At 64.9% G+C, this 57,671-nt stretch carries 48 protein-coding genes (1 of these 48 running past the window's edge); 37 read left to right on the top strand and 11 right to left on the bottom strand.

The genetic code is table 11. The annotated features are described in order from the left end of the window. Positions 1–955, bottom strand: partial view of an aminoglycoside phosphotransferase family protein gene (locus H1B27_RS31315; RefSeq protein ID WP_246515836.1) — the 5' portion only. Its footprint begins 98 nt before the window's first position; 955 of the gene's 1,053 nt are visible here — the first part of the coding sequence; its start codon is at positions 953–955; the stop codon falls past the left edge of the window. A 53-nt stretch (positions 956–1,008) separates the two neighbouring features. Further along, positions 1,009–2,331: a sn-glycerol-3-phosphate ABC transporter substrate-binding protein UgpB gene (gene ugpB / locus H1B27_RS31310; protein WP_197968695.1), complete on the bottom strand. Its 1,323-nt coding sequence runs from the start codon at positions 2,329–2,331 to the stop codon at positions 1,009–1,011. 204 nt (positions 2,332–2,535) lie between these two features. Between ugpB and H1B27_RS31305 the strand changes: the two genes are divergently transcribed. From H1B27_RS31305 to H1B27_RS31260, 10 genes are all read left to right on the top strand, one after another. Beyond that, the gene (locus tag H1B27_RS31305) at positions 2,536–3,531 is read left to right on the top strand and encodes a TRAP transporter substrate-binding protein (protein WP_197968694.1); all 996 of its coding nucleotides are present in this window, start codon (positions 2,536–2,538) and stop codon (positions 3,529–3,531) included. A gap of 6 nt (positions 3,532–3,537) precedes the next feature. Beyond that, positions 3,538–5,616, top strand: coding sequence for a sensor histidine kinase (locus H1B27_RS31300; RefSeq protein WP_210343556.1), 2,079 nt, complete (start codon positions 3,538–3,540; stop codon positions 5,614–5,616). After that, entirely contained in the window at positions 5,586–7,331 is a 1,746-nt protein-coding gene (locus H1B27_RS31295; RefSeq protein ID WP_197968693.1) for an ATP-binding response regulator, read from the top strand. Before H1B27_RS31300 ends, H1B27_RS31295 begins: the two co-directional genes overlap by 31 nt. Positions 7,332–7,341: 10 nt before the next feature. Further along, on the top strand, positions 7,342–8,076 hold the full coding sequence (locus H1B27_RS31290; RefSeq protein ID WP_061879740.1) for a response regulator: 735 nt from the start codon (positions 7,342–7,344) through the stop codon (positions 8,074–8,076). Positions 8,077–8,387: 311 nt separating this feature from the next. Further along, positions 8,388–8,999: a sigma-70 family RNA polymerase sigma factor gene (locus tag H1B27_RS31285; protein ID WP_197968692.1), complete on the top strand. Its 612-nt coding sequence runs from the start codon at positions 8,388–8,390 to the stop codon at positions 8,997–8,999. 332 nt (positions 9,000–9,331) lie between these two features. Continuing rightward, on the top strand, positions 9,332–10,030 hold the full coding sequence (locus H1B27_RS31280) for a cytochrome c biogenesis CcdA family protein (protein WP_197968691.1): 699 nt from the start codon (positions 9,332–9,334) through the stop codon (positions 10,028–10,030). 31 nt (positions 10,031–10,061) lie between these two features. Continuing rightward, entirely contained in the window at positions 10,062–10,625 is a 564-nt protein-coding gene (locus H1B27_RS31275) for a thioredoxin family protein (RefSeq protein WP_061879742.1), read from the top strand. A gap of 102 nt (positions 10,626–10,727) precedes the next feature. Further along, positions 10,728–11,702, top strand: coding sequence for a hypothetical protein (locus H1B27_RS31270; RefSeq protein ID WP_197968698.1), 975 nt, complete (start codon positions 10,728–10,730; stop codon positions 11,700–11,702). A 365-nt stretch (positions 11,703–12,067) separates the two neighbouring features. Continuing rightward, positions 12,068–12,661, top strand: a complete 594-nt coding sequence (locus H1B27_RS31265; protein WP_131874707.1) for a L,D-transpeptidase — start codon at positions 12,068–12,070, stop codon at positions 12,659–12,661. A 130-nt stretch (positions 12,662–12,791) separates the two neighbouring features. Then, on the top strand, positions 12,792–13,829 hold the full coding sequence (locus tag H1B27_RS31260) for an amino acid ABC transporter substrate-binding protein (RefSeq protein WP_061880242.1): 1,038 nt from the start codon (positions 12,792–12,794) through the stop codon (positions 13,827–13,829). 237 nt (positions 13,830–14,066) lie between these two features. Here the strand turns inward: H1B27_RS31260 and H1B27_RS31255 are convergent, their stop codons facing one another. Together H1B27_RS31255 and H1B27_RS31250 are read right to left on the bottom strand one after the other, a co-directional pair. After that, complete coding sequence (locus H1B27_RS31255; protein ID WP_197968690.1) at positions 14,067–15,206, bottom strand: acyl-CoA dehydrogenase family protein; 1,140 nt, start codon at positions 15,204–15,206, stop codon at positions 14,067–14,069. 231 nt (positions 15,207–15,437) lie between these two features. Continuing rightward, entirely contained in the window at positions 15,438–16,637 is a 1,200-nt protein-coding gene (locus H1B27_RS31250) for an acyl-CoA dehydrogenase family protein (protein WP_197968689.1), read from the bottom strand. A 135-nt stretch (positions 16,638–16,772) separates the two neighbouring features. Here H1B27_RS31250 and H1B27_RS31245 point away from each other — a divergent pair, with 135 nt between their 5' ends. Together H1B27_RS31245 and H1B27_RS31240 are read left to right on the top strand one after the other, a co-directional pair. Beyond that, positions 16,773–17,318 carry a carboxymuconolactone decarboxylase family protein gene (locus H1B27_RS31245; protein ID WP_061879747.1) on the top strand — a complete coding sequence of 182 codons (546 nt, stop codon included), beginning with the start codon at positions 16,773–16,775 and terminating at the stop codon, positions 17,316–17,318. Positions 17,319–17,642: 324 nt separating this feature from the next. Further along, positions 17,643–18,137 carry a VOC family protein gene (locus H1B27_RS31240; RefSeq protein WP_197968688.1) on the top strand — a complete coding sequence of 165 codons (495 nt, stop codon included), beginning with the start codon at positions 17,643–17,645 and terminating at the stop codon, positions 18,135–18,137. Between the two features lie 123 nt (positions 18,138–18,260). On the opposite strand, the gene H1B27_RS31235 is transcribed toward H1B27_RS31240, so the two are convergent. Beyond that, positions 18,261–19,493, bottom strand: a complete 1,233-nt coding sequence (locus tag H1B27_RS31235) for an MFS transporter (RefSeq protein WP_197968687.1) — start codon at positions 19,491–19,493, stop codon at positions 18,261–18,263. Positions 19,494–19,720: 227 nt separating this feature from the next. After that, a complete protein-coding gene (locus tag H1B27_RS31230) occupies positions 19,721–20,968 on the bottom strand; it encodes an MFS transporter (protein WP_197968686.1) in 1,248 nt (415 codons plus the stop codon). A 207-nt stretch (positions 20,969–21,175) separates the two neighbouring features. On the opposite strand from H1B27_RS31230, the gene H1B27_RS31225 reads away from it, so the two are divergent. Next, positions 21,176–23,242, top strand: a complete 2,067-nt coding sequence (locus H1B27_RS31225; RefSeq protein WP_197968685.1) for a prolyl oligopeptidase family serine peptidase — start codon at positions 21,176–21,178, stop codon at positions 23,240–23,242. Positions 23,243–23,358: 116 nt separating this feature from the next. Here H1B27_RS31225 and H1B27_RS31220 read toward each other — a convergent pair whose 3' ends face one another. Then, on the bottom strand, positions 23,359–24,033 hold the full coding sequence (locus H1B27_RS31220; RefSeq protein WP_197968684.1) for a DUF938 domain-containing protein: 675 nt from the start codon (positions 24,031–24,033) through the stop codon (positions 23,359–23,361). Positions 24,034–24,264: 231 nt separating this feature from the next. Here H1B27_RS31220 and soxX point away from each other — a divergent pair, with 231 nt between their 5' ends. The 11 genes from soxX to H1B27_RS31165 all read left to right on the top strand — a co-directional run bounded on the left by soxX (position 24,265) and on the right by H1B27_RS31165 (position 33,755). After that, positions 24,265–24,615: a sulfur oxidation c-type cytochrome SoxX gene (soxX, locus tag H1B27_RS31215; protein ID WP_197968683.1), complete on the top strand. Its 351-nt coding sequence runs from the start codon at positions 24,265–24,267 to the stop codon at positions 24,613–24,615. Between the two features lie 25 nt (positions 24,616–24,640). Further along, positions 24,641–25,132 (top strand): thiosulfate oxidation carrier protein SoxY, encoded by a 492-nt coding sequence (gene soxY / locus H1B27_RS31210; protein ID WP_061879754.1) that lies wholly within the window; start codon positions 24,641–24,643, stop codon positions 25,130–25,132. A gap of 15 nt (positions 25,133–25,147) precedes the next feature. Continuing rightward, positions 25,148–25,459, top strand: a complete 312-nt coding sequence (gene soxZ / locus H1B27_RS31205) for a thiosulfate oxidation carrier complex protein SoxZ (protein WP_061879755.1) — start codon at positions 25,148–25,150, stop codon at positions 25,457–25,459. Beyond that, positions 25,459–26,322, top strand: a complete 864-nt coding sequence (gene soxA / locus H1B27_RS31200; RefSeq protein ID WP_197968682.1) for a sulfur oxidation c-type cytochrome SoxA — start codon at positions 25,459–25,461, stop codon at positions 26,320–26,322. The genes soxZ and soxA overlap by 1 nt, the downstream gene beginning before the upstream one ends. Continuing rightward, positions 26,319–26,624 (top strand): hypothetical protein, encoded by a 306-nt coding sequence (locus H1B27_RS31195; RefSeq protein ID WP_197968681.1) that lies wholly within the window; start codon positions 26,319–26,321, stop codon positions 26,622–26,624. The genes soxA and H1B27_RS31195 overlap by 4 nt, the downstream gene beginning before the upstream one ends. Positions 26,625–26,678: 54 nt before the next feature. Beyond that, on the top strand, positions 26,679–28,430 hold the full coding sequence (gene soxB / locus H1B27_RS31190; RefSeq protein ID WP_197968680.1) for a thiosulfohydrolase SoxB: 1,752 nt from the start codon (positions 26,679–26,681) through the stop codon (positions 28,428–28,430). Further along, a complete protein-coding gene (locus H1B27_RS31185) occupies positions 28,427–28,885 on the top strand; it encodes a DsrE family protein (RefSeq protein WP_197968679.1) in 459 nt (152 codons plus the stop codon). Before soxB ends, H1B27_RS31185 begins: the two co-directional genes overlap by 4 nt. Positions 28,886–29,176: 291 nt before the next feature. Beyond that, on the top strand, positions 29,177–30,214 hold the full coding sequence (locus H1B27_RS31180) for an MBL fold metallo-hydrolase (protein WP_061879758.1): 1,038 nt from the start codon (positions 29,177–29,179) through the stop codon (positions 30,212–30,214). A gap of 93 nt (positions 30,215–30,307) precedes the next feature. After that, positions 30,308–30,466 (top strand): hypothetical protein, encoded by a 159-nt coding sequence (locus tag H1B27_RS31175; protein WP_061879759.1) that lies wholly within the window; start codon positions 30,308–30,310, stop codon positions 30,464–30,466. A 170-nt stretch (positions 30,467–30,636) separates the two neighbouring features. Continuing rightward, the gene (locus H1B27_RS31170; protein ID WP_197968678.1) at positions 30,637–31,842 is read left to right on the top strand and encodes an MFS transporter; all 1,206 of its coding nucleotides are present in this window, start codon (positions 30,637–30,639) and stop codon (positions 31,840–31,842) included. A gap of 197 nt (positions 31,843–32,039) precedes the next feature. Further along, the gene (locus tag H1B27_RS31165; protein ID WP_197968677.1) at positions 32,040–33,755 is read left to right on the top strand and encodes an N-acyl-D-amino-acid deacylase family protein; all 1,716 of its coding nucleotides are present in this window, start codon (positions 32,040–32,042) and stop codon (positions 33,753–33,755) included. A gap of 234 nt (positions 33,756–33,989) precedes the next feature. Here H1B27_RS31165 and H1B27_RS31160 read toward each other — a convergent pair whose 3' ends face one another. Beyond that, positions 33,990–35,327, bottom strand: coding sequence for an MFS transporter (locus H1B27_RS31160; protein ID WP_197968676.1), 1,338 nt, complete (start codon positions 35,325–35,327; stop codon positions 33,990–33,992). 143 nt (positions 35,328–35,470) lie between these two features. Here H1B27_RS31160 and H1B27_RS31155 point away from each other — a divergent pair, with 143 nt between their 5' ends. From H1B27_RS31155 to H1B27_RS31140, 4 genes are read left to right on the top strand one after another with little or no spacing between them, the layout of a single operon-like run. Continuing rightward, positions 35,471–36,124 (top strand): ABC transporter ATP-binding protein, encoded by a 654-nt coding sequence (locus tag H1B27_RS31155; protein WP_197968675.1) that lies wholly within the window; start codon positions 35,471–35,473, stop codon positions 36,122–36,124. After that, positions 36,121–38,583, top strand: coding sequence for an FtsX-like permease family protein (locus H1B27_RS31150; RefSeq protein ID WP_197968674.1), 2,463 nt, complete (start codon positions 36,121–36,123; stop codon positions 38,581–38,583). Before H1B27_RS31155 ends, H1B27_RS31150 begins: the two co-directional genes overlap by 4 nt. Continuing rightward, complete coding sequence (locus H1B27_RS31145) at positions 38,573–39,655, top strand: lipocalin-like domain-containing protein (RefSeq protein ID WP_197968673.1); 1,083 nt, start codon at positions 38,573–38,575, stop codon at positions 39,653–39,655. The genes H1B27_RS31150 and H1B27_RS31145 overlap by 11 nt, the downstream gene beginning before the upstream one ends. Before the next feature lie 27 nt (positions 39,656–39,682). After that, the gene (locus tag H1B27_RS31140) at positions 39,683–40,069 is read left to right on the top strand and encodes an MAPEG family protein (protein WP_197968672.1); all 387 of its coding nucleotides are present in this window, start codon (positions 39,683–39,685) and stop codon (positions 40,067–40,069) included. A gap of 214 nt (positions 40,070–40,283) precedes the next feature. Here the strand turns inward: H1B27_RS31140 and H1B27_RS31135 are convergent, their stop codons facing one another. From H1B27_RS31135 to H1B27_RS31125, 3 genes are all read right to left on the bottom strand, one after another. Further along, on the bottom strand, positions 40,284–41,474 hold the full coding sequence (locus H1B27_RS31135; protein ID WP_197968671.1) for an ABC transporter substrate-binding protein: 1,191 nt from the start codon (positions 41,472–41,474) through the stop codon (positions 40,284–40,286). 303 nt (positions 41,475–41,777) lie between these two features. Continuing rightward, positions 41,778–44,942, bottom strand: a complete 3,165-nt coding sequence (locus tag H1B27_RS31130; RefSeq protein WP_197968670.1) for an efflux RND transporter permease subunit — start codon at positions 44,940–44,942, stop codon at positions 41,778–41,780. After that, the gene (locus H1B27_RS31125; protein WP_061879767.1) at positions 44,939–46,144 is read right to left on the bottom strand and encodes an efflux RND transporter periplasmic adaptor subunit; all 1,206 of its coding nucleotides are present in this window, start codon (positions 46,142–46,144) and stop codon (positions 44,939–44,941) included. The genes H1B27_RS31130 and H1B27_RS31125 overlap by 4 nt, the downstream gene beginning before the upstream one ends. Before the next feature lie 309 nt (positions 46,145–46,453). Here H1B27_RS31125 and H1B27_RS31120 point away from each other — a divergent pair, with 309 nt between their 5' ends. The 9 genes from H1B27_RS31120 to H1B27_RS31080 all read left to right on the top strand — a co-directional run. Continuing rightward, positions 46,454–47,608, top strand: a complete 1,155-nt coding sequence (locus H1B27_RS31120) for an iron-containing alcohol dehydrogenase (RefSeq protein WP_197968669.1) — start codon at positions 46,454–46,456, stop codon at positions 47,606–47,608. An 18-nt stretch (positions 47,609–47,626) separates the two neighbouring features. Next, positions 47,627–49,177, top strand: a complete 1,551-nt coding sequence (locus H1B27_RS31115) for an AMP-binding protein (RefSeq protein ID WP_197968668.1) — start codon at positions 47,627–47,629, stop codon at positions 49,175–49,177. A gap of 392 nt (positions 49,178–49,569) precedes the next feature. After that, on the top strand, positions 49,570–51,168 hold the full coding sequence (locus tag H1B27_RS31110) for an ABC transporter substrate-binding protein (protein ID WP_197968667.1): 1,599 nt from the start codon (positions 49,570–49,572) through the stop codon (positions 51,166–51,168). A gap of 42 nt (positions 51,169–51,210) precedes the next feature. Beyond that, positions 51,211–52,158, top strand: a complete 948-nt coding sequence (locus tag H1B27_RS31105) for an ABC transporter permease (protein WP_061879770.1) — start codon at positions 51,211–51,213, stop codon at positions 52,156–52,158. 197 nt (positions 52,159–52,355) lie between these two features. Then, complete coding sequence (locus H1B27_RS31100) at positions 52,356–53,249, top strand: ABC transporter permease (RefSeq protein ID WP_035673039.1); 894 nt, start codon at positions 52,356–52,358, stop codon at positions 53,247–53,249. Next, positions 53,249–54,256, top strand: a complete 1,008-nt coding sequence (locus H1B27_RS31095; protein WP_197968666.1) for an ABC transporter ATP-binding protein — start codon at positions 53,249–53,251, stop codon at positions 54,254–54,256. The genes H1B27_RS31100 and H1B27_RS31095 overlap by 1 nt, the downstream gene beginning before the upstream one ends. Further along, positions 54,253–55,239, top strand: coding sequence for an ABC transporter ATP-binding protein (locus H1B27_RS31090; RefSeq protein ID WP_197968665.1), 987 nt, complete (start codon positions 54,253–54,255; stop codon positions 55,237–55,239). Before H1B27_RS31095 ends, H1B27_RS31090 begins: the two co-directional genes overlap by 4 nt. A 285-nt stretch (positions 55,240–55,524) precedes the next feature. After that, the gene (locus H1B27_RS31085) at positions 55,525–57,366 is read left to right on the top strand and encodes a tetratricopeptide repeat-containing glycosyltransferase family protein (RefSeq protein WP_246515832.1); all 1,842 of its coding nucleotides are present in this window, start codon (positions 55,525–55,527) and stop codon (positions 57,364–57,366) included. 70 nt (positions 57,367–57,436) lie between these two features. Next, positions 57,437–57,671, top strand: a 235-nt coding sequence (locus H1B27_RS31080; RefSeq protein ID WP_197964937.1) for a transposase, incomplete at its 3' end; no start/stop codon positions are given.

Below are 57,671 nucleotides of genomic sequence, written 5' to 3'. Positions count from 1 at the left end.
GCAGCAGCATCAAGGCCATCAAGCGGCGCTTGAGCGCGAAATCGAGCTTCGTATAGCCAAAGCCTTCGAGCAGGCTCTTCACCCGGCTCGGCCGTCCCGCCGCCATGAAGGCGGCGGGACCGAGCAGGTCGTAGTCGCGCCATCCCGCGAGCACGTCGCCGAAGTCGAACAGGCCCTTGAGCGACCATTGGCCGTCATCGCAGGCGAGCAGTAAATTCTCGGGGATGTATTCGCCGACCAGGATCACCGGCGGCGCATCCATCGGAATCAGCTGAGCTGCATCGTGGAGGAGATCGTCGAGACCGGCGAGGAATTTCGGCGCAAGGCCGAGACGTGTGTGCCTGGCGCGGCAACCCTGCATCTGCCGGCGCATGACGTCGTCCCAGCGCGGCTCGATCTGCGCGAGCTCTCCAAGAGGGACGCGCTGCACGGAAGCGATGGTCTCGCCGATCTGGCGCAGCACGCGCTCCTTCTGGTCTTCCGGCAGGGACGGCCAGACCTCCGAGCCGAGCGTGCCGGCAAGGCGCGTGATGACGAGATAGGGCCAGCCATCGCGCTCACCTTCGGCGACGATCTCGGGAATCGGCAGATCGAGATGGCCAGCGAGCTGCGTCAGCGAACCGCGCTCGGAGATAAACTGCGCGCGCAAGAGCGGCGGGAAGATTTTCAGGATCAGCGTTTCACCCAGGCCGACCACGAGATTGGTGCCAGTCGCAAACACATGCGGGGCGCTGACATCGAGACCGTGTCCGCGCGCGATGTCGAGCGCGATGGGGAGCCATTGTGAGGGAGCTGAGCGAAAGGCGCGGAGGCTTGCGGCGTCGGTGAGGTGAGGAAGCGTCATCGACATCGCGCGCACAGTAGGTTTGCGCTCGTCATGCCCGGGCTTGGCCCGGGCATCCACGTTCTTCGTGCTGCGTGGCAAGTCGTGGATGGCCGGGACAAGCCCGGCCATGACGCTGTGGAAAGGTCTCGCGCGCCGGTCAACGCCAAGCTTCTATCCTGCTTCTACCTGTCCGGACTGGCGCGTTCGAACTGGCGCAGCAGCTTGTTGCCGCGCTCGACGGCGGAATCCAGTGCGGCTTGCGCGCTCTTCTGGCCGGCAAAGGCCTGCTCCAGCTCGTCCTCGATGGCGCCGCGGATCAGGATGAAGGAGCCGAGCCGGATGCCCTTGGAGCTCTCTGTGGGCGGATGCAGCGTGATCTGCTCGAACGAGATCGCCGAGCCCGGATTGCGCTCGTAGAACCCCTGCGACCGCGTCAGCTCGAAGGCGGCGCGGGTCACAGGCAGATAGCCGGTGTTCTGGTGCCAGGCGGCCTGCACGGCGGGTTGCGACAGATAGGCAAAGAACCGCGCCACGCCCTTGTATTCCTGGCGGGGACGGTCGCGCAGCACCCAAAGCGTGGCGCCGCCGATGATCGAGTTCTGCGGCGCGTCCTTCACGTCGGGCCAGTACGGCATCATACCGTAGCCGATCTCGAATTTCGAATTCGCCTTGATGTCGGCCCGCGTCGCCGAGGAGCCAATGAAGATGCCGCATTCGCCTTTCTGGAAGCGCGGCTCGGCTGATTGACCGCGGCCGCTGTAGTCGAACAGCCCGGTCTTCTGCCACTCCGCGAGCTGGGCAATGTGCTTGACGAGAAGCGGATTGTTGATGGTCAATTCGGCATCAAGCCCGGCAAAGCCGTTCGCCCGCGTCGCCAGGGCCAAATTGTGGAAGGCGGAGAAATTCTCGACATGGATCCAGGACGGCCAGGACGTGGTGAAGCCGCAAGGAGCACCACGGTCGCGCAGGCGCTTCGCGGCCGCCCCCAATTCCGGCCAGGTCTTCGGCGCCGCCTCCGGATCGAGGCCCGCCTCGCGGAACATGGTCTTGTTGTAATAGAGGATCGGGGTCGAGGAATTGAACGGGAAGGACAGCAGATTGCCGGCCGCATCGGTGTAGTAGCCGGAGACCGCGGGCAGGTAGTCGTCCAGCGAGAACGGCTCGCCCTGGTCCCGCATCAGGCTGAACACCGGATAGATCGCGCCCTTGGCCGCAGTCATGGTGGCGGTGGCGACTTCGTTGACCTGGACGATCGCCGGCTGGCTGCGCGAGCGGAAGGCGAAGATCGCGGCCGTCACCGTCTCGGTGTAATTTCCCTTGTAAGCGGGCACGATCCGGTAGTCGGACTGCGAGGCGTTGAAGTCGGAGGCGAGCTTCTCGAGCTGCCGGCCGAGCTCGCCGGACATGGCGTGCCACAGCGCGATGTCCGTGGCGGCACGCGCAGGCGCGGCCAATGAGAGAGCCGCAAGGGCGGCGACGAGCTGCAAAAGGCGCAGTGCTGACATCACGGTGGCTCTTCCCTTGCCGCACGCCGGAAGACGGCTGCCTTGCTTAAGGCGCGGCATTGGCGGTTTCAACCGGGAATGAGCGCCGGCCGCGCCGCACAATTCTGCCCTGCGGAACCGGCGGGATGGCCTTCCCATGACCATCTGTTAGATTGCATTGAACCTTTTCCTTCTACCATAGACTCCACCACTGAGGGGTCGAGTGTGCCAGTGCTGAACCGTGCCGAATCTTCGCGGACCGGGGTGATCTTCGTCGCGCTTCTGCTTACCGTCTGGACGACGGGCGCCGTTGCGCGCGAATTTCGCGCCGCCGACACCCAGGCCGAGAACTACCCGACCGTCCAGGCGCTGCGCTACATGGGCGCCTTGATCGCCGAGCGCAGCGGCGGCCGGCACGAGATCAAGGTGTTCCACTCCCGTCAGCTCGGCGAGGAAAAGGAGACCATCGAGCAAACCCGGGCCGGCGCGATCGACCTCAACCGGACCAACGTGGCGCTGATCGGCAATTTCGTCCCGGCGATGAACGTGCTCGCGATGCCGTTCCTGTTCCGGTCCATCGAGCACATGCAGAACGTGCTGGACGGGCCGATCGGCAGCGAGATCTTGAACAGTTTCGAGCCCTACGGATTCGTGGGACTCTGCTTCTACGATTCGGGCGCGCGGTCGATCTACAATGGCGTCCGCCCGGTCCGAAGCGTCGCAGATCTCCGGGGATTGCGGATCCGGGTGCAGCAGTCGGAGTTGATGAGCCAGATGATGCGCGCGCTCGGCGCCGAACCGGTCGAGCTGCCCTACGGGCAGGTGCTCACCGGGCTTGCCAACCACCTGATCGACGGCGCCGAGAACAACTGGCCATCCTTCGTGACGACGGACCATTACAAGCATGCCGGCCACTACACGCTCACCGAGCACACGATGAGCCCGGAGGTGCTGGTGATCTCGCTGAAGGCCTGGCAGAGCCTGTCGCCGGACGACCGGATCATCTTCAGGGAGGCCGCGCAGCGCTCGAGCCGCTTCATGCGCGAGAAGTGGCGCGACCTCGAGGAGCAGTCGCAGCGCAAGGCGCAGGACGCGGGCGTGACCATCGTCAAGGACATCGACCGCAAGCCGTTCGAGGAGGCGATGGCCGCAATCTACGCCAAGGCCGGACGCGATCCTGCGGCGGCCGCGCTGATCGAACGCATTCGCAAGGTGGAGTGAGGCCTTTTGGCTGCACTTGGACATCACGAACACGCGGACAGGCCGCCCGGCCCGATCGGGCAGCTGCGCGCGCGGCTCGTCGGCGTGCTGCGGGCGGTGCCGATCCGCTGGCGCATCCTGTCGATCGCCGCGCTGAACTCCGCCGTGGTCGTGGTGCTGGTGGCGATGATCTGGAACGGCGCGCAGGTGCTGGGCTCGGCCTGGCACGACGTGCGCCAGGTGCGCGAGTCCGACCGGATCCTGGCGCTGCTCGAAAGCGAGACCGGACGCCTCCAGAACCTGATCCACCGCTACATCAACCAGCCGAGCCCGGACCTGTTCGCCGAGATCCTCCTGCTGCGCGAGGCGGTGCTGGGCACGCTGACCAACCGCGCCGCCAAGGACCCGATGCTGTCGGGCTCGGTCGAGGAGCTGGAGCGCACCACCGATCGCTTCCTCAACGGCTTCGGCGAGCTGCGCAGCGTGCAGGCGACGATCGCCAAGACCTATGAGGAGCAGGTGCAGGGCCCGGCCAGGGACATGGCCGGCCTCTATTCCATCATCGAGGGCGCCACCGGCCATCGCGACGCGCTGATCTGGCCCTCGCTCGGCAAGTCCCGCGAGGCCTTCACCGCGATGCTGGTGGCGGCCAATTCCTACTACCTGTCGCAGTCATCGGGCGCCGCCGACGATGCCCGCCGCAATACCGAGACGATCGAGAAGACCATCCCGGTCATGATCGATCTCGCCGACAACGACCTCCAGAAGATGGCCCTGCGGCGGCTTGCGGCCCGCACCATGGCGCTGCGGGAGGGCTTTGCCAAGCTCTCCGAGCAGCTTGCGAGCCGCACCGAGCTGCTCCGCAACACCATCGACGCCAGCCAGGCCGAGGCGATCGGCGCCATCGACGACCTCTCGAGCAAGATGCGCCAACGCGAGCAGAAGGCGCAGGAGACCTTCGACCGCACGCTGGGAGATATTTCCCGGCGGGTGCTGTCGATCGCGGTCATCTTCCTCGGCATCATCCTCACCGCCGGCGTCTTGATCGCACTGTCGATCCGCCTGCCGCTGCAACAGATCATGACCGCGATGCGTGCGATCACGCTCGGCGACCTCGATCGCGAGGTGCAGGGCACCAAGGCGCGCGACGAGGTCGGCGCCATGGCGCGCGCGGTGGAGGTGTTCCGCGAGAACGCGATCGCCAAGCGCGAGACCGAGGACGAGCTGCGCGCGTCCAAGGAGAAAGCCGAGAGCGCGCTGCTCGAGCTCAATGCCGCGCAGCAGAATTTGATCGATGCCGAACGGCTGGCGGCGCTCGGCGGCCTGGTTGCCGGCGTCGCGCACGAGGTCAACAATCCGATCGGCATCAGCCTCACGGTGGCCTCCAGCCTGGCCCGGCGCACCGAGATCTTCGAGGCCCAGCTCAGGGGCGAGGGCGGCCTGCGCCGGTCGCAGCTGGAGGAATTCGTGCAGTCCTCACGCGACGCCTCGCAGCAGCTGGTCGCCAACCTCCAGCGCGCCGGCGAGCTGATCCAGTCTTTCAAGCAGGTTGCGGTGGATCGCTCGCATATCGAGCGGCGGCAATTCTCGCTCAGCGAAGCCACCGAGCAGATCATCGCCAGCCTGCGCCCGGTGCTGAAGCGGTCGCCGATCACGCTTCAGGTCGACGTGCCCGAAGGGCTGCTGCTCGACGGCTATCCCGGCTCCTACGGCCAGATCCTGACCAACCTGTTCCTCAACGCCGCCAACCACGCCTTCGCCGACGGGCGCGCCGGCACGATCGCGATCTCGGCGCGGCCGCGCGGGACCGACGACATCGAGATCAGCTTCGCCGACGACGGGGCTGGCATGACCCCCGACGTGCAGCGCCAAGCCTTTGACCCTTTCTTTACCACCCGGCGCAATGAAGGCGGCACGGGACTTGGCCTCCATATCGTCTATAACCTCGTCACCCAGCAGCTCGGCGGCCGCATGGTGCTGGAATCCAAGCTGGGACAAGGCACTACTTTTCGCATTATCATGCCCCGGGTCGCCAAGGGCGGCACGCAAAGCACAGAAAGTGACGGATCTTCGCAATGGCCGAACAGGACGATGTCCTCCACCTGATCGACGATACCGGTACCGCGTCGGAGGATAGTAACGCCCGGAAGTGGAAGATCGCCGTCATCGACGACGATCCGGCCGTGCATGACGGCACCCGTTTCGCGCTGTCGGACTACAGCCTCAACGGCCAGAGCCTGGAGATCCTCTCGGCCCATTCCGCAGCGGAAGGCCGCAAGCTGATGGCCGAGCACGGCGACATCGCCGCCGTGCTGCTCGACGTCATCATGGAGACCGACGTCGCCGGCCTCGAACTGGTCGAGTTCATCCGCAACGAGATCAGGAACGAGACCGTGCGCATCATCCTGCGCACCGGCCAGCCCGGCCAGGCGCCGGAGCGGCGCGTGATCGTGCAGTACGACATCAACGACTACAAGGCCAAGACCGAGCTCACCGCCGACAAGCTGTTCACCTCCCTGACCGCGGCGCTGCGCTCCTATCAGCAGCTCGAGCGCATGGTGCAGACGCGGCGCGGGCTGGAGATCATCATCGATGCCGCCTCGACGCTGTACGACTTCAAGTCGATGCAGCGGCTCGCCGAGGGCGTGCTGACCCAGCTCGCCTCGCTGCTCAACGTCGATTGCGCCGGCATCCTGGTCCTGCGCGACAATGGCGGCGTCGACCCCGAGCTCTCGGTGCTCGCCGGCAGCGGCTGCTACAGCCGCTTCATCGGCACCACCACGTCGAAGGCACTCGATCCCGACCTGCGCGAGATGGTCGAGGCCGCGTTCCAGCGCCGCAAGAACGAATTCGCCGACCACCGCAGCGTGATCTATCTGCGCACCGGAAGCGGCCGCGAGGTCGTGGTGCTGCTCCAGGCCGAGCGCGAGCTGTCGGAGACCGACCGGTCGCTGGTCGAGATCTTCTCCAGCCGGCTCTCGATCGCCTTCGACAACGTGATCCTCTACCAGCAGCTGCAGGACGCCAACACCCAGCTCGAGGACCGCGTCGCCCAGCGCACCCGCGCGCTGATGCAGGCCAACCGCCGGCTCTCGGCGCAATGGCTGCGGCTGCAGCGCGCCAACGGCTTCAAGAACGAGATTCTGGGCACCGTCGCGCACGACCTGAAGAATCCGCTCGGGGTCATTCTCGGCCGCACCGAGATGCTGAAGGAGCTGATCTCGACCGGCGCCTCGGAAAGCGGCGTGGCCGCCCAGGTCGACCACATTCGCGACGCCACCAAGCGCCTGACCACGATGGTCGACCATCTGATCTCGGATGCGATGGCCGATGCCTTCGACATCACCATCCGCCGCGAGCCGGTCGACGTCGCCGCGCTGGCCAAGGAGGTTGCCGACGCCAACCAGCCGCTCGCGGTCAACAAGCAGCAGGCGATCAGCGTCACCGCGCCCCCCAACATCGTCACCATGTGCGACACCGACCGCATCCGCGAGGCGATCGACAATCTCATCAGCAACGCAATCAAATACTCTCCGATCGGCGGCAAGATCGACGTGGCCGTCAGCCATGAGGGCAGCGACACCATCGTCCGCGTCAGCGACGAGGGCGCCGGCCTGTCGCCGGAGGATCTCGGCCGCCTGTTCGGCCGGTTCCAGCGGCTGTCGGCAAAGCCGACTGCCGGCGAGAGCTCGACGGGGCTTGGGCTCTCCATCGTCAAGCGTATCATCGACATGCATGGCGGCGAGGTAACCGCCGACAGCGAGGGCCCCGGCAAGGGATCGACCTTCACCATCACCCTCCCCGCGACTGAAACGCCGTGATGGAGAGCCCATGACCCAAAGCCAGCACATCATGATCGTCGACGACGAGGCCCCGGCCCGGGAGATGGTCGGCGATTACCTCAAGATGCACGGCTTCACCGTGACGCTGTGCGACGGCGGCAAGAGCCTGCGCGCCGCGATCCAGGGCAGCATGCCCGACCTCGTCGTGCTCGATCTCAACATGCCCGAGGAAGACGGGCTCTCGATCATTCGCGACCTCAAGAGCCGCATCAACGTGCCGGTGATCATGCTCACGGCGACCGCGAGCCCGATCGATCGCGTCGTCGGACTCGAGCTCGGCGCCGACGATTACGTGGCCAAGCCCTGCGAGCTGCGCGAGCTGATGGCGCGCATCCGCTCGGTGCTGCGGCGGAGCGTGCCGGCCAGGGCAGCAGTGCCCGAGGCGGCGGCGAAATCGGACAAGGAGCAGCTGGTGCGCTTCGGCACCAAATGGCTCGATCTCGAGGCGCAGGCGTTGCGCGACGACGAGGGCAACGAGCATCCGCTGACGGCCTCCGAGTTCGGGCTCCTCAAGGTGTTCGCGGCCAATCCGAAACGCGTGCTGTCGCGCGAGCGCCTGCTGGAATTGGCCAATGCGCGCGACGCCGAGGCCTTCGACCGCGCGGTCGATCTCCGCATCATGCGCATCCGCCGCAAGATCGAGCCCGACCCGGCCAAGCCCGCCGTGATTCGCACCATTCGCGGCGGCGGCTATCTGTTTTCGCCGGCCGGCGAGAAGGCGTAGGGACGTCATTCCGGGGCACCCGCAGGGCGACCCCGGAATCACGGCGCGGGCGGACGACACCGAACGCAACAGCCAGAAATACGTTCCCGGCGCCTCCGCTCAGCCCCAAATCCCCGCCCCCGTATTTTCCGTACATTGAAATTCCACGCCTTTTTGCCCCGAATGTTTCGTCGCGGCCACTGCGACGAAACAATTTGGCGGCGCACGAAACCATTTTCGCCTTTTCGTGCAGACATCCCGAAACGTTGGCTCATTAACACTTCGGCCTAAGGAAACGCCGCTCGGTCGCGGCGCTACGGGGAGCCAAGTCAATGCCGAACGTCATCGCCATCAACGCCCAAGCCAGCCAGAGCATCATCGCCGCTCAGGCGACCTCGGACGACATGCTCCTCGAGAGCATTGCCGACGGCAACCGGACGGCCATGCATATTCTCTATTGCCGACACAATGTGCGGGTGTACCGCTTCATCCTGCGCATCGTGCGCGATGCCACCACGGCGGAAGACCTGGTCAGCCAGGTGTTCCTGGATGTGTGGCGGACCGCCGGCCAATTCCAGGGCCGCTCGCAGGTTTCGACCTGGCTGCTCTCGATCGCCCGCTTCAAGGCGCTGACCGCGATGCGCCAGCGCCGCTTCGAGGACATCGACCAGGAAGATGTGCGCCAGATTGCCGATGGTGCCGACACGCCGGAGACTTCGCTCGACCGCAGCGACACCAGCGCCATCCTGCGCGCCTGCGTGCAGAAGCTGTCGCCTGCGCATCGGGAGATCATCAACCTCGTCTACTATCACGAGAAATCGGTGGAGGAGGTCGGGCAGATCATCGGCATCCCCCAGAGCACGGTGAAGACGCGGATGTTCTATGCCCGCAAGCAACTGGCCGATTTGCTTAAATGTGCCGGCGTCGATCGTTTCGCCGCCTAACTCCAATCAATTCAACGGGGTAGGACCGCATCGCAGGCCCCGCCCCCGGACACGGAAGTGTTACCGCCGACGAAACAATTGAAACAAAGCGCAACATCAGGCGGAAAAACTTCACTCCTATAAAGTCCCCATACGGTTTTCGTTAAACCTCCCAAGGACCTCCAGCGACCCGGACGATGCCCCCGTCCGGGTCGTTTTGTATTTGGGGTGAAGCGGCCTTGTGAGGGCCATGACGACCTCCCCACCGACCGCGCCGTCACGACCGCGTGACGTCGCGTAACGTGCGACGCTCCGGACGCGAACTGCCCTCGTGACCCCATCCACGAGGGCCAATGCTCGACCTCCTCTTCGCCGTCCTTGCCGGCCTCCTTACCGTTGCCGCGCCATGCACGCTGCCGATGCTGCCGATCCTGCTCGGCGCCTCGATCGGGCGCGTCGGGCATCTGCGGCCGGCGATGATCGCGCTTGGCTTCGTCATCTCGTTCTCCGCAGTCGCGCTGCTGCTCGGTGCGATCACGCAGCTGTTCGATTTCGACCCGAACGTGCTGCGCGAAGCCGCATCGATCCTGCTGCTCGGATTCGGCCTGCTGATGCTGTGGCCGGCGCCGTTCGAGTGGCTGTCGGCACGGCTCAATGGCTGGCTCGATCTCGGCAGTTCGAACGGCGCGCAGCGCGAGGGCGCGCTCGGTGGCCTCGTGCTCGGCACCACGCTGGGCCTGGTCTGGACGCCCTGCGCCGGCCCGGTGCTCGGCTCGATCCTGACGCTGGTCGCGACCTCGAAGGATGTTGCCTGGGCCGGCACGCTGCTGGTCGCCTACGCCATCGGCGCGGCGATCCCGATGCTGGCGATCGCCTATGGCGGACAGGCCGCGACCACGCGCGTGCGCAGCCTCGCGCGCATCTCGCCGCGGCTGCAACAGAGCTTTGGCGTCGTCGTGATCGGCTTCGCGGTCGCGGCTTATTTCCAGTACGACACGCTGATCGTGGCGTGGCTCACCCGCTTCTATCCCACCGGCCAGATCGGCCTCTGACCGTCGAAGATTTCACCCGGAGGACGCTTCCATGACTCTCAAACTGCTCGCTGTTTCCGCCGCACTGATCGCCTTCACCGTCACCGGCGCCGTCATCCCCGGCGTCTGCGACGAGGTTTCCCGCGCAAGCCCCGTCCGCGTCGCCGCCGCAAGCCAACAGACTGCGCCCGACTTCACCGGCATCAACAACTGGTTCAACTCGAAACCGCTCAGCATCGCCGACCTCCGCGGCAAGGTCGTGCTGGTCGACTTCTGGACCTATGGCTGCGTCAACTGCGTCAACACGCTGCCGCATGTCACCGGCCTCTATGCCAAGTACAAGGACAAGGGCCTCGTCGTGGTCGGCGTACACACGCCGGAATTCCCGTTCGAGCGGTCGGCCGCGAACGTGCAGGCCGCGCTGAAACGCCACGGCATCACCTATCCGGTGGCGCAGGACAATGATTCCAAGACCTGGAACGCCTATCGCAACCAATATTGGCCGGCGCAGTACATCATCGACCGGAGCGGCAAGATCGTGTTCCAGCACGCCGGCGAAGGCAGCTATGACCAGATCGAGCGCACGGTGGCGAGGCTGCTGAACGTCGACAGCTGACGCCGCGCGGCCGTCGCGGGGCGGGTTTCAGTTGTCGCCCTTGTTGCTTGACTCCACGGACCCGTGCGTGGAGTTTCGCGAGCGATGCAATCAGCCGCCGCAATGGACGACACGACCAGCCATAGCGACATTCGCCTTCGTGAAGGCGCCTCGATCGCGCAGCGGCTGGTGATGTCCGGCTTTGCGGCCGCGGTTGCGCTGTGCTTCACGCCGGGCCTGTTCACGCGCGACATCCTGGAAATCGTGATCTCTGTGGTCGCGCTGCTCGTGGGGGCGGGCTTCGTCGTCGGCATCATGATCGCGCCGGCGGTGGTGTGGATCATCACACCGAGCGAGATTCTGATCGGGCAGCAGCGTCCGTTCGGAAAGCTCCGCACGCGGGTCGTGCCCAAGGACGACATCAGGGAATTGCAGGTTCCCGGCAGCAAGAGGGTGAAAGCGCGTTTCCAGCTGGCCTTCACGCTGGCCTCGGGGGAACGCCTGACGTCCCCGCCGATCTCGGACGTCACGCATGTGCATGACACCGTGACCCGGATCGCCACGCAATTCGGCGTTCCCAATGTCGAGGCACCTCGCAATCCGCTCGATGCCAGCAATCGCGAGATGCATCTCGGCGAACCGATCGAGCCGTTTCCGGCGCGGGACATCTACATCGTGGCACTGATCGCGGTCGTTGTGAGCGCCGTTCCCTATGCCTACAAGCTCTGGCGCGGCCTGCCGCCGGGCCCGATCGACATCGCGCTGTTGCCCGTCGGCGCGATCGCGGCGTTCGTCGTCTACAGATACGCCAACCTGGTCACCGGTGCCTTCTGGATCATCCGGCCGGCCGACATTCGCATCGAGCGCCTATGGGGCGATGGCAGCCTGCGCGCCGACCATATCGAGGGACGCGACGTGAAGACGATCTCCGTCGAGCGCCGCGGCCGGTCCGAGGACGAGCACTGCATCGTCGTGATCCGGTTGCACTCGAGGCGGCGATTTCGCAGCCCCCGCATCGGGTCGCGTGCCGAGGCGCGCGCCGTGGCGGTCGAGATCGTTCGGCGCCTCGGAATTGCGGCGGAGAGCAACAAGATTTAGCTGGCATTCAGTGCCACTTGTCGAAGCTTGACGTTTCGGCGAACTCGGTCTGAGCCTCTCCCGCTTGCGGGAGAGGTCGCGCCGAAGGCGCGGGTGAGGGTTCTATCCTCTGGGGGAGCGTCCCGTTGTTGAGAAACCCTCTCCCCAACCCTCCCCCGCAAGCGGGGGAGGGAGCCGACTACCACCGCCGCGACAATCACTGCTTTTCGCGCCATCCCCTGTTCGTGGCATTGCTCCGGCCCGTCAAAAAGCCAAAGTATTCTCGTGACATACCAGGGCGGCGCGCCATCAACTTGCCATGAACTTGCCCCTCAGGTTTGATGGTTCATGATTGATTTGCGCTGTGGCAGCGGGGAGAGCTTTACATGACGGATTTTCGTCGCCTGACCGGGATGTTTGTGGCTGCGATGGGACTGATCCTGTCCGCGCCGCAGGCCTTCGCCCAGCAGCCGGACCGCGGGGACGAGCCGGGCCTGATCGCCGATGACGGCTACCAGCTCGATCCGGAATGGCAGAAGCAGGTGGTCTACTTCCGCACCACCGAGCCGCCCGGAACGATCATCGTCTCGACTGCAGAACGGCACCTCTATCTGGTGCAGCCTGGCGGGCGCGCGATCCGCTATGGCATCGGCGTCGGCCGCGACGGTTTCCAGTGGCAGGGGCTGGTGACCATCACCAACAAGAAGGAATGGCCGGACTGGACGCCGCCGCCGGAGATGATCCAGCGCCAGCCCTATCTGCCGCGCTTCATGGCCGGCGGCCCCGGCAATCCGTTGGGGGCCCGTGCCATGTATCTCGGCACCACCGTCTACCGCATCCACGGCACCAACCGCCCCGACACGATCGGCACCAAGGTGTCTTCCGGCTGCTTCCGCCTCGTCAACAATGACGTTGCCGATCTCTATGATCGCGTTCCTGTTGGCACCAAGGTGGTCATCCGGCAGAAGCCCGAGCTTTAGAGCTTATGGTTCGAGCATGATCTTTTCGGACGGCCGCTTCGCGCTTCGCGCTCACGCGGCCCTCCGGATCTGGATCATGCTCTCCGTCCTCGCCTGATTCCTTTTCCCGGTTTTTCGAGAGAACAACATGATGCGCACTTTTCGTGGCGGCCTGCTGATCGGGCTTGCCGTCGCCGTGCTGGTCGCCGTCCTGGCCATCATCTATGAATTCTACGACACCCGCACCTTGAAGCGCACCGTTCGCCGGGGCGAAGTGCTGTGCGGCGTCAACAAGGGCCTGCCGGGCTTCTCGATCCCCGACGACAAGGGCAACTGGACCGGCTTCGACGTCGATTTCTGTCGCGCGGTCGCCGCCGCGATCTTCGACGATCCGGGCAAGGCGAAATTCGTTCCGCTCGACGCCAATGAGCGTTTCAAGGAGCTGCAGAGCCGCAAGGTGGACATCCTCTCGCGCAACACGACCTGGAGCATGGCGCGCGAGCTCGACTACGACCTGTATTTTCCGGCGGTGGCCTATTACGACGGCGTCGGCTTCATGGTGCCGCGCACGCGCAACAAGGAGACTTCGTTGGACCTGACCGGCAGCAAGGTCTGCGTGCAGAGCGGAACCACGACGACACTCAACGTCGCCGATTACTTCCGCATCAACAACATGAAGTATGAAGAGGTGAAGTTCGATAACCTCAACGATGTCGTGAAAGCCTACGACACCGGCAGGTGCGACACGCTCTCGGCTGACGTCTCCCAGCTCTATGCGCTGCGGCTGAACCTCACGAAACCCGGCGACCACATGATCCTGCCGGACATGATCTCCAAGGAGCCGCTCGCCCCCGTCGTGCGTCAGCGCGACGACGACTGGATGATGATCGTGAAGTGGACGCTGTACGCCATGATCAACGCCGAGGAGCTCGGCGTCACCTCGGAGAACATCGACGAGGCCCTGAAGTCGAAGAAGCCGGAAGTGATGCGCCTCGTCGGCACCGAAGGCCGTTACGGCGAGCAGCTCGGCCTCACCAAGGACTGGGCGGCGCGCATCATCCGCCACGTCGGCAATTACGGCGAGATGTATGACCGAAACATCGGCGAGAAGTCCAAGCTGAAGATCCCCCGCGGCATGAACCAGCTGTGGAACGCGGGCGGCGTGCAGTACGCACCGCCGATGCGGTAGGGCGGTCTAACGTCCGTCATTGCGAGCTTGAGCCAAGGCTCACGCTTCGCTCTCAATCGTCATGTCCGGGCTCGTCCCGGGCATCCACGTTTTTGGGCACCGCAAGACCGTGGATGGCCGGGACAAGCCCGGCCATGACGGCTTGCATTACTGCCGTAGCCCGCATGAGCGAAGCGATATGCGGGGCCGGTGCCCGCGACATTCCCGGATGTCGCTACGCTCATCCGGGCTACGGGATCAATACCCCCGCGCCCTCGCCAGCTGCTCGGTGTGGTAGTTCGCATCGCCGAACAATTCCTCGCACACCCGCGCGCGCTTCATGAAGAAGCCGATGTCGAACTGGTCGGTCATGCCCATGCCGCCATGCATCTGCACGCCTTCCTGCACCGCGCGCGTGGCGGTGGTACCGGCCCGTGCCTTGGCCACGGCGACGGCGGGTGCGGCCGTGGCGACGTCGGCATCCAGGGCCTGCAGCGCCTTCATCACTGCGGCGCGGGTGATCTCGATGTCGACATAGAGCTCGGCGGCGCGGTGCTGGAGGGCCTGGAATTCGCCGATCAGCTTGCCGAACTGCTTGCGGCTCTTGAGGTACTCGACGGTGCGGCCAAACACCTCCTCGCTGAGGCCGACCATTTCGGCGGCGACCGCCCCGCGGCCGATATCGAGCACGCCATCGAGCAGGCCGGCCGCCTGATCGACCTCGCCGAGCACGCTATCGGCATTGACCTCGACATTGGCGAATTCGATCCGCGCTGCATTGTGCGCATCGACCATGATGGTGCGCTCGATCGCGACGCCCTTCGCCGCAGGGTTCACCAGGAACAGCGTCAACCCCTCACGCTCGCCGGCGGCGCCCGTCGTGCGCGCGGCGACGATCAGGAGATCGGCGACGTGACCGTCGACCACCAGCGCCTTGGCACCGCTGAGCTTGAACCCGTTGCCGGCGCGCACGGCCTGCAAGCCGGTGTGGAGCGGACGGTGCTTGGCGCCCTCGTCGATTGCGAGCGTTGCGAGCAGCGACCCGCTTGCGATCTTCGGCAGATATTCCGATCTCTGCGCGGAATTGCCGCCGCGGTTCAGCGCCGAGGCCGCGACCACGCTGGTGGCGAGGAAGGGCGATGGCATCAGGGTGCGGCCGATCTCCTCCATGACGACGCCAGCTTCGACATGGCCGAGGCCACTGCCGCCGAACTCTTCCGGCACGAGTAGACCGGCAAAACCCATCTCGGCAAAGGAATGCCAGAGCTCCTTGGAGAAGCCGGTGCGATCATTGCTGTCGCGCAAGTGACGCAGGTGCGACACCGGCGCCTTGTCGCTGATCAGCCCGCGCGCGCTGTCGCGGAGCATCGATTGTTCTTCGGTGAGGACGAGGGCCATGTGTGTGTTTCCGATTCGAAAATCTATCTGTGTCGTCATTCCGGGATGGCCCACTAAACTCGGGTTTACCCGAGTTTGGCTTCCCTTATTGCCCAAGTCGGCAACAGCCGACTTGGGTGGGCCAGGCCCGGAATCCATAACCACGATCGGGAGTATGGATTCTCAGATGCGCAATTGCGCATCTTAGCTCGCGCTACGCGCGCCCCGGAATGACGGGTGGTGAGAGCGTGTTCACGCCCCCGGCAAATCCAGGATGCGCTTGGCGACGATGCCGAGCATGACCTCGGACGTGCCGCCCTCGATCGAGTTGGCCTTGGTGCGCAGCCAGGCGCGAGGGCGCGCGCCCTGCCTGGAGCGCTCGCTCTCCCATTCCAGCGCATCGACGCCGCCGGCCGACATCAGGATCTCGTGGCGGCGCTTGTTGAGCTCGGTGCCGTAGTACTTCATCGCCGACGAGAACGCCGGATGCGCCTGCCCGGCCTTGGCGAGATCGACCGCGCGTTCGGCGCAGGCAGCCAGCGCTGCTTCATCGACGTCGAAGCGCGCGATCTGGCCGCGCAGCATGGCATCGTCGAGCCGCCCCAGCGCATCGGTGCCGACCGAGTCCGCCGCGATCTGGCCGAGCGGCCGGCCGACGCCGCGCTCGCCCATCCCTGAGATCATCGCGCGCTCGTGCTGGAGCAGATATTTCGCGACGTCCCAGCCGCGGTTGACGGTGCCGACCACATGCGACCTCGGCACGCGGACATTGTCGAAGAAGGTCTCGCAGAACGGCGAATAACCGGAGATCAAAAGGATCGGCTTGGTCGAGACGCCCTTCGAGGTCATGTCGAACAGGATGAAGCTGATGCCATCATGCTTCTTCGCAGCGGGATCGGTGCGCACCAGGCAGAAGATCCAGTCGGCATAGTTGGCGTAGGAGGTCCAGATCTTCTGGCCGTTGATGATGAAGTCGTCGCCGTCGCTCTCGGCGCGGGTCTGGAGCGAAGCGAGATCGGAGCCGGCGTTCGGCTCGGAATAGCCCTGGCACCAGCGGATCTCGCCCGCCGCGATCTTCGGCAGGTGCTCCTTCTTCTGGGCGTCGTTGCCGTACTTCAAGAGCGCCGGCCCGAGCATCCAGATGCCGAAGCTCGACAGCGGCGGGCGCGCGCCGATCCGCGCCATCTCGGCGCGCAGCACCTTGTGCTCGGCCGCGCTCAGGCCGCCGCCGCCATATTCCTTCGGCCAATCAGGGACGGTCCAGCCCTTGTCGCGCATCCGCTCGAACCAGATGCGCTGCGGCTCGGACGAGAATTTTGCGTTGCGTCCGCCCCAGAACACGTCGGCATCCGACGTCGCGGGCTTGCGCATCTCCGGCGGGCAATTGGCTTCCAGCCAGGCGCGCGTCTCGTTGCGGAATGTTTCGAGATCGGCGGTCTCAGTGTCGCTCATGGTCGTTTCCATCAATCAAAAAGACTTGTTGGGCGCGACTCTGGGCCAAGCCCCCGCGGAATTCAACCACTTCGGCGAGCCGCAGTCGGCTATAGTCGCGGCACGACGGTGCTTGAAAACAAAGAGGAAACGACAATGCGCCTGAAGCTTCTTTCGCCTGGCGAAATGAACGAGAACCAGCGGCAGACCTATGACGAATCGATTGCCGGCAAGCGCGGCAAGCCGCCGGCGCCGATGATGGCCTGGCTCAACAGCCCGGAGATGGCGCGTCACGCGACGCGGCTCGGCGAAGTCATGCGCTTCGACACGATATTCCCGGCAAAGCTCTCGGAGATCGCGATCCTGGTGACAGCGCGGCACTGGACCGCGCATTACGAATGGTACGCGCACAAGCGCCTAGCACTTGCGGGCGGCATGAAGGGCGAGATCATCGACGCGATCCGCGACCGCCGCACGCCCGACTTCGACGACCCCAAGGGGAAGATGATCTACGACGTCGCGAAGTCGCTGCACGAGGGCCACGGCGTCGAGAAGGGGCTGTACGACGAGGCGGTGAAGCTGCTCGGTGAGCGCGGCGTCGTCGAGGTGATCGGGCTGTGCGGCTATTACACGCTGGTATCGATGACGCTGAACACGTTCGAGTTCGGCCTGCCCGAGGGCGAGGTGTCGGAGCTGGCTTAGAGCGTGATGTGATCAGGCCTGATTGCGGCAAGGGAAGTGCGCTCCCTCTCCCGCTTGCGGGAGAGGGTTGGGGAGAGGGTGTTTCCGCGATGGGACAATCCCCAAGAGGAGAAAGCCCTCTCCCGGCACGCGGGACGATGCTGCGCGTCGCCCGGACGCGCCGACCTCTCCCGCGAGCGGGAGAGGTGAACAACCGACCGTGGACTCGATTCAACCTAAAGCAATTGCGCTCCAGTTTCCCATTCGGAAACGATGGGTTTCGAGATGAGCAATGGCGCTGTCCCGAGCCCCGCCCTATGTGGAGCTCAGCAACGGAGCATTTCCATGTCGCAAAGCCCCGCCGTCGCTGCCGGCACCAGGATCGGCCACGTCCACCTCAAGGTCGCCGATCTCGATCGCGCGCTCGGGTTCTATTGCGGCGTGCTCGGCTTCGAGCTGATGCAGCGCATGGGCTCGGGCGCGGCCTTCATCTCGGCCGGCGGCTATCACCACCACATCGGGCTCAACACCTGGGAGAGCAAGGGCGGCTCGCCGCCGCCGCCTGATGCGACCGGGCTGTTTCACACCGCGATCCTCTACCCGACGCGGCCGGCGCTGGCCGATGCGCTGCATCGGGTGCTCACGGCCGGCATTGCGCTGGATGGTGCCAGCGATCACGGCGTCAGCGAGGCGCTGTATCTGCGCGATCCCGACCAGAACGGCGTCGAACTGTACTGGGACAGGCCCAGGGAGCAATGGCCGGTCGGGCCGGACGGGAAGCTGGCGATGTTCACCAAGCGGCTGGATGTGGAGGCGTTGCTGAAGCAGCGGGAGGGTTAAGCCCCGCGCTCTCCCCACGTCATTGCGAGCGCAGCGAAGCAATCCAGAATCTTTCCGCGGAGGCAGTCTGGATTGCTTCGCTGCGCTCGCAATGACGGAGTATGTTGAAGCGCCATCGCGCGTCTATGTCATCTTCGCCCGTGGCCTCCCCCGCACCATGATCAGCGCCGCGGCTATCACCTCCAGCGCGATGCAGAGATAGAATGGCAGCGCGTAGCCACCGGAGAGATCGCGCAAGGCCCCGACGACGCCCGGGCCGAACGCGTAGGTCACCTGGTTGATCGCGGTATTCAAGCTGATCAGCACGCCGAACGCGGCGCTGTCGAACTCCTGCTGCACGATCAGCGACGGCAGCGTGATCAGGTTGCCGACCGAGAAGCCGAACACCGCGCAGGCCGCGATCAGCACATAGTCATCGTGCAGATTGATGACGACGAGAAGCGCAGCCGCCTGGCTGAGGAACGACAGCGCGGAGGCAAGGCGCTGGTTGAGGCGGTCGATCACCAGCGAGAACAGCACGCGGCCGACCACGGCCATCGCCGTCAGCACGGCGACGGCGACGGCGGCGCGCTCGCGACCGATTACGGGGTCGAGGAACGAAATCAGGTGTACGATGAAGCCGACCTGGGCGAACAGCACCAGGGCAAAGGCGATTGTCACCGTGAGGAAGCCGACGTCACGCAGCGCCCACGCGCGGATCTGCGTCGATGATTGCGGCTTCGCCTTCGCCGCCGCGTGCCAGCCATGGCGATCGGGCGGACGGCCGACGAGGAGCAGGATGACCGGCAACAGCAACACCAGCATGGCGCCGGCAGCGGCATACATCGCGCCGGCAAAGCCGACTTGCCCGATCAGCGTCACCAGCAGCGGCACGCCGACGATGCCGCCGAAGCTTGCGCCGTTCAGTGCCAGGCTGATCGCCATGCCGCGCTTGTGGTCGAACCACAGGCTGATCGTGTTGGTGATCATGGCGAGACTGGTGCCGGCCCAGCCGAACGCGAGCACGGCGTTCGCGAGATAGAGCTGCCAGGGCTCACGCACCGCGCCGATCGCGACCGCGGCCGCCGCCATCGCCAGCGTGCCGGCAATCAGGCAGATACGCGGGCCGTATGTCCGCACGGCTTCGCCGACGAAGACGACCAGCAGCGCGCCGAACAGATAGAAGAACGTCGTCCCTGCGGAGATCAGCGTCGTTGGCCAGCCCCGCGCGCGCTGGAGTTCGGCGACATAGACGCTCTGGCCGTAGAAGCCGAGACCCCAGCCGAAGGTGGCGAGCAGGAAGCAGACCGCAACGATACGCCAGCCTTCGTAGCGGGGGGAGGATTCGTCGATCGTGGCGGGCCTTGATGTGTCCACTCGTTCTTCTCGTTATCGCCTCTTCCGTCATTCCGGGGCGCCCGAAGGACGAACCCGGAATCTCGAGATTCCGGGTTCGATGCTGCGCATCGCCCCGGAATGACGGCAAGAACTGAAACACGCGCCGGCCAGGGACAAACCCGGCCATGACGACATCTAACTAACCCTCACCGGAAAATCACTTCGACGGCGATCGAAGCATCAACGCTGCTGACAGCCTCCCGCCATCAGACAGCATCCGGAAACTCGCCCATGGCCGCATCCAGCCGCGCCCTGCGGCGGCGCGCCCAGGAGACCAGCGAGAGCACGGCAAGGCCCAGCACGACGGGCGGGAACACCACCAGGTTCACCGCCGACCAGCCGTAATTGGCGAGCAGCTGGCCGGAGGAGAACGAGCCGATCGCCATCATGCCGAACACCAGGAAATCGTTGAAGGCCTGCACCTTGTTGCGCTCCTGCGGCCGGTGCGTCTCCAGCACCAGCGCGGAGGCGCCGATGAAGGAGAAATTCCAGCCGACGCCGAGCACGACCAGCGTGGCCCAGAAATGCATCGCGGTGAGGCCGGAGAGGCCGATACCGGCGGCGCCGGCTTCCAGCAGCAGGCCGGCGGCCACGATTCTGGGCGCACCGAAGCGGGCGATCAGCGTGCCCGTGAAGAAGCTCGGTCCGTACATCGCGACGATGTGCCATTGCAGGCCGAAATTGGAATCGGACACGCTGAGGCCGCACAGCTTCATGGCGAGCGGCGCCGAGGTCATCACCAGGTTCATCATGGGATAGGCGATGACGCCGCACAGCGCCGCCGCGATGAAGCGCGGCTGGGTCACGATGGTGAGCAGCGGCCGGCCGCCGTGCAGATCGGCCGGCGCGGGCTTGGGCATGTCGACGCCGGCGACGATGCCCATCGCGACCAGCGCGACGGCGGCCTGCACCAGGAAGCTGAAGGCAAACAGATAGGGCTGCCAGACGTCCATGGTCCATTGCACGAGCTGCGGACCGAGCACGCCGGCGAACACGCCGCCCGCCATCACCCACGACACCGCCTTGGGCCGATAGGCCGCACTGGCGCCATCGGCGGCTGCGAAGCGATAGGACTGCGCCACGGCGCCGTAGAGGCCGCCCAGGAAGGTCGCGACACAGAACAGTGCGAACGAGCCGTGCAGGATCGCGACCGAGCCGAGCAGGCCGGTGAGCGTGCCGAGGCCCGTGCCGATGACGAAAGCCGCGCGGCGACCGAAGCGGCGCGAGATCGCGCCGGTCGGCAGTGTGCCCGCAGCGAGCCCCACCACATACATAGAGATCGGCACGGTCGCGAACGACATGTCGGGCGCGAGCGTGGCGCCGACGATCGCGCCGGTGGCGAAGATGACGGCCGAGTTGGCGCCGGTCAGCGCCTGCCCGGCGGCAAGGCGGATAACATTGGCACGCGCGCGGGCATCGTCGGCGATCTCATCGACAGCAGTTACGTCCAGCATCGGCACTTCCGCCCCAAGGGGCTTTTTAGGCTTTCAAGGGGCCTTGTTGATTCCCGGCACTATGGAGGGGCGCGGAAGGGCAGACAACCGGCGCAAACGGGCGCAGGCCATGCCTCTGACGCAATCGAACGGATGATAACGGACCGCGCCCTTGACGGCTTGCGCTCGATCAAATCCTATCCGCCGCGAGTTTTTGGAGTTTCGCTCATGTCCGTCGATGACAGGCCCACGATCAGCGCTCCCGACGACGATCCCTGGCTGTGGCTGGAGGAGATCGAGGGCACGCAGGCGCTGGATTTCGTGGAGCGGCAGAACAGCCTGACGCTGGCCGCGTTCGGCGGAGCGGCTTTCGCGCGCGACCGCGATCTGCTTGCCGCAATCTACGACCGGCCGGACAACATTCCCTATGTCAGCCGGCGCGGCAACGATCTGCACAACCTCTGGAAGGACGCCAGCAACCCGCGCGGCCTGTGGCGGCGCACGACGCTGGCGGAATTTCGCAAGGCCGATCCGGCATGGGAGACCATGCTGGATATCGACCGGCTCGCTGCGAGCGAAGGCGAGGACTGGCTGCTCGGCGGGATCGCCACGATGCCGGGAAGCTCGCGGGCGATCCTGAGCCTGTCGCGCGGCGGCAGCGACGCCGTCACGCTTCGCGAGTTCGACCTCGCCACGAAGAGCTTCGTGGCGGACGGCTTCACGCTGCCGGAGGCCAAGGGCAGCGTCGACTGGCTCGATGCCGACACGCTGCTGCTGTCGAGCGCGCACGGCGAGGGCATGGCGACGAGCTCGGGATATGCGCGGACGGTTCGCCTGTGGCGGCGAGGCCAGCCTGTCGATCAGGCGCAGGTGATCATCGAGACCGCGGCCGATCACATGACGATCTATGGCAGCGCCGACGACACCGGCGCGGCGCCGCGGGTGTGGATCGTCGACCAGATCGACTTCTTCAATCACGCGATCCGGCTGCGCGATGCGGCGGGCACGACGACGAAGCTCGATCTGCCGACCGGCATCTGGATGCAGGCGCATGGCGACTGGTTCGCGATGAAGCTGCGCAAGGACTGGACGGTCGCTGGTCGGACCCATGTCACCGACACCGTGCTCGGCATCTCGCTTTCGGCGTTCCTGGCCGGCAGCCGCGATTTTGTCGTCCTGTTCGAGCCCGCACCGCGACGCGCGCTGCAAGGGTTGTTCTGGGCCGCCGGCAAGTTGGTGATGTCGATCCTCGACGAGCTCAAGCCGCGCTTCGAGATCTGCACGCCATCCGCCACGAGCTGGAGCCGCGAGACGCTTCGCGGCCTGCCGGGAATCGGCGTCGTCGACGTCTGGCCGCTCGATCGCCATGCCTCCGAAAGCAACGGCGATCTGCTCGCCAATGTGCAGGATCCGCTGAGGCCGCCGTCGCTGCTGCTGATCGAGCGCAGTATCGCAAGCCCGATCGTGCTGAAGCAGGCGCCGAAGACGTTCACCGCCGACGGTCTCGTGGTGACCCAGCACGAGGCGATCTCTGTTGACGGCGAGCGAATTCCCTATGTGCAGACCGGGCCCGCCGGGGAGACCGGCGATGCGCCGGTCTATATGAGTGCCTATGGCGGCTTCGGACTTGCCGTGAAGCCGTACTACAATGCCTCGCTCGGCAAGCTGTGGCTGGAGCGCGGCGGCACGACGGTGCAGGCGAATTTGCGTGGCGGCGGCGAGTTCGGCACACGCTGGCACGATGCCGGACGGCTGGCCGGCAAGAAGCTGTCGCATGACGATTTCGCCGCGGTGGCCGCCGATCTCGTGCGGCGCGGCGTGACGCAGCCGAAGCGCATCGCGGCGCAGGGCGGATCGAACGGCGGTATCCTCATCACCAACATGCTGGTGCGCTACCCCGAGCGCTTCGGCGCGCTGTTCTGCACCATCCCGCTGATCGACATGCGCCGCTACACGAAGCTGCTCGCGGGCGCGAGCTGGATCGCGGAATATGGCGACCCCGACAAGCCCGAGGAATGGGAGTGGCTGAAGACCTACTCCGCCTATCACAACGTGAAGGCCGGGCAGGCCTATCCGCCGATCCTGATCGCGACCACGCGGCGCGACGACCGCGTCCATCCCGGCCATGCCCGCAAGATGGCCGCCAAGCTCCAGGCGATGGGCTTTGAAGCCTGGTTCTACGAGCCGGCTGCCGGCGGCCACGGCTACGGCAAGGACAACAAGGAGCGCGCCGGCTTCGAGGTGCTGGGTTTTCGGTTTCTGAAGGAGAGGATCGGGTGGAAGGATGAAGGCTAGCGTGGGTGCGCTGACGTCTCCACATCGTCATGGCCGGGCTTGACCCGGCCATCCACGCCTTGCCCTCCGGCACAAAGAACGTGGATGCCCGGGACAAGCCCGGGCATGACGACCTCCTAGCCTCGCGCAAACACCAGCGTCAGATTGTTCGCAGGCATCTCGATCGTATCGACGAGGCGAAGGCCTGCCGCCTTTGCGAGCTTCTCGACATCGCTGATATCGCGCACGCCCCAATCGGGATTGCCTTCGCGCAAGGAGGTGTCGAACACCGCATTGCTGAGCGCGGTGTGCTTGCCGTCGCGCTTGAAGGGGCCGTAGAGGAACAGCTTGCCGTCGGCGCGCAGGTATCGGCCGGCGCCGGCGAACAGGCCTTCGGCCACGGCCCAGGGCGCGATGTGAATGACGTTGGCGCAGAACACGGCGGCAAGGCTCGTCGGCGCCTGCCCGCTCTTCATCTCGGGACACCAGTCGGGATCGGTCAGATCGATCCGCAGGGGCGAGCGGATGTTCGGCAGGCCCGCATGCACGCGCCAGGCTTCGATGCTCTTGAGATGGCGCTGGTTGAGGTCGCTCGGCCACCAGATCAGATCGGGCGCGTGGCGCGCGAAATGAACCACGTGCTGGCCGGTTCCGCTGCCGAGTTCCACCACATTGCCGGTGCAGCCCGCGAGATACTTTTCCAGCGCGGCCCAGATCGGTTCGTGGTTGCGATGAAAGGCCGGCGCATCGAGCCGGCCATCCGGCTCGACCCGTCCGCCATCCCTGCCAAATTCGACGACATATTCAGCCAAGTGACGTCCCCAATAATGTGAAACAGAAAACACGGTTTCAGGGCCAGAACGGCCGCGAGAATAATTTGCTAATTCCAGTCGATCCGATGAACGAACTATCTCATCGGTTGCAATGCGCGGGATATTAACTCCATTTTGCCGCGTGCATAGTCTTGATTGTCAGGCTCTCGCCTTTGTGCTTTTGAACCATTCCGCAAACGACATCATCGACATACCGCTCCGGACGATGCCTTGACCGTCTTTCCTTGCAAGCCCGCCCTGCTGATTGCGCTGGCCCTTATCGCCGGCACGGCCCCGGCACGGGCGCAGTCCAACGTGGCCGCGGGCGAGAAGCTCGCCTTCGACCGCGGCAAGGGCAATTGCCTGACCTGCCACGTCATCAAGGGCGGCGACCTGCCGGGAACGATCGGGCCGGAACTGAAGGACATTAAGGCAAAATACCCCGATCGCGACGAGCTGTTCGCCATCATCTTCGACGAGACCAAGCGCAATCCGCAAACCATGATGCCGCCGTTCGGCCGGAACCGGATTTTGACCGAACAGGAGATCAACGCGATCGTTGATTTCCTGCAGACCCTGTAACGGCCGGCTGCCCAGGAGACTTGAGATGACCACGACCACCGGCGCTCATCCGACGCGGCGCCTGATCCTTCAGGGCGCAGCCTCCGTCGCGCTGCTCGGCCTCGGCAATCTGCCGTTCGGCGCCGCTCCCGCGCGCGCCGCGGCCAACGACAAATATCCGGAAGAGGCGTTCAAGCAGAAGAACGAGGCCGACGCGATCAAGGCCCTCTATGGCAGGACCGCGGAGCCGTCCGACAAGGTCAAGCTCGACGCGCCGGAGATCGCCGAGAACGGCGGCGTGGTGCCGATCTCGGTGACGACGTCACTCGACAAGGTGACCTCGATCTCGTTCTTCGTGGCCGAGAACCCGAACGCGCTCGCGGCAAGCTACAGGATTCCCGAGGGCACGATCCCTGCCGTCGCCAACCGGCTGAAGATGGCCAAGACCACCAGATTGACCGCGATCGTGGAAGCCGACGGCAAGCTCTACAGCGCGACCAAAGAGGTCAAGGTCACCGTCGGCGGTTGCGGCGGTTAAGCGAGGCATTTCGACATGGCATCCAGCATTCGCGTGCGCGCGACATCCAATGGCGACATCACCGAGGTGCAGACGCTGATCCAGCACCCCATGGACACCGGCCTGGTCAAGGATTCCAAGGGCGAGCCGATTCCGGCGCACTTCATCCAGGAGCTGAAGTTCGAATGTAACGGCAGGGACGTCTTCGTCGCCGATTGGGGCACTGCGGTCTCCAAGGACCCCTACGTCAAGTTCAGCTTCAAGGGCGCCAAGAAGGGCGACGAGCTCAAGATCTCCTGGACCGACAACAAGGGTGCGTCGGATACGACGACCGCGAAGATCGCGTGATGAAACAGCGCGCCACTGTTCTGCTCGGCTCAGCCTTCGTCGCACTCGCGGCGCTCGCTTTCGCCGCAACGCGCGTCATCGCAGCGGACAAGGTCGATCCCGTCGCCGATGCCAAGGCGTTCCAGAATTTTTTCTTCCAGAAGTTTCCGAACGTGAAGCACGAGGACTTCGTCAACGGTCCTTATTCCATGAACGAGGATATGAAGCGGCAGTGGCAGGAGAAGGAGGAATTCCCGCCCTACGAGTTCGCGCTCGATGCCGGCAAGGAGATGTTCTCGACCCCGTTCAAGAACGGCAAGACCTACGCCGACTGCTTCCCGAACGGCGGCATCGGCATCCGCCAGAACTATCCCTATTTCGACGAGAAGGAAGGCAAGGTCGTCACGCTGGAGCTCGCACTCAACCGCTGCCGCGAGGCCAATGGCGAAGCGCCCTATTCCTACGTCAAGGACGAGATGGCCTCGCTCACCGCCTACATGGCCTATACCTCGCGCGGCAAGCCGATGGACATCAAGATTCCCGACGATCCCCGTGCGCTGGCGGCGTACGAGAACGGCAAGCGGTATTTCTACACCCGGCGCGGCCAGATGAATTTCTCCTGCGCCAGCTGCCATGTGCAGAGCCCGGGTGAGCGCATCCGCGCCGAGACCCTGGCACCGGCGCTCGGCATCCTCAACGCGATGCCGATCTACCGCTCCGAATGGAGCGGCATGGGCACCACCAGCCGCCGCTTCGTCACCTGCAACAGCCAGACCCGCGCGGTTCCGCTGGAGCCGCAATCGGACGAATATCGCGACGTCGAATATTTCCTGTCCTACGTCGCCAACGGCCTGCCGATCTCGGGACCGGGAGCACGGCCATGAAGCGGTCACTTGCTCTCGCCATGCTGCTCGTCATGAGCCTTGCGCCATCCGCGCGCGCGGCGAACGAGGCGGACTACAAGGCGGCCTATGCCGCCGCCGAAGCCGCCTCCAAGGAGGCGGCCGGCATGCGCAATCAATGGACCGTGACCGTATCTGCGCTGGCGGCCGCGAAGAAGGCTGCCGACGGCGGCGATTTCGACCGTGCGGTTGCCGCAGCCAGGGAGGCCGAGGTGCTGGCGAAGGCATCGATCTTCCAGGCCACGTCCGAAAAAGAAGCCTGGAAGGCAATGGAAATCCGCTAAACTGCGCCTGAGTGGAATAGTCCGACGATCACGAGAGGCGCGGAGAATTCTTGGATGGCGATCCGCCGCCGCGATTTCCTGAGAAGTGCAGGCCTTGCCGCCGCGACGCTCGGCCTGCCGCGGCTGGCCCGCGGCACCGAGACCGCTGGCATCTACGACATCGAGCGGTTCGGCAATGCGCGGATCCTGCACATCACCGACACGCACGCGCAGCTCAATCCGGTCTATTTCCGCGAGCCCAGCGTCAATATCGGCATCGGTGAAATGGCGGGACGGCCGCCGCACCTGGTCGGCCGCGCCTTCCTGGAGCGGTTCGGCATCCGGCCCGACAGCGCCGATGCCTATGCCTTCACCTGCTTCGAGTTCGAAAAGTCCGCAGGCCGCTTCGGCAAGCTCGGCGGCTTTGCCCACCTAAAGACGCTGGTCGACCGCTTGCGCGCCGATGTCGGCGAGAGGCGCTCGCTGCTCGTCGACGGAGGCGATCTCTGGCAGGGCACCGGGCTTGCCAATGTCATGCAGGGCCGCGACATGGTCGAGGTCGCCAATCTGCTCGGCATCGAGGCGATGACCGGACATTGGGAATTCACCTATGGCGAGCAGGCGCTGCGCGACAATCTCGAGCGCTTCAAGGGCGAGTTCCTGGCGCAGAACGTGTTCCTGACCGAGGAAGCCGCGTTCAACGACGCCCCCGCCTTTGACAAGGCCACCGGCCGCGTGTTCAAGCCTTCGATGATCAAGGAGATCGGCGGGCATCGCGTCGCGATCGTCGGCCAAGCCTTCCCTTACGTTCCGATCGCGCATCCGAAACGATTCACACCGGACTGGAGCTTCGGCATCCGCGAGGAGGAGTTGCAGAAGCATGTCGATGCCTTGCGGGGCACCGACAAGGTCGATGCCATCGTCCTGCTGTCGCACAACGGCATGGATGTGGACCTCAAGCTCGCAAGCCGGGTCACCGGCATCGACGTCATCCTCGGCGGCCACACCCATGATGCCGTACCGCAGCCGATTGCCGTCAAGAATGCGGGCGGCACGACGCTCGTCACCAATGCCGGCTCCAACGGGAAATTCCTGGCCGTGCTCGATCTTGCACTCGACAAGGGCAAGGTCAGCGACGTCCACTATCATCTGCTGCCGGTCTATTCCGAGCTGCTGAAGCCCGACCCTGCCATGGCCGAGCTGATCGGCCGGCTGCGCGCGCCGCATGTGAGCGACTGGTCGGAGAAGATCGCAACGCCGGATCGCCTGCTCTACCGCCGCGACAATTTCTCCGGGCCCGTCGACGAATTGATCTGCACGGCGCTGCGTGCCGAGCTCGACGCCGAGATCGCGCTGTCGCCGGGCTTCCGCTGGGGCGTCACCGCGCTGCCCGGCCAGGCGCTGACCATGGAGGATCTGCTGGCGGAAACCGCGATCACCTATCCCGAGACCTATGTGCAGGACATGACGGGAGCCCAGATCAAGGACGTGCTGGAAGACGTCTGCGACAATCTCTTCAACGCCGATCCCTATTACCAGCAGGGCGGTGACATGGTGCGCGTCGGCGGGCTCAGCTACACCTGCACGCCGACAGCCGCGATCGGCAGCCGCATCTCGGAGCTGAAGCTGGGCAGCGGCAAGGCGCTCGGCGCCAGACACCGCTACAAGGTCGCGGGCTGGGCTTCGGTCAACGGCCAGCAAGGCGCGCCGGTGTGGGACGTCGTCGGCAAGTATCTGCGCTCGGGCCGGATGCTCCAGGAGCGGCTCGGCTCCGGCGTGACGCTGAAGGGAGTCGAGGGCAATCCGGGCATTGCAGGACAGGGATGATGCGATCGCAGCTCTTGTCCGCGATGATGCTGGCACTGCTCGTCTGGGCGACGGCCCCGCCCGCTCTGGCACAACAGGTGCCGCTCCAGGACAAGCCGTTCGCCGAGCACAGGATCGTGCTGCAGCTCTCCGACGGCGATGCGAGGAAGCAGGCGCTGGTGCTGAGCGTCGCCAACAACCTGCTGAAGGCCTACGATCCCGACAAGATCGCGATCGAAGTGGTGGTATTCGGTCCCGGCATCGACCTGCTTCTTGCCGGCAGCGAGCGCCGCAAGCAGGTCGAGAGCCTGATCGCACAAGGCGTTCGCTTCGACATCTGCCTCAACACCGTCGATACGATCGAGCGGGAAACCGGCAGGCGGCCGGAGTTCATCCCCGCTGCAACGCCGGTGCAGGTGGGGGTCGGGCAGATCCTGTTCCTGGCGGAGAACGGGTACACATTGGTGAGGCCGTAGGACTATTCCGTGCCACGGCGCCCCACGCACTCAGTGTCATTCCCCGCGAAAGCGGGGAATCCAGTACTCCGCAGCTTCTCCGTATCTCACTTCGGCCTCTGGAGTACTGGATCGCCCGCCTTCGCGGGCGATGACGGCTGGGCGTGAGGCAATGGCATGGCCGACCATCTCCCGTACCCGCACCGCAACAAAAATCTTCCAAATTCTCTCGCGCGCACAGTGAATTGCTTCTCTTTTTTGCCCGGAACGTAGTAGAATCCTCGAAACGAGTTCCACGCCGGACTTCCCGCCATGATCTTCCGCCAGCTCTTCGACAGCGTTTCGGGCACCTACAGCTATCTCCTGGCCAGCCGCGCCGGCGGCGAGGCTCTGATCCTGGATCCCGTGTTGGAAAAGGTCGACCGCTACTGCCAATTGCTGCGCGAGCTCGACCTCAAGCTGGTGAAGGCGGTGGATACCCATCTGCATGCCGACCACGTCACCGGCCTCGGCGAACTGCGCGACCGCACCCATTGCATGACCGTGATGGGCGACCAGACCAAGGCCGACGTGGTTGCGATGCGGGTGGCCGACGGCGACAAGGTGACGATCGAGGGCCTGTCGCTCGACGTGATGTACACGCCGGGTCACACCGACGATTCCTATTCCTATCTGATGGGAGACCGCGTCTTCACCGGCGACACGCTCCTGATCCGCGGCACCGGCCGCACCGATTTCCAGAACGGATCCTCGCGCGCCCAGTATGATTCGATCTTCAACCGCCTGCTCAAGCTGCCGGACGAGACGATGGTGTTCCCGGCGCATGACTACAAGGGCGATACCGTCTCCACCATCGGCGAGGAGAAGCGCTACAATCCGCGGCTCCAGGTGCGCTCGGTGGACGAATATATCGAGCTGATGGCGAACCTGAAGCTGCCCAATCCGAAGATGATGGACGTGGCGGTGCCCGCCAACATGCATGTCGGCCTGCATCAGGAGGAGCTGGAAAAGGAAGGCCGCGCGCTGAGCGCCGTCGAGGCGATCCGCGCGCTCGGCCGGCCCGACATCCTGCTGGTCGACCTGCGCGAGACCAACGAGCGGCTGAAACACGGCACGCTCGAAGGCGCGCTGCACACGCCCTATCCCTCCGTCGAGGAGAGCCTCAAGCCCGGCGGCATGCTGCGCGAGGTCGCGGCCGCCACCGGCCGCCGTGTGGTGTTCTTCTGCGCCTTCGGCGAACGCTCGGCGATGGCCGTGGCGGCTGCGAAGAAAGCGGGACTTCTCAACACCGCCCATATCGCCGGCGGCATCGATGCCTGGAAGAAGGCGGGCGGACCGATGCTGCACTGACGGCCTCGTCGCGAGCCTTGAGTTGGGCCAGGAACCGCACATATTGGGCGGATAGATTCATTCGGATGCAGCATCACCCATCCGGGACCAGCCATGGCCAAGACCGTAAAACCGAGCGAACCGCCGAAGCAGGCGCAAGACAAGGCAAAGAAGCCCTCACCCCGGCGCGAGATTGACGACGACGATTACGAAGACGGCGACATCGCAACGCCGAAGCGTGATCGATATGGCCCGGATGACGAGCCGTTGTGAGTAGCCGAACTCCGTTGTCGTCCCTGCGTGCGCAGGGATGACGGCGTGGAGGCACACCCGATGCCCCTCACTTCCCCCGCCCGCGCTAGCTGCCATGCGCCTGCGTTCATGGACAAATAACCGCCCTCCCCGATAGTTTGCGCCTCCATCGGGAGTGAAACGGAACTGCAATGGTCGACGTTCTCGCCGCACCGCAGCATGGCAAGGCGGACAATGCGCTGCGCACGCTGACCGGAATCTCCATCGCGCATTGGGTCAGCCATTTCCACCTGCTGGTCCTGCCGATGCTGTTTCCGTTCCTGAGGGAAAAGCTCGGCGTCGGCTATGTCGAGCTCGGCTTCGCGCTTACCACGCTTGCCGTCGTATCGGGTCTGACGCAGGCGCCGACCGGCTATCTCGTCGACCATTTTGGCGCGCGCAAAATCCTGCTGGCCGGGCTGACGCTCGGCGGGCTCGCGCTGATCCTGCTCGGACTACACCTCAGCTACGCCTCGCTGATCGCCTGCGCCGTGCTGCTCGGCCTCGCCAACAGCGTCTATCATCCCGCCGATTACGCGATCCTGGCCGAGCACATGGACGAGGCGCGGATGGGGCGCGCCTTCTCGGTCCACACCTTTGCCGGCTATCTCGGCGGTGCGGTGACGCCGGCGATCGTTGCCGCGCTGGTCACCCTGTCCGGCGGCGTCGGTGCGCTGATCGCGTCGGGCGCGATCGCGATCCTGGTGGCGTTGCTGCTGATCGCCATGGGCATTCCCGAGGCCGGCGCGCACAAGAAGAAGCCGGGCGGCGAAAGCGCGCCGAAGCAGGCGGTGATCACCCCAGCGTTGATCACGTTGACCGCGCTGTTCATGCTGCTCAGCCTGTCGGTCGCAGGTATCAACAATTTCGGCGTGGTCGCGCTGATGAGCGGGTATGGTGCCTCTTATTCGATCGCCAACGTCGCATTGACCGCATTCCTCGCCGCCAGCGCCGCGGGCGTGCTCGCGGGCGGCTTCCTCGCCGACCACACCGAGCGTCACGGCTATGTCGCGGCGGCCTGCTTTGCGGCGAATGCGGCAATCGTACTGCTGATCGCGCTGGTGACGCTGCCGGGCTGGGCGCTGACCGCCATGATGGCGACCGCGGGCTTCCTCTCCGGCGTGATCGCGCCCTCCCGCGACATGCTGGTGCGCAATGCGGCGCCCGCCGGCGCTGCGGGGCGTGCCTTCGGCATCGTCTCGACCGGTTTCAATCTCGGCGGCATCGTCTCACCGCTGCTGTTCGGCTGGATCATGGATCAAAGCGCGCCGCATTGGGTGTTCGGCGCGTCCGTGATCTTCATGCTCGCGACGGTGGTGCTGTCGCCGTTCACGGAACGGAAGCCGGCCAAGGCTTGAGCCACGAATTCAACTGTCGTCCCTGCGAATGCAGGGACCCATAACCACAGGGAGAAGTTGCGGCGCGGGACTGGTCACTCCGAGTCTTCGCAAAACATTTTCCTGTGGTTATGGGTCCCGGATCTGCGCTTCGCTTGTCCGGGACGACAGCTGAAAGAGGCGCGTACAACAACAAAACAAATCGGGAAGAAACACCAATGAGCACCCCTGATCTCATAATCCGCGGCGGCACCGTCGCGGACGGCAGCGGCGGCGAGCTGTTCGAGGCTGATGTCGCCATCACCGGCGGCAAGATTAGCGAAGTCGGCAAGGTTGCGTCGAAGGGCCGCGAGGAGATCGACGCGCGCGGAAAACTGGTGACACCGGGCTTCGTCGACGTGCATACCCATTACGACGGGCAGGTCACCTGGAGCCAGGACATCACGCCGTCCTCACAGAACGGCGTCACCACGGCGATCATGGGCAATTGCGGCGTCGGCTTTGCGCCGTGCAAGCCTGATGACCACACCCGCCTGATCCAGCTCATGGAAGGCGTCGAGGACATTCCGGAGCCGGTGCTGAGCGCCGGCATTCCCTGGGCCTGGGAGAGCTTTCCGGATTACATGGACTGGCTCTCCAGGCGCGATTTCGACATCGATGTCGGCGCGCAACTGCCGCATGCGGCGCTGCGCGTCTATGTCATGGGCGAGCGCGGCGCGCGCCGCGATCCCTCGACCGCGGAGGACAATGCGGCGATGGCGAGGCTCGCGGGCGAGGCGGTACGCTCGGGAGCGCTCGGCTTCTCGACCTCGCGCACGCTCAATCATCGCACCTCGACCGGCGATTTCACGCCGACGCTGAAAGCAGGCGAGGACGAGCTCACCGCGATTGCCGGCGCGATGCACCGGCAGGGCCGCAGCGTGCTGCAATTCGTGCTCGACCTCTCCACCCTCCACGAAGACCTGCCGATGATGCTGCGGGTCGCAGACTCGACGAAATGCCCGATCTCGTTCTCGATCACGCAGAACGACAAGGCACCGCAGCGCTGGCGCCAGACGCTGGACGAGATCAATGCGGCAGCACGGCGCGGCCTCTCCGTCACCGCGCAGATTGCGGCGCGCCCTGTCGGGCTCCTGCTCGGGCTCGAGCTCTCGCGCAACCCTTTCCAGACCCATCCGAGCTACAGGGCGATTGCCCATCTGCCGCTGCAGGAACGGCTGGCGCGGCTGCATCAGCCTGATGTGCGCAAGGCAATCCTGAGCGAGACGGCGACCGCGACCGACGATCCGCTGTTCTTCCGTCCCGACTACGACAAGATGTTCCTGCTCGGCGATCCCCCCGATTACGAGCAGCCGCCGGAGAACGCGCTGGGACCGCTGGCGCGCAGGCAGGGGCGTCGGCCGGAAGAGCTCGCCTATGACGCCATGCTGTCGGACGATGGCCGCGGCATGCTCTACGTGCCATTCCTGAACTATTCCGACGGCAATCTCGATGCGACGCGCGAGATGCTGCTCGACCCGCAATCGGTGCCGGGCCTGTCCGACGGCGGCGCGCATTGCGGCATCATCTGCGATGCGAGCTTCCCGACCTATCTGCTGACGCACTGGACCCGTGACCGCAAGCGCGGCGAGAAGCTCACGATTCCGTTCGTGGTCGCGGCGCAGTCGCGCAAGACGGCGCTCTCGGTCGGTCTCGCCGACCGCGGGCTTATTGCTCCGGGCTATAAAGCTGACGTCAACGTGATCGACTACGACCGTCTGCACCTGCATCCGCCGAAGGTGCATTACGATCTGCCGGTCGGCGGGCGGAGGTTGCTGCAGGATGTCGACGGCTACGAGGCGACCATCGTGTCGGGCGTGGTGACGCGGCGACAGGGTGAGGCCACGGGACGGCGGCCGGGGAGGCTGATTCGTGGTGCGCAGGGGGTGAATTAGGCGACGTCCATGTATGAGACGCCAAAGCGTCTCAACATCCTCGCTGTCATCCCCGCGAAAGCGGGGATCCATAACCACAGGGAGACGTGTGGTGCGAAGCTGTCAACTCCGAGCCTTCGCCAAACCACTCCCTGTGATTATCGCGACGAGCGCAAGCGCTCGCGCGGGGGTCCCGGATCTGCGCTTACGCTTGTCCGGGACGACAGTTGTGGTTGGGGCGGCTAACCGCTTCCCTTACCCCGGCGACACCGCGCCTTTCAGCGCAGCTGCCTGCGGAGTGGCACCACGCGTCAGCCTGGTCCTCTCCGTGTTCGGCCAGAGCAGCAATAGGCCGAGCAGGCCGGAGCCGACCATGATCACGGCGTTGATGGTGAAGCCGGTCAGGTAGCCGTCGAGCGTGCTGCCGGCACGCTGGATCGTGGCGCCCATCACGGCCGGCGCGATGATGCCGGCGAGCGTGTAGAGCGCACCGTAGATCGCGAGAATCGCGCCGCGCTGCGACGTCGGCGTGAATTCGCCGAGCATGGGCGGGCAGACGACGTAGATCGCCCCGCACAGGCCCGAGCCGACCACAAGCAGCGCGATCTGAAGGCCCGCGCCCTGGACATGCGGCATCATCGCCAGGATCAGCCCGCCGACCACGAGCGGCACCGAGCCTAGAACACCGCGCGCCGCACGGGTGTTGTAGCCGCGCGCCATCATCACCTGCGAGATCCAGCCGGTGAGCATGACGATGGTGGCGCCGAACACCCAGGGCAGGATCGAGATGAAGCCGGCCTCGCTCTGCGAGAACCCGAGCCCCTTGACGATGAACGGCGTGAACCACGTCAGGCCGAGCGACAGCGCCCAATAGGCGCCGAAGGTTGCGGCGACGCAGCCGATGAAGGTGCGCGAGGTGAGAAGCTGCAAATAAGGGATCTTCGGCTCGGCCGCAGCCGAGACTTGCGTGTCTTCCAGCGGCCCTTCCTTGCCGAGCGTGAGCCAGGCCGCAACCCAGATCAGGCCGACGATTCCGAGCGCGCCGAAGGCATAGTGCCAGGAATGATTGACGATGATCCAGTTCAGCGCCGGCACCGCGAGGATAACGCCGAAGGCCGAGCCCTGCGACAGGATCGCGGTCGGCAGCGTGCGCTTCTCGTCGGGGAACCATTTGTAGATGGCGTGCGCGGCGACCGAGAAGGCCGGGCCTTCGCCAGCGCCCAGCACGATGCGGCAGATCAGGAGCGTGGTGAAGGAGACGGTGCCGACCATCGGAAATTGCGCCAGCGCCCAGATCACGGCCAGAACAAGCAGCACCCAGCGCGTCGGCACCTTGTTGACGATGAAGCCGACCACGATGGCAGAGATCGAGAACAGGAAGAAGAACGAGGACCCGAGCAGGCCGAACTGCTCGGCGCTGAGCTTCATGTCGGTCATGATCGGCACGCCGGCGAGACCGACGACGATCTTGTCCGCGAAGTTCACCACCATGAAGAGAAAGAGGAGAAATGTAATGGTCCAGGCGCCCTTCGGCGTTGCCTTGGATTGCCCTGCCGTCCTGCCCGCCGCCGCCGGCGTTCCCTGAGCGCTCATGAATCTCCCCGTATGTCTTTTTGGCACTTTTTGATTTGGCCGTCTTGGAAGCTAACAACGGCTTCAAGACCAACGCAACCCGGCATTTCCGCAGCAAGTGTGCTACGGAGCAATTGTGTCAATTCCGTCCGGCGCCATTCATCGTGCTGAGCATCCGAAATCTGTCCAAGACATTCTCCTCGGCCGGCGAGCCGGTCCATGTGCTGCGCGGCGTCGATCTCGACCTCAGGCACGGCGAGCGCGTCGCACTGACCGGCGAGTCCGGCAGCGGCAAGAGCACATTGCTGCATCTGATCGCGGGGCTCGATGCGGCCGACGGCGGCACGATCCAGCTGGAGGAGATCGAGGTCACCAAGCTGTCGGATGCGGGACGTGCCGGCTTGCGGCGGGATCGCATCGGGCTGGTCTTCCAGCAATTCAACCTGGTCCCGAGCCTCTCGGTCGCGGACAATCTCGCCTTCCAGGCGCGGATCGCCGGCCGGCATGATGCGGCCTGGATCAAGGAGCTTGTCGAGCGGCTCGGGCTCGGCGGCCTGCTCAAACGTTATCCAGAACAAATATCGGGCGGCCAGCAGCAGCGGGTCGCGATCGGCCGGGCGCTGGCGACAAAGCCCTCGCTGCTGCTCGCGGACGAGCCGACCGGCAATCTCGACGAAGCCACCGCCGAGGACGTGCTGGCGCTGACGCGCGACCTCGTCGCGCGCACCGGCTGCGGCTTCCTGATGGTGACGCACAGCCTGCATCTGGCTGCGACGCTCGACCGTCACCTCACCCTGCATGCGGGGCGCATCGCATGAGGCGCGCGCTGTGGATCCTCGCCGTGCTGCTCAGCCATTGGCGGCGCCACAAGATGCAGTTCGCCACGCTGCTGATCGGGCTGATCGCGGCGACCGCGCTGTGGAGCGGCGTGCAGGCGATCAACCAGCAGGCCCGCAATGCCTATGACCGTGCCGCGGCAACATTCGGCGGCGCGCGTACGGCGATGTTGGTGGCGCCAAAGGCGGCGACGTTTTCCCAGGAGCTGTTCGTCAAGCTCCGGCGCGCGGGCTGGCCGGTCTCGCCGGTGCTGGAGGGGCGGGTCCAGATCAACGGCCGCTCGGTGCGGCTGCTCGGCATCGAGCCGGTGACGCTGCCGGCCGATGTCGGCAACGCGCCGCGGCTCGGCGCCTCGGATCTGAGCAGCTTCGTCGCGCCGCCGGGCCAGACGCTGGTGGCGCGGGAGACGCTGGCCGACTTGCATGAGGCGGAAGGCGCGGCGCCTGCGATCAGCGATGGCGCAAAGCTGCCGCCGCTGCGCGTGCTGCCGCAGCTCGTGCCCGATGTGCTCGTGGTCGATATCGGCGTGGCACAGCGCCTCCTCAACAAGCCGGATCAGGTGTCCCGGCTCCTGATCGGCGAGGCGAAGGGCAAGCCGGCGCCGCTGGCCAGCGTCGTTGGCGAGCAGTTGCAGCGGGTCGAGCCGGATGCCGAGACGGAGCTGGAGCATCTCACCGACAGTTTCCATCTCAATCTCACCGCGTTCGGCCTGTTGTCGTTCTTCGTCGGCCTGTTCATCGTCAACTCGGCCGTCGGCCTCGCCTTCGAGCAGCGTCTGCCGATGCTGCGGACCTTGCGCGCCTGCGGCGCCTCGGCGCGGCTGGTCAACACGGTGCTGGTGATCGAGCTCGTGGCACTGGCGCTGATCGCCGGGCTGATCGGGCTCGCTTGCGGCTATTTCATCGCGGCTGCCCTGCTGCCCGACGTCGCCGCATCGCTGCGCGGGCTCTATGGCGCGCAGATTCCGGGGCAGCTCGGCCTGCGAGGCGAATGGTGGCTCGCCGGCATCGGCATCAGCGTGGCGGGCGCGCTGGTGGCGGCCGCAACGAGTCTGATCAAGGCGGTCAGAATGCCGGTGCTGGCAACCGCCCAGCCGCGCGCCTGGCAGCAGCGGCAACGCCGCTGGCTGATCCTGCAGAGCTGTGCGGCCTGCGCCGTGTTCGCCGTCGCGTCGCTGCTGCTCCACTACGGGCAATCGCTGATCGCAGGCTTTGGCGTGCTAGCGGCCCTGATGTTAGGTGCGGCGCTGATCCTGCCGGCCTTTCTCGACATCATCCTGCTCGCCGGCCAGCGCGTCGCGCGTGGCCCGCTTGCGCTGTGGTTCTGGGCGGACAGCCGTCAACAGCTGTCCGGATTGTCGCTCGCGCTGATGGCACTGCTGCTCGCGCTTGCCGTCAATGTCGGCGTCTCGACCATGGTGGAGACCTTCAGCCGCACGTTCATCGGCTGGCTCGACGGGCGGCTCGCCGCCGACGTCTACATCAGCGCGTCCGACAATGCGCAGGGAGTTGCGATCCGCAGCTGGCTGAAGGAGCGCAGCGACGTCCAGGCGATCCTCTCGGGCGGACGTACGGAAGCGCAGATTCAAGGCCAGCCGGTCGAGCTGCTGGGCCTGCCCGATCACGCGCTCTATCGCGAGCGCTGGCCGCTGCTGCAAGTCGCACCCCGCGCTTGGACCCGTCTGGTGCCGGGCAATGCCGCCTTCATCAGCGAGCAGTTGAGCCGCCGGCTGAATGTACGCCTCGGTGACGTGATCGAAGTGCCGGCGCCGGGCGGCACCTGGGAGCTCGACATCGTCGGCATCTATGCCGATTACGGCAATCCCAGGGGGCAGCTGGCCGTGAATGTCGCGGCGCTGATCCGGCAGTTTCCGCAGACGCCGCAGACGCGGATGGGCCTGATCGTCGCCAAGGAACATATCCCCGGCCTGATCGCGGCCCTGCAGAAGCAGTTTGCGCTCGACGACCGCAGCGTCGCCGACCAGGCGACGGTGAAGGCGGAATCGATCCGCATCTTCAACCGCACCTTCGCCGTGACCTCGGCGCTGAACGCCTTCACGCTCGGCGTCGCCGGCATCGCACTGCTGACCAGCCTGCTGACGCTGGCGAATTCCCGCCTGCCGCAGCTTGCGCCGCTGTGGGCGATCGGCATCACGCGGCCGCGCCTTGCCGCGATCGAGCTGACCAAGACGCTTTCGGTCGCACTGTTCACGTCCCTGCTGGCGGTGCCGCTCGGCCTGCTGGTGGCGTGGTGCCTGATTGCGATCGTCAATGTGAAGGCATTCGGCTGGCGGCTGCCGTTCCACGTGTTTCCGCTGCAATTGGTCGAGCTGGTCGTGGTTGCACTGCTTGCTTCGCTGGTGGCCGCCTTGCTGCCGATGCTGCGGCTGGCGCGGATGCAGCCGACGACTCTTGTCAAGGTGTTTGCCAATGAGCGCTGACCGGATCTCGCGGCGCGCCTTCGCCGCCGGCATCGCCGCCCTCGCTCTAGCCCGGCGCGCCGGCGCGCAGGGCTATGCCGGGCTCGGCGAGACCGCCGACGGCTTTGCCAAGGTCACGCCGGGAAAGGCATTCACCTTTCCCGCCGATCACGGGCCGCATCCGGAATTTCGCATCGAGTGGTGGTATCTCACGGCGAACCTGGTCGATGGCAGCGGCGCGGCTTGCGGCCTGCAATGGACGCTGTTCCGCCAGGCCGCGCAGCCGGGCCCACAAGGCGAAGGCTGGGCCAATCAGCAGGTGTGGATGGCGCATGCCGCGGTGACACGGGCCGACACCCACCGCTTCAACGAAACGTTTTCGCGCGGCGGCGTGGGGCAGGCCGGCGTGACGGCCAAGCCGTTCGATGCCTGGATCGACAACTGGGAGATGAAGGGCCTCGAGCGCACCGACGATCGCACACTGGCACCGCTGACACTGAAGGCGTCCGGCACCGATTTCAGCTACGCATTGACGCTGGAGGCCGATCGTCCGGTGGTCCTGCAGGGCAATGGCGGCTACAGCCGCAAGTCCGAGCGCGGGCAGGCGTCCTACTATTACAGCCAGCCGTTCTATCGCGCGCGCGGCAATCTCACGATCGATGCCAAATCCGTCGATGTCACCGGCCAAGCCTGGATGGACCGGGAATGGAGCAGCCAGCCGCTCGATGCCGACCAGACCGGCTGGGACTGGCTCTCGCTGCATCTCGCATCCGGCGACAAGCTGATGCTGTACCGGCTGCGGCAGAAGGACGGCAAGGATTATCCGTTCGGCAACTGGATCAGCGCCACCGGCGAGACGCAGATGATCGCGGGAGGCGACATCCAGATGACGCCGAAGGCAACCGCGGATGTCGCGGGACGCAAGCTGCCGGTGGAGTGGCAGATCGCGATCCCCTCGCGATCGTTCTCGATTGCCTGCAAGCCGCTCAACCCCAAGGCCTGGATGGGGACCGGCTTCTCCTATTGGGAAGGACCGATCAGCTTTGCCGGCTCGCATGACGGCGTTGGCTATCTCGAGCTGACCGGCTATTGAGACGCGATCTCCTCCAAGGGACTAGCGATGTATCATCTCACCGCCCTCGTCACGCTGCTCGCGATTGCGTTCTACTTCTTCACCTGCATCAACGTGTCGCGCTCGCGTACCGCGACCGGCGTCAAGGTGCCGGCGATGTCGGGCCATCCGGATTTCGAGCGCGCGTTCCGCATCCAGATGAACACGCTGGAATGGATGCCGATCTTCCTGCCGGCGCTTTGGCTGTTCGCGATCTACATCAGCGACGCCATCGCGGCGGGCATCGGCGTGGTCTGGATCATCGGCCGTATCGTCTATTTCGTCGGCTATTCGAAGGCGGCGGCCAAGCGCGGCACTGGCTTTGCGATCCAGGGCATCGCCGCCATGGCGCTGTGGGTTGGAGCGTTGGGCGCGGTGGTGTTGCGGTTGGTGTGAGAGGCGGGAGGCCGCAACATACTCGGTGTCGTCCCGGACAAGCGAAGCGCCGATCCGGGACCCATAACCGCAGGGAGCAATTGTGATGCGAGCTGGCAACTCCGAGTCCCCGTAACCACGCCCGCCTGTGGTTATGGGTCCCGGATCGGCGCGCGCTTGGGGCGCGCTTGTCCGGGACGACGGCGGAGTGCGCAGTGGCAGCCTTGCCACTTCCCTACTTCGTCAGCGGGCAACCGCTTTCCTTGGCGGTGAAGAAGGCCTTGTCGCCGGGGACGGTGGCGAGCAGCTTGTAATAGTCCCACGGCTTCTTCGACTCCGACGGCTTCTTGACCTCGAACAGATACATGTCGTGGACCATGCGACCGTTCTCGAGCACCTTGCCGCCTTGCGCGAAGTCGTCGTCGACCGGCAGCTCCTTCAGCTTCTTGGCGACGGCATCCGGATCCTTGGTGCCGGCGGCCTTGACGGCCTTCAGGTAGCTCAGCGTCGCCGAATAGGTGCCCGCATGGATCATGCTCGGCATCCGTCCGGTGCGCTTGAGGAAGCGCTCGCCGAGATTGCGCGTCTTGTCGTTGAGGTCCCAGTAATAGCCTTCGGTGAGCACCAGGCCTTGCGCGGCCTGGAGACCGAGGCCGTTGACTTCGGCGAGCGTCATCAAGAGGCCCGCGAGCTTCTGGCCGCCGGAGACGATGCCGAACTCGGACGCCTGCTTGATCGAGTTGGTGGTGTCGAGGCCGGCATTGGCGAGGCCCACGATCTTCGCCTTCGAGCTCTGCGCCTGGAGCAGGAAGGAGGAGAAGTCCGAGGAGTTGAGCGGCACGCGAACCGAGCCGACTACCTTGCCGCCATTGGCCGTGACGATCTCGCTGGTGTCCTTCTCCAGCGCATAGCCGAAGGCGTAATCCGCGGTCAGAAAGAACCAGGTGTCGCCGCCGGCCTTGGTCAGTGCGCCGCCGGTGCCGACGCCGAGCGCGTGGGTGTCGTAGGCCCAGTGGAAGCCGTAGGGCTGGCAGGCGTCGCCGGTGAGGCGCGAGGTTGCGGCGCCGACCACGATGTCGATCTTCTTCTTTTCCTTGGAAAGCTCGTGGATCGCGAGCGCAACCGAGGAGGTCGTCAGCTCCGTGATCATGTCGACGTTCTCGACGTCGTACCAGCGCCGCGCGATCGAGCTGGCGAGATCCGGCTTGTTCTGGTGGTCGGCGGTGATGAGCTCGATCTTCTGGCCAAGTACCTCGCCGCCGAAATCCTCGATCGCCATCCTGGCCGCTTCGACCGACCATTTGCCGCCGTAGTCTGCATAGACGCCGGACTGATCGTTGAGGATGCCGATCTTGACGCCTTGCGCGGAGGCCGGCGCGGCGAGCAATACGGCCGAGGTTGCGGCGACCAAAAATGCTGATTTCATTCGTTGAGCTCCCAGTAGTTTTCTGTTTTGAAATCGCGCGGATACTAGTGAAGAACCCCGCGCGTGCCCATCCGTTTCACGTTGGTCGTTAGTATGGAGGGTATGCGCCAAACAACCGGTGTCGTCCCGGACAAGCGCGCCAAAAGCGCGCGCAGATCCGGGACCCATAGCCCCAGGAAAGGTTTTGGCGAAGACTCGGAGTTGCCGCTGCCCGCGCCAAACCACTCCCTGTGGCTATGGATCCCCGCGTTCGCGGGGATGACAGCGATGGGTGTGGAGACGGCTATGACCATAGAGGCAGCGTCAGGCCACCACCTCCGGCTTCTTGTCCCGCCGTCCCTCCGCGAGGTTCCGCACCACCACGTAGAAGATCGGCGTGAACAGAAGCCCGAACAGGGTGACGCCGATCATGCCGAAGAACACGGCAACGCCCACGGCCTGCCGCATCTCCGAGCCGGAGCCGCTGGAGATCACCAGCGGCAGCACGCCGAGGATGAAGGCGAACGACGTCATCAGGATCGGCCGCAGGCGCAGGCGGCAGGCCTCGATCACGGCCTCGAGCCGCGGCTTGCCCTCGTTCTCGATGTCGCGCGCGAACTCGACGATCAGGATCGCGTTCTTCGCCGCCAGTCCCACCAGCACGACAAAACCGATCTGGGTGAGGATATTGACGTCCTGGCCCATGATACGCACGCCGATGGTGGCAGCGAGCAGGCACATCGGCACGATCAGGATCACCGCGAAGGGCAAGGTCCAGCTGCCATATTGCGCTGCGAGCACGAGATAGACGAACAGCACGCAGATCGGGAACACGTAGAGGCCGGCGTTGCCGCCAGTGATCTGCTGGTAGGACAGGTCCGTCCACTCGAAGGTGAAGCCGCTCGGCAAGGTATCGTCCGCGAGCTGCTTGATGGTGTTCAGCGCGGTGGTCGAGCTTACGCCCGGTGCCGGTTCGCCCTGAAGTTCCGACGCCGCATAGAGATTGTAGCGCGCGACGCGGTCGGGACCCGAGACGTCCTTGAACTCGACCACGCTGCCGAGCATCACCATGTCGCCGGAAGCGTTGCGGGTGCGCAGGCGCGCAAGGTCGCTTGATTCTTTTCGGAACGGGAAATCGGCCTGCGCGGTGACGTGATAGGTGCGCCCGAACAGGTTGAAGTCGTTGACATAGGTCGATCCGAAATAGGTCTGGATCGTATCGTTGATGTTGGAGATGGGCACGCCCAGCTTCTGCGCCTTGGTGCGGTCGATGTCGACGAAGAGCTGCGGCGTGTTGGCGCTGAACGGCGAGAACACCGACGGAGCGAGCAACAAGGGCGATTTGCGCGCCGCGGCGACGAGCTCGTCGGTGGCCGCGGCGAGCAGCTCAGGCCCGCGACCCTGGCGATCCTGGATGCGAATGGTGAAGCCGCCGCCGGTACCGATGCCGGGCACGGCCGGCGGCGGAATCACGATGATGAAGGCGCCCTGAATCGCGGCCAGGCGCTTGCGCAGTTCGACCGTGATGGCGTTCGCAGACAATCCCTTCTTCATCCGCGCCTCAGGCTCGTCGAACACCGGAAACAGCGCGGCCGCGTTGCCGGCCTGCGTGCGCGTAGCGCCGGAGAAACCGGCGAAAGCGGCAACGCGGATGATGCCCGGCGTATCCAGCGAGATGCGCTCGATCTCGCGGACCACCTCGGTGGTGCGCGCCAGCGAAGCGGCGCCCGGCAATTGCACCGATATGATGACATAGCCGCGATCCTGCGCGGGGATGAAGCCCTGCGGGGTGGTCACGATCAGCCAGCCGGCGCTGCCGATCAGCACGACGTAGATCAGAAGCATCACGACGGAGTGGCGGATCACGAAATTGGCGAGGCCCGCATAGCCATGCGCCAGACGGTCGAATACGCGGTTGAACACGCCAGTGAATGCGTTCCAGCCGCGCGCGATGACATTCCAGGCGGCCGGCGGACGCTTCTCTTCGTGCGGCGTGAGGATCTGCGAGGCCAGCGCGGGAGACAGCGTCAGCGAGCAGAAGCAGGAGATCGCGGTCGCAACGGCAATGGTGACGGCGAACTGCTGAAAGAACTGCCCGGAAATGCCGCCGAGGAACGCGGTCGGGACAAACACCGCACACAGCACCAGGGCGATCGAGACCAGCGCGCCGCCCACCTCTTCCATCGTCTTCAGCGCCGCATCGCGACGACTGAGGCCGTGCTCGAGATGGCGCTCGACGTTCTCGACCACGACGATGGCATCATCGACCACGATGCCGACGGCGAGGACGAGTCCGAACAGGGTCAGATTGTTGATCGAGAATCCAAGCGCCGCCATCACCGCGAAGGTGCCGACCAGCGAGACCGGGATCGCGATGATCGGAATGATCGCGGGCCGCCATCCTTGCAGGAATACCAGCACCACGACGACCACAAGCAGCATGGCTTCGTAGATTGTCTTGATCAGCTCGTGGACGGACTGGGCGATGAACTCGGTCGGATTATAGCCGATGTTGTAGTCGAGACCTTTCGGAAAGCTCTCCTTGAGCTTCGTCATCGTGTCGGAGATGCTCTTTGCCGTCGCGAGCGCGTTCGATCCGGGCCGCTGGGTCACCAGCATGGCGACGGCCGATTTGCGCAGCAGGAAGCTGTTGGTGGAATAGGCCAGCGCGCCGAGCTCGATCCGGGCGACGTCGCGCAGCCGTACCGTGCGGCCGTCGGAACCGGCCTTGATCAGGATGTCCTCGAACTGCTTCTGGTCCTTCAAACGTCCGGTAAAGGTGAGATTCGGCTGAAAGGCTCGGTCTGCGATCGGCGGCTCGGCAATCTGGCCGCCCGCGATCTGCACGTTCTGGGCGCGGATCGCCGCCAATACCTCGGCCGAGGTCAGGCCGAGATTGGCGATTCGATCAGGGTCGAGCCACAGCCGCATCGAATAGTCGCGCGCACCGAAAATCTGGATGTCGCCGACGCCGTCGATGCGCAGCAGCTGGTCGCGGACCTGAAGCAGCGCGTAGTTGGAGATGTAGAGCTGGTCGAAGGTGTCGTCCGGCGACAGCATGAACACGACCATCAGGATGTCGGGCGAGTTCTTGCGGGTGACGACGCCGTTGCGCTGCACCTCGTCCGGCAGTTGCGGCTGTGCAATCGCAACGCGGTTCTGCACCAGCACCTGGGCCTTGTCGAGATCGGTGCCGAGCTTGAAGGTGACGGTGATCGTCAACTGTCCGTTTGAGGTCGCCTGGCTGTAGAGATACAGCATGTCCTCGACGCCGTTGATCTGCTGCTCTATGGGAGCCGCGACCGTATCGGACACGGTCTGCGCCGAGGCGCCGGGATATTGCGTGGTGACGACCACGGTGGGCGGCACCACTTGCGGATATTCGGACACCGGCAGCGTGGTGTAGGCGAGCGCGCCGACGATCAGCAGCACGATCGACAGCACCATCGCCAGGATGGGCTGGTTGATGGAGAGGCGGCCGAGATTCATGACTTGCCACCGGCCGGGGTTTGCGCGGTCTGCGGGGCGACCTTGGCACCGACGCGGGCGCGCTGGATGCCGTTGACGATGACTCGATCGTCCGGCTTCAGCCCTTCACGGATCACGCGCAGGCCCTCGTCAAGCGGCCCGAGCACGACAGGGCGCGCCTCGACCGTATCGTCAGGCTTCACCACGAAAACGATCTTGCGGGACTGGTCGGTCGCAACAGCGGCGTCCGGAATCAGCAGTGCCTCATAGGGCGCGCTGGCGATCAGGCGGACGCGGCCGAACTGACCGGGCAGGATCGACAAATCGGTGTTCTTGACCACCGCGCGGCTGCGCAGCGTTCCCGTGGAGACGTCGAGGCGATTGTCGAGGAAGTTGATGGCGCCTTCGTGAGACGGCTTGGTCTCGCCGGCGAGAGACACCTGCACCGGGTTTGCCGTGTCGCGCGAGCTCGGGCGACGACCTTCGAACCACAGCTTGCTGTATTTGATGAATGTCGCCTCGTCCATGTCGAAATAGATGTAGATCGGATCGAGCGTCACGATGGAGGTCAGCAATGTCGATGTTCCGTTGTCGCTGCCCTGCACGAGATTGCCCGGGCTGACGAGATGGCGGCTGACGCGGCCGGTCAGCGGCGCCGTCACATGCGTGAACTCGATGTTGAGCTTGGCGGCCTTCAGCGCGCCTTCCGCCTGCGTCTCGGCCGCGTGCGCGGCCTGCAAGGCCTGGCGGCGCTGATCGACGACCTGCTCGGAGACGGCGCTGGTCTGCACCAGGCTGAGGCCGCGGTCGAGCTCGCGCTTGGCAAGCTCCACCCGGGCACGCGCGTCGGAGAGCTGCCCTTCCGCCTGCGTCGCCACGGCCTCGAACGGGCGCGGGTCGATCACGTAGAGCAGATCGCCCTGACGCACGATGGCGCCGTCCTGGAACTCGACCGAGTTGACGAAGCCGCCGACACGGGGGCGTACCTGGACCTCCTCGACCGCCTCGAAGCGGCCGGTGAACTCATCCCAATCGGTGACGGTGCGCTTGACCGGCTGAGCCACTGTCACCGGCGCCGGCGGTGGAGCCGCGGCCTGTGAGGCCGGCCTGTCGCAGCCCGCGAGTGCGAACGCTGCAATGAGGAGCCCGGCAAGGGCGCCCCGCCGCAACTGAACGAAATCGTGCTTTTTGACAAGTCGCTCGCTTCCGTCCGGTCCGCCCATCCCAGTCCTCGCATCAAAAGCCGCAGCAAATGCAGGGTAACCGCCTGCCCGCGGGCGAAACAAGATGGGCGGCAATGTTGAACTCTTCAAGACCAATGCGCGTGCAATGCCGAGCCGGAGGCCCTGACCGGATGGCGGGTTGACAGGTACAGATGGTCGCAGGTGGGTGTGCGATCGTTCACGAAGAGAACACTCGCCACCCTCCCCTTGGAGAGTGCAAAGCGGCCAGCGTCTTCGCGCATGACGGGGACAGCAGGCTCGGCTAGATTACCCCTACAATAACAAGACGAATAGTCCGGGAGGACAGGCGTGCACCAGGGACGTGTCGTTTTCGGCGCGATCGAGGAGGTCGTGTTCGGCCATCCCGCAGCCGGCGCCATCGTCGCGCAGATGGACCGGTTGGGAACGCGCCGCGCGTTCCTGATGGTTTCGGGCACGCTGAACCGGCAGACCGACGAAATTGCGAAGATCACGCAGGCGCTCGGCGAGCGCTGTGCCGGCCTGTTCGACGCCATGCCGGCGCATACGCCGCGTGAGGCGGTGATCGCGGCGACAGAGGCGGCGCGCGAGGCGGACGCCGACCTCATCGTCACCGTGGGCGGCGGCTCGATCACCGACGGCGCCAAGGCGGTGCAGCTCTGCCTCGCCAACGACATCGGTGATATCGAAGGCATCGAGCGCATCCGCGTGCACAAGAGTGTCGCGCCCAAGATGAATGCACCGACCGTGCGGCAGATCAGCGTGCCGACCACCATCGCCGGCGGCGAGTTCAGCGCGACCGCCGGCGTCACCGAGCGCAGTAAGCATGTGAAGCAGATGCTGCGGCATCCGCTCATCGTGCCGCGCGCGACAATCCTCGACCCCGCCATCACCGTGCACACGCCGGAATGGCTGTTCCTGTCCACCGGCATCCGCGCCGTCGATCATTGCGTCGAGGCAATCTGCTCGCGTGAGACGCATCCCTATGCCGACGCGCAATCGGTGAAGGGGCTTGCCATGCTCGCCGACGCGCTGCCGCGGGTGAAGGCCGATCCTGCCGACCTCGATGCGCGGATGGACGCGCAGATCGGCACCTGGCTGTCGATGGGCGCGCTCGCAGCCGGCGTGCCGATGGGCGCGAGCCATGGCATCGGCTACGTCCTGGGCGCGGCCTTCGACGTACCGCATGGCTACACCTCGTGCATCATGCTGCCGGCGGTGATGCGATGGAACGCGCGCGACAATGCCGAGCGCCAGATGATCGTCGCGGCCGCCATGGGCTATCCCGGCCACGACGCCGCCGATGTGCTCGATGCCTTCATCCGCTCGCTCGGCATGCCGCGCAGCCTCGCTGACGTGCGGGTGTCGCCGCAGCATTTCGACGCCATCGCCGAGCAGGCGATGCGTACGAACTGGATTCCGCGCAACCCACGCAAGATCGATGGCCCCGCCGACGTGCGCGAAATCCTGCTTCTTGCCGCCTGATCGAAAGCCGGAGGATCGATGTATACTGGTACGCATGCCCGCCTGCGCCCGCTCCAGCCCGCCTTCATCATGGCGGCAACGGGCGAGACCGTCACCTATCGCGAGCTCGAGGCACGCAGCAGTCGGCTGGCGCATCTATTCCGCAGGCACGGCTTGAGGCGGCTCGATCACTACTCGATCTTCATGGAGAACAATTCGCGCTACCTGGAAGCCTGCGGCGCGGGTGAACGCGCCGGGCTCTACTACACCTGCATCAACTCCTTCCTGACGCCGGGCGAGCTCGCCTATCTCCTCGTCAACAGCCAGTCGAAGATCCTGATCACGTCCATGGCCAAGCTCGACATCGCGCGCGAGGCGATCAAGGCCTGCCCCGACGTTAAGCTCTGCATCGTCGCCGATGGCCCGGGTGAGAGCGAACGTATCGTCGGACTTGCGGAGGTGACTGCCGAGCTGCCCAGGACGCCGATCGCCGACGAGTGGCTCGGTACCGCCATGCTCTATTCGTCCGGCACGACGGGACGGCCGAAGGGCATCTTGCGGCCCCTGCCGGAAGAGCCGCCGAGGCACAGTCTGCCGCTGTTCGATTTTCTGACGAAGCTTTGGCACTACCGGGAAGGGATGGTCTATCTGTCGCCCGCACCGCTCTATCACTCCGCCCCGCAGGCTGCCGTGAACCTCACGATCCGCATGGGCGGCACCGTGATCATCATGGAGAGTTTCGATGCCGAGCGTTACCTCCAGCTCGTCGAGCAATGGGGCATCACCCACACCCAGCTGGTGCCGACGATGTTCTCGCGCATGCTGAAGTTGCCGGAGGAGGTGCGTGGCCGCTACGACCTTTCCTCGCTGGAGATCGCGATCCACGCCGCTGCGCCCTGCCCGGCCCTGGTCAAGGACGACATGATCAAATGGTGGGGACCGATCATCCACGAATATTACGGCGCGACCGAAGGCCTCGGCTTCACCGCCTGCAACAGCGAGGAATGGCTCGCCCATCGCGGCACGGTCGGCAAGGTGCTGCTCGGCGATCTCCACATCCTGGATGAGAACATGCGGGAATGCCCGACCGGCACACCGGGTCAGGTCTGGTTCAAGACGGCAACGCCGTTCGAATATTTCAACGATCCGGAGAAGACCAAAGAGGCGCGCTCGGCCGACGGCAGCATGAGCACGGTCGGCGACGTCGGCTATGTCGACGCCGACCGATTCCTGTACCTGACCGACCGCGCGACCTTCATGATCATCTCCGGCGGGGTGAATATCTATCCGCAGGAATGCGAGAACCTGCTCATCACCCACCCGAAGGTGGCGGATGCCGCCGTGTTCGGCGTGCCCAATGCCGATCTCGGCGAGGAGGTGAAGGCGGTGGTGCAGCCGATGCCCGGCGTAGTGCCGGGGCCGGCCCTCGCCGAAGAGCTGATCGCGTTCTGCGCCAAATCGCTGTCGCGGCAGAAGGTGCCGCGCTCGGTCGATTTCGAGAAGGAATTGCCGCGGCTGCCGACAGGGAAGTTGTACAAGCGGCTGCTGCGGGATCGGTATTGGGGGAACAAGTCGTCCCGGATCGTGTGAGGGTCGTGCTGGATAGCGCGCACAGGCAGGCGCCACAAACTCTTCTGTCGTCCCGGGCAAGCGTAGGCGCAGACCCGGGACCCATATTCCCAGGAAGGAGTTCCGGCGCGAACTGGCAACTCCGAGCCTTCGTCAAACCACGTGCTGTGGTTATGGATCCCGGATCTGCGCGCGCTTAAGGCGCGCTTGTCCGGGACGACGGTGGAGTTTGTTGCGGCAGTCGAGACCAACACCCGCGCAGGAACCGTTCGCACCTGCACTCTCACAGTGTGCGGCCTTACATCATCCAAATTGCCAAGAGAATGAACGGCCTTGCGGGTTGCCTCGCTGCACGCGCCTCGCTATCGTCTGACAAACAGGCCGCAAAAGGCCGTTGTCCAGGGAGGATGAGCATGCGGAGCGTGTGGGCGCTCGCCGCAATGGCGGCGCTATCTGTGCTGACGGCCTCAACCTCCACGCTCGCCGGCGAGCCCAAGCAGGGCGGCGTTCTGCGGATGTATCACCGCGACAGTCCCGGCAATGCTTCGATCCACGAAGGTGCGACCTACTCCCTCAACGTTCCCTTCATGCCGGTGTTCAACAACCTCGTCATCTACAAGCAGGACGTGGCTCAGAACAGCATGGACAGCATCGTCCCCGAGCTCGCCGAGAGCTGGGCCTGGGTGAACGACAACAAGACGCTGACTTTCAAGCTGCGCCAAGGCGTGAAATGGCACGACGGCAAGCCGTTCACCTCGGCCGACGTCAAATGCACCTTCGACATGCTGATGGGCAAGGCGCAGCAGAAGTTCCGGCAGAACCCGCGCAAGTCCTGGTACGATCAGGTCGTCGACATCTCGACCAACGGCGACTCCGAGGTCTCCTTCAATCTGAAGCGGCCGCAGCCCTCGCTGCTGGCACTGCTCGGCTCGGGCTACACGCCGGTCTATCCCTGCCATGTCTCGCCGGCGGAGATGCGCACCCATCCGATCGGCACCGGCCCGTTCAAGTTCGTCGAGTTCAAGGCCAATGAGTCCATCAAGCTGACCCGCAATCCCGACTATTGGCGCAAGGGCCGGCCCCATCTCGACGGCATCGAATTCACCATCATCCCGAACCGCTCGACCGCGATCCTCGCCTTCGTGGCCGGCAAGTTCGACATGGCCTTTCCGACGGAGGTGACGATCCCGCTGGTGAAGGACGTCAAGTCGCAGGCGCCGAACGCGATCTGCGAGATCGCGCCGACGAACGTGTCGACGAACATCATCGTCAACTCGTCTTCGCCCCCGTTCGACAATGTCGACATCCGCCGCGCCATGGCGATGGCGCTCGACCGCAAGGCTTTCATCTCGATCATGTTCGAGGGCCAGGGCGACATTGGCGGCACCATGCTGCCGCCGCCGAACGGCCTGTGGGGCATGCCGAAGGAGATGCTGGAGACCATTCCGGGCTATGGCCCCGACGTGAAGGCCAACCGCGAGGAGGCGAAGAAGCTGATGCAGAAGGCCGGCTACGGGCCGGACAAGCATCTCGCCGTGAAGGTCTCCACGCGCAACATCCCGATCTATCGCGATCCCGCGGTGATCCTGATCGACCAGCTCAAGACCATCTACATCGACGGCGAGCTCGACGTGGTCGAGACCGCGAACTGGTTCCCGAAGGTCGCGCGCAAGGACTACATGATCGGGCTCAACCTCACCGGCAACGCGGTGGATGACCCCGACCAGTCGTTCTACGAGAACTATTCCTGCGGTTCGGAGCGCAACTACACCAATTACTGCAACAAGGAGATCGAAAAGCTGTTCGATGTGCAGTCGCAGGAGACCAATGTCGAGAAGCGCAGGAAGCTGGTCTGGGACATCGACAAGAAGTTGCAGGAGGACGTCGCACGGCCCATCATCTTCCACAGCCGCATGGGCAGCTGCTGGCAGCCCTACGTCAAGGGCATCACCGTCATGACCAACAGCTCCTACAACGGCTATCGCTACGAGGATGTGTGGTTAGACAAGTAGCGCAGGCCGCGCGCGGCTGACGGGTTCGACGGGAGGCTGTGCATGTTTGCCTATCTGGTGCGGCGCCTGTTCCTGATGTTCGTGACCCTGTTCGGGATCTCGATCGTCATCTTCTTCCTGCTGCGCATCGTGCCCGGCAACATCGTCGATATCCTGTTCGCCGCCGCCGGCTATGTCGATCCCGCCGACAAGGCCAATCTGGAGAAGGAGCTCGGCATCGACCGGCCGCTGATCGTGCAATATTGGCACTGGATCAGCGGGTTCCTGCGCGGCGATTTCGGCTTCTCCTACGTCTCGGAGAAGCCGGCGCTGCAGGAGATCCTGCCGCGGATTCCGATCACGGCACGCCTTGCGGGCCTTGCGCTCCTGTTCTCGGCATCGATCGGCATTCCGCTCGGCGTCATCAGCGCGGTGAAGCAGGGCACGAAGCTCGATTACGCACTTCGCGTCGTCAGCCTCAGCGGATTGTCGCTGCCCTCGTTCTGGCTCGGACTTTTGATCCTCACCGCATCGGTGGCGATGTTCGGCCAGATGCCGATCTTCAATCCGAATCCGCAGACCTGGCTCGAAGCGTTCGCGACCTATGCCGTGCCCGCGGCCGCGGTTGGCTTCCGCAGCGCAGCGCTGACCATGCGCATCACCCGATCCTCGATGCTGGAGGTGCTGCGGCAGGACTATATCCGCACCGCCCGCGCCAAGGGCGCCTCCGAAGCGGCGGTGAACTATCATCACGCGCTGAAGAACGCGATCTTGCCCGTCATCACCGTGATCGGCATCGAGGCGGCGTTCCTGATCGGCGGCCTGATCGTTACCGAGACCGTGTTCAACATTCCCGGCGTCGCGCGCTTCCTGGTCGAGGCGATCCGCTGGCGCGACTATCCGATCGTGCAGAATCTCGTGATGCTCATCGCGGTCGTGGTGGTGTTCGCGAATTTCACCGTCGACATGCTCTACGCGGTGTTCGACCCGCGCATCAGATACACGGATTAGCCGCATGATTGTCGTCCGCGCCGGGCTCGCGCGTTCCTTCACCTCTCCCCGCTTGCGGGGAGAGGTCGAATTTGCGCGAAGCGCGAATTCGGGTGAGGGGGAGTCTCCGCGAGTCCAACTCTCACCTCCCCCGTGGAGAGCCCCCCTCACCCCAACCCTCTCCCCGCAAGCGGGGAGAGGGGGAAGATAGAGCTCACATGGCCGCGATCGACTTCGACGTTGAACTGAGGCGGGCCGGCGCATATGCGACCGGCGGCTGGCGGCGCGTGCTGTTCATGGCGCAGCGGCATGTGCTGGGCGCGGCCGGCCTCGTCATCATAACGGTGTTCGTGCTGACCGCGATCTTCGCCGACTTCATCGCGCGCTACGATCCGCTGACGGTCGATTCCGCCCGCGCACTGGCCCGCCCGAGCCTCGCGCACTGGATGGGCACCGATTCCTTCGGCCGCGACGTGTTCAGCCGCATCATCCACGGCGCGCGGATCTCGCTCGCGGTCGGGCTCGGCTCGACCGCGCTCGGCGGCACGATCGGCGTCATCGTCGGCCTCACCTGCGGATATCTCTCGGGCTGGGTCGATCTCGTCTTCCAGCGCGTCTCCGACGTTCTCCAGGCGCTGCCACTTCTGGTGCTGGCCCTGGTGATGACGGCGGCGCTCGGCCCTTCGCTGCCCAATGTGATCATCGCCATCGCCATCCCGCTGATCCCGACGGTCGCGCGCGTCATCCGCGCCAATACGCTGGCGCTGCGCGAGCAGCCCTTCGTCGAAGCCGCCAAGTCGATCGGCATGAGCGAGATGCGGATCGCGCTGCGCCACGTGCTGCCGAACACGCTGGCGCCGCTGATCGTGCTGGCGACCGCGCAGCTCGGCTCGACCATCCTCACCGAGGCCTCGTTGTCCTTCCTCGGCCTCGGCATTCCCGAGCCTTATCCGTCATGGGGGCGCATGTTGTCGGAATCCGCCGCCGAATATGTCCGCACCGCGCCGTGGCTGGTGATCTTCCCGGGCATCGCGATCAGCCTCGCCGTATTCGGCGCCAACCTGTTCGGCGACGCCCTGCGCGACATCCTGGATCCGAGGCAGCGCGGCTGATGGCAGACACATCCGATCTCGTGCTCGACGTCAGGAACCTGAAGACGGTGTTCTTCACCAATTCCGGCCTGTTCAAGGCCGTCGACGATCTCTCGTTCAATGTCAGACGCGGCGAGACGCTGGCGATCGTCGGCGAATCCGGCTGCGGCAAGAGCGTCACAGCGCTGTCCTTGATGCGGCTCGTGCCCGATCCGCCCGGCCGCATCGTAGGTGGTTCCGTCACGCTCGAGGGCACCGAGCTGCTGTCGCTGGATGAAGCGCAGATGCGCGCGGTCAGGGGCAACCGCATCTCCATGATCTTCCAGGAGCCGATGACATCACTCAATCCGGTGATGCGAATCGGCGACCAGATCGTCGAGGCGGTGCGGTTGCACCGGAGCATCACGGCGAAGGAGGCCCATGACATCGCGATCGAGATGCTGCGGCTGGTGCGCATCCCCGAACCGGCACGGCGGGCGCGGGAATATCCGCATCAGCTGTCCGGCGGCATGCGCCAGCGCGCGATGATCGCGATGGCGCTGGCCTGTCGGCCGGCGCTGCTTATCGCGGACGAGCCGACCACTGCGCTCGACGTCACCATCCAGGCGCAGATCCTGGCGCTGATCCTCGACCTTCAGAAGGAGCTCGGCACCGGCCTCGTGCTGATCACGCACGATCTCGGCGTCGTCGCGCAGACGGCGCAGCGCGTGATCGTGATGTATGCGGGGCGAAAGGTCGAGGAGGCCAGCGTCGAGGCGCTGTTCGCCTCGCCAATGCATCCCTATACGCGCGGGTTGATGGCTTCGATCCCGGCCGTCCCGGCATCCGGTGTCCCGGCGCAGGCGCGGCTGAACGAGATCCCCGGCACGGTGCCCTCGCTGGTGGGGCTGCCGAGGGGCTGCGCCTTCGCGCCGCGCTGCAAGCTCGCCATCAAGCGCTGCGAGGCCGAGTATCCGCCGCTGGCCGACTGGGGCGGCGGCCATCTCGCTGCCTGCTGGCGCGCGGAAGACGTCGCGGAGGTGGCATGACCGAAGCGCTGCTCGAAGTCACCGACCTCAAGAAGCACTACCCGGTGCGCGCCGGGGTGCTGCGAAGACAGGTCGGCACCGTGCATGCGGTCGACGGCGTCTCGTTCGCGCTCGGGACCGGCGAGACGCTCGGCCTCGTCGGCGAATCCGGCTGCGGCAAGTCCACGGTGGCGCGGAGCGTCCTGCGGCTGGTCGAGCCGACCTCGGGCCAGATCCGGCTCGACGGCGAGGACATCACCCATCTGTCGAAGACGGCGCTGCGCCCGCACCGGCGTTCGATGCAGATCGTGTTCCAGGACCCGTTTGCCTCACTCAATCCGCGCATGACGGCGGGCGACATCGTCGGCGAACCCATCGCCGTGCATGGCCTTGCAAGCGGCAAGGCGCTGGAGGCGCGCGTCGCACAGCTGTTCGAGCAGGTGGGCCTGCGGCCCGACCAGATGCGCAACTTCCCGCATCAGTTCTCCGGCGGCCAGCGCCAGCGCATCTGCATTGCGCGGGCCCTGGCGCTGGGGCCGCGCCTGATCGTCTGTGATGAGCCGGTCTCCGCACTCGACGTCTCGATCCAGGCGCAGGTGATCAACCTCCTGATCGACCTGCAACGCCAGCATGGCTTCTCCTACCTCTTTATTGCGCACGACCTCGCCGTGGTCGCCCATATCAGTCACCGCGTCGCGGTGATGTATCTCGGCCGCATCGTCGAGATCGCCGACAAGGACGAGCTGTTCCGCAACCCGCGACATCCCTACACGCAGGCCCTGCTCGCGTCGGTGCCCGTCGCCAACCCGCTCGCGAAGAAGCTCGCTCCGCTGATCGACGGCGACGTGCCGAGCCCGGTCAATCCGCCTTCAGGCTGTGCGTTTCACACGCGCTGCCGGTTCGCGATGGAACGCTGCAAGACGGAGCGGCCGGCGTTGCTGGATGCCGGCGACGGGCATCAGGTGGCGTGCTTGCTGAACGAGGGGACGGGGCGGGGCCGCTAGGGCGCGTACTCGGAAAAGCAATGTCGGCTCCTGAGGGAAGAGCGGAGTCTTCTGCTCGGCAGAGCGTTACCGCTTTTTACCCATTGCGGGCATTGCAGCCTGCGAACAAGGCCCCGCTTCGCCCAACATCCAACCAAAGGTCCCGCTTGCAGTCGATGGAATAGGCGGACATGAAAGTTTGCTAGGGCAGCCTCTCGTTTATGCATACGTTAGGCTGATGTAGCGATCCATTACTCGTTAACAGCGAATCACCTAGAGATTGTGCAAGCTACTCGTGGAGTTGCAATGGCACATTCTGACCGTCAGATCGTCCAGAAGAAATCCGAGGTGCTCGATAAAGATCACCCTCCAGCGATGCGCCTTGAGGAACTTCGTGCCGAAGCGATCGAACATTTGCGTGGTGGTCAACTACTGAAGGCTCAATCTCGCGTCAAAGAAGCGTTCAAGCTGGATGCGGAGAGCGCTGAAAACCTGCACCTCATGGCCGTTGTAGACGCCGCCGCCGGCCGCGCAGACAGAGCGGTAGATTGGGCCTCCCGTGCGATCCGGAAAGCCCCCCAGCCGGCCTACTTGGCCACGCTGGGCAATGCGCTTGCGAGTGCTGGCCGTCTGGACGAGGCTTTGAGAGTCTTTGACAAGGCTATTCAGCTCAAGCCGAGCGATGCCGAGCTTTGGCGGCAGATGGGAGACGCGCTGATCCAGGCGCGAAGAAACAGCGAAGCTCTCCTCTGCTTTCGTCGCGCGTTCGAACTTGATTCGGGGCATGCTGATGCTGCGTATAAGGCAGGTCATCTTCTGCATGGAGCGGGTCAACTTGCGGAAGCACTCGTATATTTGAATCATAGCGTCAATTTGCGGTCTGATAATTCGCAGGCTCTGCACACGCGTGCACTCACCTTAAACGGCCTCGGAAGGATCGAAGAGGCGACGGCAGATTGCAGACGCGCAGTCCAACTGGATCCCAAGAACGCTGATACGGTGGGCAACCTTGGTGCTCTGCTGCGAGCGCAGGGCCATTTGGAAGAGGCTTTGTCTTTCTTCGACCGGTCCTTGAAGATCAAGCCCAATGCAGGAAAGACCATTGTCGGCCGGGCAAGCGTACTTGCCGAGTTGGGGCGAGTCGATGAAGCAATGTCTGCTTACAAGCGGTCGGCAGCCATTCTCTCCGAGCATTCGAGGTCCGTCTGGAATCTTGCTTTGCTTCAGATGCTCACTGGCGATTTTAAACGTGGCCTGAAGGGGATGCAGGCGCGTTGGGACGTTCCGGGCCTGCCGAACGGGTATCCGCCGCTTCCTGGACCTAAATGGCTTGGTGACGGAGACATTGCGGGGAAGACGTTACTGGTCTGCGCCGATGAGGGTCTTGGGGATGCCATTCAGCTCGTGCGCTACATTCCGCTGCTTGCTGGCCGTGGTGCGCGCGTCGTTCTAATAGTGCAGGACGCATTGTGGCCGCTACTCTCAAAAATGGAGGGCGCCTCGGAATGCTTGCCGGGGTCATCGGGGGCTCGCTTGCCCCCTTTCGATCTTCATTGCCCTCTCAGCAACCTGCCGCTCATCTTTGGAACCAGACTGGAGTCCGTTCCGGCGGCCGTGTCCTATTTGCCGCCGCCCTCTCGAGAGCGTGTTCAAGCTTGGGAGAGTCGGCTTGGTCCGCGTGCTCGATCACGCGTGGGGCTTGTCTGGTCAGGTAATCCCGAACATTTGAACGACCACAATCGGTCCATTCCATTTCGTATGCTGACGGGCCTTTTGGATGACAAGGTGAGTTTTGTCAGTCTTCAGAAAGACGTCAGGCCGAACGACCGAGCTGAACTGCTGGCTCGAACCGATATCTTCGATCCCGCCCAGCATCTTACTGATTTTGCCGAGACGGCAGCTCTGATTTCTTGCCTTGATCTTGTCATCACTGTTGATACGAGCGTTGCTCACCTTTCGGCCGCCCTTGGGAAACCGACCTGGATTTTGCTACCTTTTATGCCGGACTACCGTTGGCTCCGCCACCGCGAAGACAGCCCCTGGTATCCAACCGTTCGCCTCTTCAGGCAAAACGAGGGTCGGGAGTACGGCAGCGTCATCGACCGTGTGCGTCGAGACTTGCAAAATTTTGATCGGCAAAGAACTTGATCGGGCATGACCTGCCCCTAAGAATTTCCTCCAGAAGGATTTAGAGTCTGCCCTGACGAAGGACGGACAGATGAAGCGGAAGCGTTTTACGGAAGAGCAGATCATCGCGGTGCTGAAGGAGCACGAGGCCGGAGCCAAAACGGCCGATCTGGCCCGCAAGCACGGGATCTCCGAGGCGACGTTCTACAATTGGAAGGCCAAGTTTGGCGGCATGGATGTCTCCGAGGCCAGGCGGCTCAAGGCGCTCGAGGACGAGAATGCGAAGCTGAAGAAGCTCCTGGCCGAGCAGATGCTCGATGCGGCGG

The sequence above is a fragment of the Bradyrhizobium diversitatis genome (assembly GCF_016031635.1).
GTDB classification, from domain to species: Bacteria; Pseudomonadota; Alphaproteobacteria; order Rhizobiales; family Xanthobacteraceae; genus Bradyrhizobium; species Bradyrhizobium diversitatis.
The sequence above is the reverse complement of the archived record's forward strand: the minus strand, read 5'-3'. Positions and strand labels throughout refer to the sequence as shown.

What these genes read in the sequence shown, in the direction of transcription:
- ugpB (WP_197968695.1), bottom strand. Translation starts at nt 2,331, where the DNA reads ATGTCAGCACTGCGCCTTTTGCAGCTCGTCGCCGCCCTTGCGGCTCTC.
- H1B27_RS31295 (WP_197968693.1), top strand. Translation starts at nt 5,586, where the DNA reads ATGGCCGAACAGGACGATGTCCTCCACCTGATCGACGATACCGGTACC.
- H1B27_RS31290 (WP_061879740.1), top strand. Translation starts at nt 7,342, where the DNA reads ATGACCCAAAGCCAGCACATCATGATCGTCGACGACGAGGCCCCGGCC.
- H1B27_RS31285 (WP_197968692.1), top strand. Translation starts at nt 8,388, where the DNA reads ATGCCGAACGTCATCGCCATCAACGCCCAAGCCAGCCAGAGCATCATC.
- H1B27_RS31280 (WP_197968691.1), top strand. Translation starts at nt 9,332, where the DNA reads ATGCTCGACCTCCTCTTCGCCGTCCTTGCCGGCCTCCTTACCGTTGCC.
- H1B27_RS31275 (WP_061879742.1), top strand. Translation starts at nt 10,062, where the DNA reads ATGACTCTCAAACTGCTCGCTGTTTCCGCCGCACTGATCGCCTTCACC.
- H1B27_RS31270 (WP_197968698.1), top strand. Translation starts at nt 10,728, where the DNA reads ATGGACGACACGACCAGCCATAGCGACATTCGCCTTCGTGAAGGCGCC.
- H1B27_RS31265 (WP_131874707.1), top strand. Translation starts at nt 12,068, where the DNA reads ATGACGGATTTTCGTCGCCTGACCGGGATGTTTGTGGCTGCGATGGGA.
- H1B27_RS31260 (WP_061880242.1), top strand. Translation starts at nt 12,792, where the DNA reads ATGCGCACTTTTCGTGGCGGCCTGCTGATCGGGCTTGCCGTCGCCGTG.
- H1B27_RS31255 (WP_197968690.1), bottom strand. Translation starts at nt 15,206, where the DNA reads ATGGCCCTCGTCCTCACCGAAGAACAATCGATGCTCCGCGACAGCGCG.
- H1B27_RS31250 (WP_197968689.1), bottom strand. Translation starts at nt 16,637, where the DNA reads ATGAGCGACACTGAGACCGCCGATCTCGAAACATTCCGCAACGAGACG.
- H1B27_RS31245 (WP_061879747.1), top strand. Translation starts at nt 16,773, where the DNA reads ATGCGCCTGAAGCTTCTTTCGCCTGGCGAAATGAACGAGAACCAGCGG.
- H1B27_RS31240 (WP_197968688.1), top strand. Translation starts at nt 17,643, where the DNA reads ATGTCGCAAAGCCCCGCCGTCGCTGCCGGCACCAGGATCGGCCACGTC.
- H1B27_RS31230 (WP_197968686.1), bottom strand. Translation starts at nt 20,968, where the DNA reads ATGCTGGACGTAACTGCTGTCGATGAGATCGCCGACGATGCCCGCGCG.
- H1B27_RS31225 (WP_197968685.1), top strand. Translation starts at nt 21,176, where the DNA reads ATGTCCGTCGATGACAGGCCCACGATCAGCGCTCCCGACGACGATCCC.
- soxY (WP_061879754.1), top strand. Translation starts at nt 24,641, where the DNA reads ATGACCACGACCACCGGCGCTCATCCGACGCGGCGCCTGATCCTTCAG.
- soxZ (WP_061879755.1), top strand. Translation starts at nt 25,148, where the DNA reads ATGGCATCCAGCATTCGCGTGCGCGCGACATCCAATGGCGACATCACC.
- soxA (WP_197968682.1), top strand. Translation starts at nt 25,459, where the DNA reads ATGAAACAGCGCGCCACTGTTCTGCTCGGCTCAGCCTTCGTCGCACTC.
- H1B27_RS31195 (WP_197968681.1), top strand. Translation starts at nt 26,319, where the DNA reads ATGAAGCGGTCACTTGCTCTCGCCATGCTGCTCGTCATGAGCCTTGCG.
- soxB (WP_197968680.1), top strand. Translation starts at nt 26,679, where the DNA reads ATGGCGATCCGCCGCCGCGATTTCCTGAGAAGTGCAGGCCTTGCCGCC.
- H1B27_RS31185 (WP_197968679.1), top strand. Translation starts at nt 28,427, where the DNA reads ATGATGCGATCGCAGCTCTTGTCCGCGATGATGCTGGCACTGCTCGTC.
- H1B27_RS31180 (WP_061879758.1), top strand. Translation starts at nt 29,177, where the DNA reads ATGATCTTCCGCCAGCTCTTCGACAGCGTTTCGGGCACCTACAGCTAT.
- H1B27_RS31175 (WP_061879759.1), top strand. Translation starts at nt 30,308, where the DNA reads ATGGCCAAGACCGTAAAACCGAGCGAACCGCCGAAGCAGGCGCAAGAC.
- H1B27_RS31170 (WP_197968678.1), top strand. Translation starts at nt 30,637, where the DNA reads ATGGTCGACGTTCTCGCCGCACCGCAGCATGGCAAGGCGGACAATGCG.
- H1B27_RS31165 (WP_197968677.1), top strand. Translation starts at nt 32,040, where the DNA reads ATGAGCACCCCTGATCTCATAATCCGCGGCGGCACCGTCGCGGACGGC.
- H1B27_RS31160 (WP_197968676.1), bottom strand. Translation starts at nt 35,327, where the DNA reads ATGAGCGCTCAGGGAACGCCGGCGGCGGCGGGCAGGACGGCAGGGCAA.
- H1B27_RS31150 (WP_197968674.1), top strand. Translation starts at nt 36,121, where the DNA reads ATGAGGCGCGCGCTGTGGATCCTCGCCGTGCTGCTCAGCCATTGGCGG.
- H1B27_RS31145 (WP_197968673.1), top strand. Translation starts at nt 38,573, where the DNA reads ATGAGCGCTGACCGGATCTCGCGGCGCGCCTTCGCCGCCGGCATCGCC.
- H1B27_RS31140 (WP_197968672.1), top strand. Translation starts at nt 39,683, where the DNA reads ATGTATCATCTCACCGCCCTCGTCACGCTGCTCGCGATTGCGTTCTAC.
- H1B27_RS31135 (WP_197968671.1), bottom strand. Translation starts at nt 41,474, where the DNA reads ATGAAATCAGCATTTTTGGTCGCCGCAACCTCGGCCGTATTGCTCGCC.
- H1B27_RS31130 (WP_197968670.1), bottom strand. Translation starts at nt 44,942, where the DNA reads ATGAATCTCGGCCGCCTCTCCATCAACCAGCCCATCCTGGCGATGGTG.
- H1B27_RS31125 (WP_061879767.1), bottom strand. Translation starts at nt 46,144, where the DNA reads ATGGGCGGACCGGACGGAAGCGAGCGACTTGTCAAAAAGCACGATTTC.
- H1B27_RS31115 (WP_197968668.1), top strand. Translation starts at nt 47,627, where the DNA reads ATGTATACTGGTACGCATGCCCGCCTGCGCCCGCTCCAGCCCGCCTTC.
- H1B27_RS31110 (WP_197968667.1), top strand. Translation starts at nt 49,570, where the DNA reads ATGCGGAGCGTGTGGGCGCTCGCCGCAATGGCGGCGCTATCTGTGCTG.
- H1B27_RS31105 (WP_061879770.1), top strand. Translation starts at nt 51,211, where the DNA reads ATGTTTGCCTATCTGGTGCGGCGCCTGTTCCTGATGTTCGTGACCCTG.
- H1B27_RS31100 (WP_035673039.1), top strand. Translation starts at nt 52,356, where the DNA reads ATGGCCGCGATCGACTTCGACGTTGAACTGAGGCGGGCCGGCGCATAT.
- H1B27_RS31095 (WP_197968666.1), top strand. Translation starts at nt 53,249, where the DNA reads ATGGCAGACACATCCGATCTCGTGCTCGACGTCAGGAACCTGAAGACG.
- H1B27_RS31090 (WP_197968665.1), top strand. Translation starts at nt 54,253, where the DNA reads ATGACCGAAGCGCTGCTCGAAGTCACCGACCTCAAGAAGCACTACCCG.
- H1B27_RS31085 (WP_246515832.1), top strand. Translation starts at nt 55,525, where the DNA reads ATGGCACATTCTGACCGTCAGATCGTCCAGAAGAAATCCGAGGTGCTC.